The 57671-nt window shown below is 48.3% G+C and carries 46 protein-coding genes (2 of these 46 cut by a window edge); 16 read left to right on the top strand and 30 right to left on the bottom strand.

The window, feature by feature from the left end; all coding sequences use genetic code 11:
* Positions 1 to 132 carry the 5' end (the start) of an ABC transporter ATP-binding protein gene (locus HP548_RS09295; RefSeq protein WP_079695543.1) on the bottom strand. 978 nt of this gene lie to the left of the window's left edge, so 132 of the gene's 1110 nt are visible here — the first part of the coding sequence; it begins with the start codon at positions 130 to 132; the stop codon falls past the left edge of the window.
* Between the two features lie 257 nt (positions 133 to 389).
* Between HP548_RS09295 and HP548_RS09300 the strand changes: the two genes are divergently transcribed.
* A complete protein-coding gene (locus HP548_RS09300) occupies positions 390 to 1661 on the top strand; it encodes an MFS transporter (RefSeq protein WP_175381476.1) in 1272 nt (423 codons plus the stop codon).
* 131 nt (positions 1662 to 1792) lie between these two features.
* Here the strand turns inward: HP548_RS09300 and HP548_RS09305 are convergent, their stop codons facing one another.
* The 3 genes from HP548_RS09305 to HP548_RS09315 form a co-directional block, all read right to left on the bottom strand.
* The gene (locus tag HP548_RS09305; RefSeq protein WP_175381477.1) at positions 1793 to 2998 is read right to left on the bottom strand and encodes a nitric oxide synthase oxygenase; all 1206 of its coding nucleotides are present in this window, start codon (positions 2996 to 2998) and stop codon (positions 1793 to 1795) included.
* Between the two features lie 128 nt (positions 2999 to 3126).
* Positions 3127 to 3606, bottom strand: coding sequence for a Dps family protein (locus tag HP548_RS09310; protein ID WP_175381478.1), 480 nt, complete (start codon positions 3604 to 3606; stop codon positions 3127 to 3129).
* Between the two features lie 340 nt (positions 3607 to 3946).
* Entirely contained in the window at positions 3947 to 4687 is a 741-nt protein-coding gene (locus tag HP548_RS09315) for an HAD family hydrolase (protein WP_175381479.1), read from the bottom strand.
* Positions 4688 to 4924: 237 nt separating this feature from the next.
* On the opposite strand from HP548_RS09315, the gene HP548_RS09320 reads away from it, so the two are divergent.
* Together HP548_RS09320 and HP548_RS09325 are read left to right on the top strand one after the other, a co-directional pair.
* A complete protein-coding gene (locus HP548_RS09320; RefSeq protein ID WP_246317994.1) occupies positions 4925 to 5188 on the top strand; it encodes a hypothetical protein in 264 nt (87 codons plus the stop codon).
* Between the two features lie 151 nt (positions 5189 to 5339).
* The gene (locus HP548_RS09325; RefSeq protein WP_175381481.1) at positions 5340 to 5771 is read left to right on the top strand and encodes an SMI1/KNR4 family protein; all 432 of its coding nucleotides are present in this window, start codon (positions 5340 to 5342) and stop codon (positions 5769 to 5771) included.
* 147 nt (positions 5772 to 5918) lie between these two features.
* Here the strand turns inward: HP548_RS09325 and HP548_RS09330 are convergent, their stop codons facing one another.
* The 13 genes from HP548_RS09330 to HP548_RS09390 all read right to left on the bottom strand — a co-directional run bounded on the left by HP548_RS09330 (position 5919) and on the right by HP548_RS09390 (position 23928).
* Entirely contained in the window at positions 5919 to 7676 is a 1758-nt protein-coding gene (locus HP548_RS09330; protein ID WP_175381482.1) for an adenine deaminase, read from the bottom strand.
* A 119-nt stretch (positions 7677 to 7795) separates the two neighbouring features.
* Entirely contained in the window at positions 7796 to 8854 is a 1059-nt protein-coding gene (locus tag HP548_RS09335; RefSeq protein WP_063567191.1) for an ABC transporter ATP-binding protein, read from the bottom strand.
* An 18-nt stretch (positions 8855 to 8872) separates the two neighbouring features.
* Complete coding sequence (locus HP548_RS09340) at positions 8873 to 9664, bottom strand: ABC transporter permease (protein WP_024632851.1); 792 nt, start codon at positions 9662 to 9664, stop codon at positions 8873 to 8875.
* A 4-nt stretch (positions 9665 to 9668) separates the two neighbouring features.
* On the bottom strand, positions 9669 to 10487 hold the full coding sequence (locus HP548_RS09345) for an ABC transporter permease (protein WP_063567190.1): 819 nt from the start codon (positions 10485 to 10487) through the stop codon (positions 9669 to 9671).
* A gap of 199 nt (positions 10488 to 10686) precedes the next feature.
* Positions 10687 to 11625: a nucleoside hydrolase gene (locus HP548_RS09350; RefSeq protein ID WP_175381483.1), complete on the bottom strand. Its 939-nt coding sequence runs from the start codon at positions 11623 to 11625 to the stop codon at positions 10687 to 10689.
* Positions 11626 to 11901: 276 nt separating this feature from the next.
* Entirely contained in the window at positions 11902 to 12972 is a 1071-nt protein-coding gene (locus tag HP548_RS09355) for an ABC transporter substrate-binding protein (protein ID WP_076287717.1), read from the bottom strand.
* A gap of 507 nt (positions 12973 to 13479) precedes the next feature.
* Positions 13480 to 13824 (bottom strand): Na-translocating system protein MpsC family protein, encoded by a 345-nt coding sequence (locus HP548_RS09360; RefSeq protein WP_024632855.1) that lies wholly within the window; start codon positions 13822 to 13824, stop codon positions 13480 to 13482.
* A 204-nt stretch (positions 13825 to 14028) separates the two neighbouring features.
* A complete protein-coding gene (locus tag HP548_RS09365) occupies positions 14029 to 17859 on the bottom strand; it encodes a GH32 C-terminal domain-containing protein (RefSeq protein WP_175381484.1) in 3831 nt (1276 codons plus the stop codon).
* A gap of 123 nt (positions 17860 to 17982) precedes the next feature.
* Positions 17983 to 18873 (bottom strand): ROK family protein, encoded by an 891-nt coding sequence (locus HP548_RS09370; protein WP_175381485.1) that lies wholly within the window; start codon positions 18871 to 18873, stop codon positions 17983 to 17985.
* Positions 18874 to 18892: 19 nt separating this feature from the next.
* Positions 18893 to 20374: a glycoside hydrolase family 32 protein gene (locus HP548_RS09375; RefSeq protein ID WP_099857338.1), complete on the bottom strand. Its 1482-nt coding sequence runs from the start codon at positions 20372 to 20374 to the stop codon at positions 18893 to 18895.
* 98 nt (positions 20375 to 20472) lie between these two features.
* Positions 20473 to 22080, bottom strand: coding sequence for an ABC transporter substrate-binding protein (locus tag HP548_RS09380; RefSeq protein WP_175381486.1), 1608 nt, complete (start codon positions 22078 to 22080; stop codon positions 20473 to 20475).
* A 56-nt stretch (positions 22081 to 22136) separates the two neighbouring features.
* Positions 22137 to 23018, bottom strand: a complete 882-nt coding sequence (locus HP548_RS09385; RefSeq protein ID WP_175381487.1) for a carbohydrate ABC transporter permease — start codon at positions 23016 to 23018, stop codon at positions 22137 to 22139.
* 16 nt (positions 23019 to 23034) lie between these two features.
* Positions 23035 to 23928 (bottom strand): ABC transporter permease, encoded by an 894-nt coding sequence (locus tag HP548_RS09390; protein WP_246318009.1) that lies wholly within the window; start codon positions 23926 to 23928, stop codon positions 23035 to 23037.
* 507 nt (positions 23929 to 24435) lie between these two features.
* On the opposite strand from HP548_RS09390, the gene HP548_RS09395 reads away from it, so the two are divergent.
* The gene (locus HP548_RS09395; protein WP_099857334.1) at positions 24436 to 25497 is read left to right on the top strand and encodes a LacI family DNA-binding transcriptional regulator; all 1062 of its coding nucleotides are present in this window, start codon (positions 24436 to 24438) and stop codon (positions 25495 to 25497) included.
* Between the two features lie 164 nt (positions 25498 to 25661).
* Here HP548_RS09395 and HP548_RS09400 read toward each other — a convergent pair whose 3' ends face one another.
* Genes HP548_RS09400 through efeO form a run of 3 tightly spaced genes read right to left on the bottom strand, consistent with a single transcriptional unit; the run spans position 25662 to position 29750 of the window.
* Positions 25662 to 27557 (bottom strand): FTR1 family iron permease, encoded by a 1896-nt coding sequence (locus HP548_RS09400; protein WP_246317995.1) that lies wholly within the window; start codon positions 27555 to 27557, stop codon positions 25662 to 25664.
* Between the two features lie 17 nt (positions 27558 to 27574).
* Positions 27575 to 28849 carry an iron uptake transporter deferrochelatase/peroxidase subunit gene (gene efeB, locus HP548_RS09405; protein ID WP_246317996.1) on the bottom strand — a complete coding sequence of 425 codons (1275 nt, stop codon included), beginning with the start codon at positions 28847 to 28849 and terminating at the stop codon, positions 27575 to 27577.
* A 4-nt stretch (positions 28850 to 28853) separates the two neighbouring features.
* On the bottom strand, positions 28854 to 29750 hold the full coding sequence (gene efeO, locus HP548_RS09410) for an iron uptake system protein EfeO (RefSeq protein ID WP_175381489.1): 897 nt from the start codon (positions 29748 to 29750) through the stop codon (positions 28854 to 28856).
* Positions 29751 to 30053: 303 nt separating this feature from the next.
* Between efeO and HP548_RS09415 the strand changes: the two genes are divergently transcribed.
* The 4 genes from HP548_RS09415 (at position 30054) to HP548_RS09430 (ending at position 34133) form a co-directional block, all read left to right on the top strand.
* Positions 30054 to 30977: a zinc ribbon domain-containing protein gene (locus HP548_RS09415; RefSeq protein WP_175381490.1), complete on the top strand. Its 924-nt coding sequence runs from the start codon at positions 30054 to 30056 to the stop codon at positions 30975 to 30977.
* Positions 30978 to 31251: 274 nt separating this feature from the next.
* Positions 31252 to 31983, top strand: a complete 732-nt coding sequence (locus tag HP548_RS09420; protein WP_175381491.1) for a DUF3105 domain-containing protein — start codon at positions 31252 to 31254, stop codon at positions 31981 to 31983.
* Positions 31984 to 32255: 272 nt separating this feature from the next.
* On the top strand, positions 32256 to 33974 hold the full coding sequence (locus HP548_RS09425) for a methyl-accepting chemotaxis protein (protein ID WP_175381492.1): 1719 nt from the start codon (positions 32256 to 32258) through the stop codon (positions 33972 to 33974).
* Between the two features lie 12 nt (positions 33975 to 33986).
* On the top strand, positions 33987 to 34133 hold the full coding sequence (locus HP548_RS09430) for a hypothetical protein (protein WP_175381493.1): 147 nt from the start codon (positions 33987 to 33989) through the stop codon (positions 34131 to 34133).
* A gap of 1 nt (position 34134) precedes the next feature.
* Here the strand turns inward: HP548_RS09430 and HP548_RS09435 are convergent, their stop codons facing one another.
* Together HP548_RS09435 and HP548_RS09440 are read right to left on the bottom strand one after the other, a co-directional pair.
* A complete protein-coding gene (locus tag HP548_RS09435; RefSeq protein WP_076287459.1) occupies positions 34135 to 35088 on the bottom strand; it encodes a nucleoside hydrolase in 954 nt (317 codons plus the stop codon).
* A 276-nt stretch (positions 35089 to 35364) separates the two neighbouring features.
* Positions 35365 to 37596, bottom strand: coding sequence for an MMPL family transporter (locus HP548_RS09440; RefSeq protein WP_175381494.1), 2232 nt, complete (start codon positions 37594 to 37596; stop codon positions 35365 to 35367).
* Positions 37597 to 37859: 263 nt separating this feature from the next.
* Between HP548_RS09440 and HP548_RS09445 the strand changes: the two genes are divergently transcribed.
* Together HP548_RS09445 and HP548_RS09450 are read left to right on the top strand one after the other, a co-directional pair.
* Positions 37860 to 38399, top strand: a complete 540-nt coding sequence (locus HP548_RS09445; RefSeq protein WP_246317997.1) for a TetR/AcrR family transcriptional regulator — start codon at positions 37860 to 37862, stop codon at positions 38397 to 38399.
* A gap of 84 nt (positions 38400 to 38483) precedes the next feature.
* Positions 38484 to 39065 carry a GNAT family N-acetyltransferase gene (locus HP548_RS09450; RefSeq protein WP_175381495.1) on the top strand — a complete coding sequence of 194 codons (582 nt, stop codon included), beginning with the start codon at positions 38484 to 38486 and terminating at the stop codon, positions 39063 to 39065.
* A gap of 13 nt (positions 39066 to 39078) precedes the next feature.
* On the opposite strand, the gene HP548_RS09455 is transcribed toward HP548_RS09450, so the two are convergent.
* Positions 39079 to 40290, bottom strand: a complete 1212-nt coding sequence (locus HP548_RS09455; protein ID WP_175381496.1) for a serpin family protein — start codon at positions 40288 to 40290, stop codon at positions 39079 to 39081.
* A 289-nt stretch (positions 40291 to 40579) separates the two neighbouring features.
* On the opposite strand from HP548_RS09455, the gene HP548_RS09460 reads away from it, so the two are divergent.
* Positions 40580 to 41170: a hypothetical protein gene (locus HP548_RS09460; protein WP_175381497.1), complete on the top strand. Its 591-nt coding sequence runs from the start codon at positions 40580 to 40582 to the stop codon at positions 41168 to 41170.
* Between the two features lie 98 nt (positions 41171 to 41268).
* On the opposite strand, the gene HP548_RS09465 is transcribed toward HP548_RS09460, so the two are convergent.
* The 4 genes from HP548_RS09465 to uxaC all read right to left on the bottom strand — a co-directional run bounded on the left by HP548_RS09465 (position 41269) and on the right by uxaC (position 47056).
* Positions 41269 to 43149: an ABC transporter ATP-binding protein gene (locus tag HP548_RS09465; protein WP_175381498.1), complete on the bottom strand. Its 1881-nt coding sequence runs from the start codon at positions 43147 to 43149 to the stop codon at positions 41269 to 41271.
* Positions 43146 to 44873, bottom strand: a complete 1728-nt coding sequence (locus HP548_RS09470) for an ABC transporter ATP-binding protein (protein WP_175381499.1) — start codon at positions 44871 to 44873, stop codon at positions 43146 to 43148. Before HP548_RS09470 ends, HP548_RS09465 begins: the two co-directional genes overlap by 4 nt.
* The gene (locus HP548_RS09475; protein WP_099857305.1) at positions 44870 to 45412 is read right to left on the bottom strand and encodes a MarR family winged helix-turn-helix transcriptional regulator; all 543 of its coding nucleotides are present in this window, start codon (positions 45410 to 45412) and stop codon (positions 44870 to 44872) included. Before HP548_RS09475 ends, HP548_RS09470 begins: the two co-directional genes overlap by 4 nt.
* Before the next feature lie 201 nt (positions 45413 to 45613).
* The gene (uxaC, locus tag HP548_RS09480; protein WP_175381500.1) at positions 45614 to 47056 is read right to left on the bottom strand and encodes a glucuronate isomerase; all 1443 of its coding nucleotides are present in this window, start codon (positions 47054 to 47056) and stop codon (positions 45614 to 45616) included.
* 204 nt (positions 47057 to 47260) lie between these two features.
* On the opposite strand from uxaC, the gene HP548_RS09485 reads away from it, so the two are divergent.
* Together HP548_RS09485 and HP548_RS09490 are read left to right on the top strand one after the other, a co-directional pair.
* Positions 47261 to 48010: an MBL fold metallo-hydrolase gene (locus HP548_RS09485; protein WP_175381501.1), complete on the top strand. Its 750-nt coding sequence runs from the start codon at positions 47261 to 47263 to the stop codon at positions 48008 to 48010.
* Positions 48011 to 48067: 57 nt separating this feature from the next.
* Positions 48068 to 48349, top strand: a complete 282-nt coding sequence (locus HP548_RS09490; RefSeq protein WP_076287447.1) for a hypothetical protein — start codon at positions 48068 to 48070, stop codon at positions 48347 to 48349.
* Between the two features lie 574 nt (positions 48350 to 48923).
* Here the strand turns inward: HP548_RS09490 and HP548_RS09495 are convergent.
* Both HP548_RS09495 and HP548_RS09500 read right to left on the bottom strand, forming a co-directional pair.
* Positions 48924 to 50405, bottom strand: a complete 1482-nt coding sequence (locus HP548_RS09495) for an alpha-amylase (protein WP_175381502.1) — start codon at positions 50403 to 50405, stop codon at positions 48924 to 48926.
* Positions 50406 to 50571: 166 nt separating this feature from the next.
* Complete coding sequence (locus tag HP548_RS09500; RefSeq protein ID WP_099857297.1) at positions 50572 to 52893, bottom strand: helicase C-terminal domain-containing protein; 2322 nt, start codon at positions 52891 to 52893, stop codon at positions 50572 to 50574.
* 138 nt (positions 52894 to 53031) lie between these two features.
* Between HP548_RS09500 and HP548_RS33710 the strand changes: the two genes are divergently transcribed.
* Positions 53032 to 53529: an antibiotic biosynthesis monooxygenase family protein gene (locus tag HP548_RS33710; RefSeq protein ID WP_175381503.1), complete on the top strand. Its 498-nt coding sequence runs from the start codon at positions 53032 to 53034 to the stop codon at positions 53527 to 53529.
* A gap of 101 nt (positions 53530 to 53630) precedes the next feature.
* Here the strand turns inward: HP548_RS33710 and HP548_RS09510 are convergent, their stop codons facing one another.
* A complete protein-coding gene (locus tag HP548_RS09510) occupies positions 53631 to 53855 on the bottom strand; it encodes a hypothetical protein (RefSeq protein ID WP_175381504.1) in 225 nt (74 codons plus the stop codon).
* Here HP548_RS09510 and HP548_RS09515 point away from each other — a divergent pair.
* The gene (locus HP548_RS09515; RefSeq protein ID WP_246317998.1) at positions 53836 to 55824 is read left to right on the top strand and encodes an LTA synthase family protein; all 1989 of its coding nucleotides are present in this window, start codon (positions 53836 to 53838) and stop codon (positions 55822 to 55824) included. The genes HP548_RS09510 and HP548_RS09515 overlap by 20 nt on opposite strands.
* A 284-nt stretch (positions 55825 to 56108) precedes the next feature.
* Positions 56109 to 57671 carry the 5' portion of an amylo-alpha-1,6-glucosidase gene (locus HP548_RS09520; RefSeq protein WP_175381505.1) on the top strand. Its footprint extends 144 nt past the window's final position, so the window shows 1563 of its 1707 coding nt (coding positions 1–1563); its start codon is at positions 56109 to 56111; the stop codon falls past the right edge of the window.

The raw sequence follows: 57671 nt of genomic DNA on the forward strand, positions 1-57671 counted from the left end.
GCCTGACGGGCCGAGTAGCGTATAAAATTTACCCCGCTCAATCTCGAAGCTGACTTCCTTCAATACGGCTTCATCCTGATCGTATTGCTGGGTCACCCGGTCGAACCGGATAATCGGTTGTTGTTCTGACATGCTTCATTTCGCCCCCTTTAAACTTGAGGTATACCTTGAGCCTGTACACTTCTTTTCATGCATGCTTCATTACAAATCCCATCTATTATATATGATTCAGCTATATCCGCAATGGTTTTGATGTAAACGCCATGTGTTATTTCTTCTTATTCTCACAAATACAGCATACATTACGGGTATATGTCGATATCTACGCATCCAAGTAGAGCGATTTCATGAGGATTTCGGAATCAAGTCATGTGAAAGGAGTCCTGTTCGTGGATATTCGCCGTAACCTGCCTTTGCTGATGATCATTTGTTTTCTGAGTCAGATGGGCGGTTTCATGATCCTGCCCCTGTTCCCTTTGTTTATTGAGGAATTCGGCCTGTCCGGCTGGATGATGGGGGTTATTTTTGCACTCTTTTATGTCGGCAAAGTGATTGGCGGGGTGCCCGCTGCGGCACTCTATCGAAAAATTGGGGGCAAGCGGGCACTTATTGCCATGCTGCTGCTGCTCGCTGTTTGTATGGGCGGTTTCGCTGTATCTTCTGCGGCGCTCGTATTCGGTCTGCTGCGACTGCTGCAAGGGCTCGCTTCTACCGGACTTACAGTCGTCGTGCGTTCCATCATCGGGGATGAGGGGAATGTCGACAACCGGGGGCTGTACAACGGTTACATCAGCAGCAGTGAAGGCGGGGGCATGGTGCTGGGTCCGGTCATCAGCGGCTGGCTCTCGTTGCATTGGCCTTTATCGGTGCCTTTTTTACTCGTTACCGTGTGCTGCCTGATGGCTGTGGTTGCAGCAATGGGGATGAAGACAGCCGCTAAGCCCAATCCTGTATCTGAAAATGTGGCGGACGGTCACGCCTCAAACGAGTCTCCAACGGATGCCAAACCAACGCAAACGCCTGCCGATTATACAGTTTCTCCAGGAAACACTACTCCTAGCCCAATCACTCCTAAACCATCCACCGGACTTACCCGGAGGCAGCAACTGATTGGCTACGGTACGGTTCATTTCCTGGAGATGAGCGCTTATGCCGTGTTTCTGACTTATTTTGCATTGTATGCGGCTCATATCATGCACTGGGACCCGTTTGCGATCAGTCTTGCCTTTACCGTCGTTGGTATCTCTACACTCGCGGCTGCTCCGGTAGCCGGTTATCTGTCTGATCGGATGGGTGATCGTCTGCTGCTCTGCATGTTCGGCATGCTAATGATTGGTATCGAAGTGGTCGTTTTTCTGAGCACATCTTCATATGTGCTGGTTTACGTGGGCATGCTGATCGGCGGTGTAGGCGGTGCATGTTACATGGATTCGTTCTTTGCTCATATCGGGGATCATATCCCGGACGAGGGTAGAAGCTCCGTCATAGGCAAAATTGTCTCTGTGGCAGAGATCGGTTCCATCGTATCCCCTCTGGTGGCTGCCCTGCTTGTGGAACGTGGATCGCTGTATACCGTGTTTGTGTTCAATCTGCTTCTGATCGCCGCTGCCATTGCCGTTCAGGCTGTGATGCGCAGCCGTTACAGATCGAAACGAGTGTAGACGCACAAAACTGCCCACATCAGTGGGCAGCCTCCATTATTTATTTAGAGAGAAAGAATATTCAGATTTATTTCCTATTTTAGAATCTGTGCTTTGATAAAAAAACAGAAAAAAAACAACCCGTTCACACATCAGTGTGCAAACGGGCATTTCATTGGTGGGTTCTCAGCATGAGGCTGCTGATCCCCCTCGGTGTGTTGTTTTTTCCTGTCCATCCGTTCGGCTTCCAATTTCTCTGTATCTAGTTTATAGGAATGATCTCCATAGAAAAAGTTGGGCTTCACAATCTCATTACGGTATGAACTGTGAAAAATATGCGTCGTTGCCGGCGACACCGGCGGAATCAGCCAGACCCAATCACCTGTCAGTTCGCGCCCGGCTTTCTCTTCCCGCTGCTCAAACAAGGCAAATTGCGCTGCCGCTGTGTGGTGATCCACAATGCTAACGCCTGCTTTCTTGAATGAATGCAGCACAGCTACATTCAGCTCTACCAAAGCTCGATCCTTCCAAAGTGTCGTTTCACTCGACGTATTCAGGCCAAGTGCTGCCGCTACCGCTGGTAGTTTATTATAACGAAACGTATCCGCCAGATTGCGTGCGCCAATCTCAGTCCCCATATACCAGCCGTTGAATGGTGCTGCCGGATAGGATATGCCGCCAATCTCCAGCCGCATATCTGCAATCATCGGCACACCGTACCAGCGCATGTCCAGCTCAGCAATCTCGGGACGCTCCGGGTGTTCGATCCTCACTTCCACGATGTCTTCCTCGGGCACAGGATACCACTCTGGAGCTTGTCCCTGAGCCTGGATAATCAATGGCAGCACATCATAAGGCGTGCCTTCCCCCTGCCAGCCAAGCGACATTGCTGTCTTCGTTAGCTCAACGGATGCAGGATCACCTACAATGCCTTCCGTCGTCTCATATCCAGCATAACGGATCAACTGGTGATTCCAAATCCGCACGGGGGCTCCATTTGGTCCATCAGGTGGAAGGATCGTAATCATCGGAATAATCTTCCCTTTGTTGGAAGCGGCTCTGATGTGCGTCATCACAGCATACGCTGCCGTTCCAACCGTATCTGCATGACGTGCATCAACGATGCGCAGTTTATCCCAGAATAGCCGCCCGATGCAGCGATTGCTGTTCCGCCATGCCATTTTACAGCCATGCTCCAATTCATCTGCAGTATGCACATATGTGCCTGTGTGCTCAATTTCGTTCAAAACTGCAACAAGCCGGGCCTGCGCGTCTTCACGCGAATGGCCCAGCTCTTCATAACATCTATATATAAACCGTTCAGCTTCATCCCGCAGTTCTTCCAGGTCTGTCCGCATTATTCACTCCACCAATCTATACATCTTGAATGCCATCATTATACGGCAAGCACACCGGATTTGTAAGCGAACGGGCACTTTGTTCACGGACTCTACATATCGTTGTTCAGGATGCAGGTTAACTTAGCTTATTTGCCCAGAAATGCGTTTAACATCCAGACCTCTTTATCCAATACAGCGGTGAATCCAATCAACATATCTTCAGTTGCATTATCTTCAGCTTCGCCAGCTGCTTGAATACCCTGGTTAATAACACCCACCATCGCTTGCAGATCAGCAACTACGGTTTCTACCATTTTTTCAGCCGACAATTGACCCTGTGCTTCCTCAACAGGTGACAACCGTAGTTGTTCAGCCATCGTTGCGACCGGACGTCCACCAATGGCCAACAGACGTTCTGCAGCTTCGTCCATATTCGCCGTAGCCAAGTTATATAACTCTTCGAATTTGGCATGCAGTGTGAAAAAATGAGGACCTTTCACATACCAGTGGAATTGGTGCAATTTGGTGTACAGTACAGACCAACCTGCGATCTGGCGGTTCAGGACCTCTTGAAGTTCAGTGGCGTGGTTTGCAAAAGTATTGTTTCTAGTTTGGATTGTGCTCATGGAATTTATCCCCTCTCAAGTATCATGTAGTTTTGAATTTAATAACGTCATCTAACTTACTTCCGTTTATTTAATTTAGACTTAATCTAAATCTTGTTTTAATTATAACACTGCCCTTATCCTTTGTGAAGGCTTTAGCCTACTCTTTCGAATGAAGATTCCATGAAGGTGCCTTCATGTTTGGACGGTGTGAGAAGACCGCTTTTAACACCTCTTACACTTAGTATCTATACCTCTATTTTCGCCAGTGTACAATGACAATCCTCACGTGGTATATAACAAAAAACAGCCCTGATCCTCACGGAGGATCAGGACTGCACCAACGCACATAGCGCACGCTTTATTGTTGAATCAACTCGGATGTAAGGATACGGCCCACCTCTTCATAACTGTGCGCTACATGATGTGGCTGATGCTCTGATTCCGGCAAAGCATCACGATGGTTGAACCAGATCACTTTCCATCCGGCATCCACTGCTCCGACAACATCATTGCGCCAGGAATCGCCGATATAATAACTGGAACCGGAATCCGATCCCGTCTGCCTACTTACATGCTCAAACAATCTGCGATCCGGCTTGGCGTAACCAAGGGTACCCGATATGAAAATGCGTTCCTCGGGAATAAGACTGAGTACATCCAGCGCTTCGAGCTTCCGCTGCTGATGTTTTCCTTCTCCGTTGGTAATTAATCCCACCATATGCCCTTCTGCAAGAAGTCTTCGGATAAGTTCATATGCTCCATCAAAGGGCTGGATCTGAAACTGTCTACTCAAATACTGTGCTTGCAGTTCTTCAGCCTGTCCCTGTTGCAGGGGATTTCCAAATTCCGCCATGGTCAGCTCAAATCTGCGATGACGCATCCTTTCTACCGCTTCGGGTTCGGGTACAGCAGACAAGTCCTCTTGGGCAGATAGCCAGTCGCTATAATAACGGAAGCGATGGTATGCCTCCTCATACGGGAACTCATCTGATAAACCAAGAACTTGCTGTAAAGCGCCACGAAGCGGCTGCAAGTGGTCATACAAGGTATCGTCTACATCGAAAAAGATGGCTTTAGCTGCATTTATTTTATCTATCATCGTTGTTAATCCTCCTGCTATTGGCTCAAAACATACTCTTCCAACTATATATGTATTCCGCTTCTCCGTCCAAACAAGGATTCATACTCCAACATGATTTACCACGTATATGTTAAAATAAGGATGAATAATCTCAGAGGTGATGCTTATGTTCAATCCGAAATTCTTCTTCTATTAGTTGTGTCTAAGGCCCTGGCTCTCGAAGCCAAAATCTAACCCGGCACAACGGGGATGAAGATGTTTACACTGGAAGAGATTCGATCCTGGGAAAAGGAACAATCGCTTAGTCTGAAAAACAGCAAGAAGTTCATTGATCCCAGAAAAGAGAAGCTCAAAGATTTCCGCAAAGGAATCCAGAGCGTTCATTTCAACAAAGAAAGTAAAATGGATCGAAAACATGATTATCGTCTGTATAGAACCAGAATGAAACGGTTGATGTACAGCGAGCAATACGATCTCCTTCACAATTATAAACGAACGAGTGGTTGGCTTACTTGGTAAGCTAGAGTTAGAAGAGGCAGCCCTAAAGACTCTCCTTATTGTTATTTTGTATCAGCAGTAGGGCCAGTCTATAAAGTGCTGCTTCTTTTCATTGAACAATACGCCGGTTTACATACAAATCATGATTCAATAATGTGAGGAGGATTCCTTCATGTGGAAAGACTATTTCAGGGGAGTTTCAGAAGAGTACACTTTCAGTTCTCCTGCTTCCAGAGACGAAATTGCAAAGGTTGAGAGCTTGTTCCATGTCACTCTGCCCCGTGAACTAAAGGAAATATTGTTGGAAACCAATGGGGTAAGAGCCATTTATGATTTAGGACTAATCTGGCCAGTAGATCGAATCAAGAATGAAAACAAACACTATCGGGACGACCACTTCCAAGAATATTATATGCCATTTGATAACTTGGTCTTTTTCGGTGAAAGTGGAATTGGCGATTTATTCGCGTTTCCAGTGACGGGGGATGGAATCTGTAAAGAAGACGTCTTTGTATGGAATCATGAAAATGACAGCCGAAAATGGGTTGCGCCATCGGTATCCAAATATTTGGAATGGTCGCTAAAAGGAATGATCAAAATCTAGCTCAATGTTCCTCTTGCCAAGCTCAGCGCTTAGAATTTTGATTTTGAATCCTTGGTTATAGAACAATACCCCGTCACACCACTCATCGTGGGCGAAACGGGGTATTGGACTTTTCTTTTTATACATCACGAATTATGTGTATTCCAATTAAAGTATCAACGGAACAACCTTACCTGCATTCACATCAATCAGGCCGTGATCGGTAATTTTCAGAGCCGGACTTACCGCAAGAGAATGGGTACTGATGGACATGATTGGGTTATAGTGCACGTAACCAAGAGATAACATCGCTGCACGCAGCTCTTTCACTTGGTGTGACACTACCGCCAGCGGCTCCTCCGTCAATATACCACCCACAGGAAGTTCGAGATGGGACAACACTTTGCCGTCTTCCACCACACAGAACCCACCCTGACTCGAAATTACGGTGTTAGCTGCTAAAATCATATCTTCACGATTGCGTCCTACGACCAATAGGTTGTGGTTATCATGTGAATATGTTGTGGCAATGGCACCACGCTTGATCGTGTCTCCACCAATCAAACCATGTGCTCGGTTACCGTTCACACCATAACGTTCAAAGGTCGCAATCTGTCCATATTCACTTTCTTCCCAGAGAAGTTCACCATTCGCAGCCTGAACCTGTGCAATATACTCCTCCACAAAGGTTGAACCATCCTTCACCATCATAACCCGGCAGTTTTTTAAACCATTTTCAGATAACTGCGCGTCTGAGTCAGATGCTTCACTTTGCCCATTCACCTTTGGATCAGACAAACGGATTGCGAAATCCTCGGCTCCCAGTAGATTCAATTGTACGCTCTTGTAAAAGTGAGGTGGGAACTGTCCACTAATTCGGTCCTGCTTGTACGGTTCGTAGTCGTCATAAGCTTTACGGCCATTTTTGTATACCTGCTCTACTGCAAGTGTATCTAAGTTGGACAGCAGCACATAGTCCGCCACTTTGCCTGGGGCAATGCTACCGCGATCAGTCATTTTCATACGGGATGCAGGGGTTGAGGTTGCAGCGTAAATCGCATCTTCGGGGCGCATACCCATCCGAATAGCTTTACGTACGATATGATCCAGATGTCCCCGTTCCACCAGCGAATCCGGCATAACATCGTCCGTTACGAAGCAGAAATGCTGAGCGACATCATGCTGAATCAGGTATTCCATGACTTCTGGCGTCATCGATTTTTCCTGAATTTCAATGAACATACCGGCCGCAATTCGCGCCTGCAAGCCCTCAATGCTCTGATGTGTATGATCCGAATCGATGCCCGCATAGATCAGTCGGTGCAGATCCAGCCCAAGCAATTTCGGTGTATGACCTTCGATCACAAGATCTGGATAGTTTTTGCGAATATGCTGAAGAATCTGATTGGTCTTGCATTCCGGATCACGGATGACGTCCACATAGTTCATGATCTCACCGAGACAGATGATCTCTCCAGTAGCGAGCAGCACATCCATGTCTTCGATTTCGATTGAACCACCTGTTGTTTCCATCGGTGTCGCCGGAACGGAGCTTGGGATAGCGTAGAACATGTCCACCGTTGTCTCACGACTTGCCGACATCATCTCCTGCACACCTTCCAGCCCAAACACATTCGCCATCTCATGCGGTTCCGCCACAATGGACGTTACTCCGCAGCGGATCAGGCCATGGGAAAAGGTTGCTGGTGTCACCATTGTACTCTCAATGTGCAGATGAATATCAATAAGGCCCGGAATCATGTAACGTCCGCGTGCATCAATCACTTCATCGGCTTCAATCATCTCCGGTCCGCCTGGACCAACATACATAAATCTACCGTCCAATACAGCCACGTTGTTCATTTCGAATCGTTTATAATAACTGTTATACACATGTACATTCTTAATTAGTTGATCTGCACGCATGGGGCATAATCTCCTTCTTCATGAGCATCTTACAGCGATCCAGAGCAGCAGCTACAACTAGCTATATTGCTCTGGATTCAGCTGATAAATGCCTCTTTTGCTGCTTCTGCTTCCTGCTGCTATTCCACAAGGACAAGTTTATCCTGCGGGAAAATCAGATTAACCCGCTGTCCGCTGAGATAAGGTGTCTCCATCTCCTGATTGGCTGTGAAGTCGCCAAGTTCTGTCTCAATGACGTACTGATAACTGCGTCCAAGGTACGTGCTTACTTTGATAATCCCTGGCAAAGCATTCGCCATGTCACCAGAGGTATCTCCACTAACCATCAGATCATCCGGGCGAATCGCACCTTTGCGTGCACCGGGACGTGCTGTTCCGGGATGCGCTGTTGCCGTGAACAAACGACCACCCGCTTTCAGCGTGATCACCTCTCCTGCATCACTGCGCTCTGCGAATTCAATAAAATTGTGGAAGCCGATAAATTGGGCTACAAATTCCGTGGCCGGGTATTTAAAAATGGTTTCCGGACGGTCGAGCTGCTCGACAACGCCTTTGTTCATAATCGCTACCTGATCCGAAATGGAGAAGCACTCCTCCTGATCATGAGAGACATAAAGTGTCGTAATGCCCAGTTCCTGCTGAATCCGGCGGATCTCCACCCGCATATTCAGCCGCAGGTTGGCATCCAGGTTACTGAGTGGTTCATCGAACAACAGCAAATCCGGTTCAATGACGAGTGCGCGGGCAATCGCCACACGTTGACGCTGTCCACCGGAAAGTTCCTGCGGGAAGCGTTTCTCGAAGCCGTTCAGGTTCACCACTTCAAGGATGCGCATTACGCGTGAAGAAATATCCTTATCTTTTACCTTGCGCATCCGCAGGCCGAAGGCCACGTTGTCATAGACAGACAGATGCGGGAACAGCGCATAACTCTGAAATACAAATCCGAAATTCCGCTTGTTTACCGGAACCTTCGTGTAATCCTTGCCGCCGAACATAAACTTGCCCTGTGTTGCTTCCAGGAATCCGGCGATGAGGCGCAGCGTAGTTGTTTTGCCGCAACCGCTCGGTCCGAGCAGGGAGAGCAGCTTACCTTTTTCCAGCTCCAATTGAAAATCCTTCAGGATAGTCTGGTTATCGTAAGCCACCGATACGCGATCCAATGTCAGCAATGCCATAGCGTTCTGCGCCTCCAATTAACGTTTAGTAAAGTATGAGAATCCGCCCATGATCCGTTCGATCACGAACATTAAAAGTCCAGTTAATACCATCAAAAGCACGGAAATGGCTGCAATGGTTGGGTCAAAATAATTTTCTACATAGGTCAGCATCTGAATTGGCAATGTGCTTACCCCTGGTCCGGTCATAAACACGGAAATGTCCACGTTGTTGAACGACTCCAGAAAGGCAATCAGCACCGCCGCGAGAATCCCTGAGCGAATGTTAGGCAGCACGATCTGGAAGAACGTTCTAACCCGTCCTGCGCCGAGACTCAGGGCTGCTTCTTCTACCGCAAAGTCAAAGCTCGACAGACTCGATGCGATAACGCGAATGATAAATGGAAGCATAATAATCGTGTGACCGATTAGCAGACCCAGATACATCGGCAAATGATAAATCACGATCAGGTATTTCATCAATGTAAAACCAAGCACGATTCCCGGAATGAGTACCGGAGACAGGAACAATGCATTCAGCACCGACTTGCCTTTGAAATCATAACGACTAAGTGCGTACGCAGCCGGAACCCCGAGCAACAGCGCCAACAAGTTTCCCAGTAGGGAAATGATGATGGACGTCTGGAACGTGCGGAGGAAACCGCCTGTGTTGAAAATATTCTCGTACCAACGGAGGGAGAAGCCCTCCGGCGGAAATTTGAGTACCGTCCCCGGTTCAAACGAAGTCACCGAGATGATCAGAAGCGGGCCCAGCAGAAAGATAAAGACCAGCAGACTGAACAGGCCCAGCCCGATATGTTTCTCCCGCATATGTCTACCCCTTCGGATTTAAAGTTTTGGCCATTTTGTTCATGACACCGACCACGACAAACGTAATGACAATCATAATCGCAGCAACGACCGAGGCCAGATACCAGTCGTTCAGGGTCATGGCGTTCTGATAGAGGAACGTCGCAATTACGCGCTGTTTGCCTCCCAATAGTGCAGGCGTCGTATAAGCCGTCAGGCTACCGACAAAAACAAGTACGGCTCCGATAACAAGCCCTGGCACAGCCAGCGGGAACACCACCCGGCGGAATGCCGTGAAGCGGGATGCACCCAGGCTCTGCGCTGCCTTGAGCAGATCACCATCGATGTTCTCAAGCACACCGACCAGGGAAATGATCATGAGCGGCAGGAACAGATGGGTCAAACCAATCATCATGGCTGCCGGCGTATACAGAATATCCAGTGGCTTGTCCACGATACCAAGCCCAACAAGGGCGTTGTTAATCAGCCCTTTGCGTCCGAGAATAATCATCCAGCTAAACGAGCGCACAACCGGGCTCGTCAATAGCGGGAAGATTGCCAGCGCGAGCAGAATGCCTTTGCGGCGCGGCGCTTTCTGTGAAATATAATAAGCTGTCGGGAATCCGAGCACCACGCAGACGATGGTGGTGACCACGCTGACCTGCAGCGTCGTAAGCAATATTTTCAAAAAGTAAGGGTCTCTGAAAAAATGCATGTATCCTTCAAACGTGAAGGAGTTTTCCTGAAAAAACGTCGATCCGATCGTCAGGACAATCGGAATGATCATAAATGCCGCCAAAAACACAAATCCCGGCAGCAATAGCCAGTATACTGATTTCTTCATCGCGGTACTCCTGACATAAGAATTAGAGATTTATACTCGGATACTCCGATTGCAGTACCGTCCTTCGATCCCTGTTATCCCCCGATTTTTCTGATTCCTTATCAATGGAGAAAATCGGGGGATAAAGGGGAACGCTTCGCTTCTCCAGATCGGTTCTGCACTCTCCGCAATCGTATAAATATCTTATTGGGTCGAGCAATTAAGAATTTAATGCGTTAATAAATAACTCAAGGAATGCTTCGGCATCTACCGTTTCGCATACCAATGTGTTGGGTTGTTCGCCCAAACGATTTTGGAAGTCACATACCATCTGACCATCACACAGGCGGCTGGCCGTCTCTACATCGACGTAATACGATTTGCGTCCAACCAGTTCCGGGGCAAGAGCGACGCCAACGGCCAGTGGATCATGCAGGGCACAGGCGCGTATGCCGTTCATTTCTTCATACCGCTTGATGTAAATCTCTGTGCTCTGTGCCACGTAATCGCGCAATACCGGATCAGTCAATCGTCCGATGGCTTCTTCATTCAGTAGCGTTTGGCGGGTAACATCCAAGCCCACCTGCGTTAGCTTATCGAAACCAGCATGCAATACAATGCGTGCGGCTTCGGGATCAGCGTACGTGTTGTACTCCGCAGTAGGTGTAATGTTGCCATGCCCACGAACGACACCACCCATGAAGATGACTTCCTTCAATAATGTAGGTAGTTCAGGACACTTCATTAACGCCAGAGCCAGATTCGTTAACGGCGCGGTCATGATCAGTGTTAGTTCGCCTGGGTACAACTTCGCTTGTTCAACGATAAAGTCGGGGGCAAAACCTTCATCCGCCTGCTTGGACACGGCCGGATCGGGCAGCGCACCACCCAATCCGTCTTGTCCATGTACCCGGTGCTCATAGTGAGATTTGCGTGTGAGTGGCCCAGCCGCTCCGGCAATGACCGGAATGGAGGGTGCTCCCACCAGCTCGAGAATTTTGCATGTATTATCCGTTGCCTGCTGAAGTGATACGTTCCCGCAGACGGTGGTAATCCCGAGAATGTCCAGCTTCCGACTCTTGACGGCCAGCAAGATCGCCAGCGCGTCATCAATACCGGTATCCACATCCAGAATGATGCAATTTCCTGTTTCACTCATACATGCCCAACTCCTCTGCCGTTAAAATATTGCTTGCTGCAAATGATATAAGTTCAACTAAAGAATATTTACACTTACCACTCCGATGACAGAATAACCTTCCGATCGCTGTTATCCCCAGATTTTTTTTAATTCCCTTCTTCAAAGGGAAAATCCGGGAATAAAGGCGAACACTCCGCTTCTTCAAGTTATTTCTGTCCTCTCCGTTCTCGTGTAAAAAGTTTAGTGGAACCTATATAGATAAAAGATAAATTTTAAGTCAATCGGCTACTTGTTTTACTGTGCAATCTCGCGGTTCCAACGATCTGTCCATGCTTTAGCCTGTTGATTCACAAATTCCATATCCAGCTTGTTCAGCTTGCCAACGACGTCGGCACCATACGTTACACCTTCAGCTTCTTCGGCATTCAATTCAACTTTTGTATTTACCGGGGAATCCACTTTAGCTTTGGCGGATTTGGTTTGTACATCCTGGCTGAGCTGCCAGTTGATGAATTCTTCGGCGAGTTCTTTGTTCTTGCTGCCTTTCACGACATTGATCGTATTCATGACGGCATACGCACCTTCGCTAGGCGTAACAAACTTCGCATTTGGCACTGCCGCTTTCAAATCTTTGAAGTACATTTCCATAATCGGTCCGCCAGCAATCTCTTCCTGGGAGAACATGTTCACGAATTCGGAGGTTTGCGTGTAAAATTTAACAACGTTGCTGCTTAATTTTTTCAATTCCGCAAAAGCTGCATCTTCATTAAATGTTTCGTTTCCGGCTACACGTGAAGCTGCATCCAATACCATTGGGCCTGCTGTTGCCGTAATGTTCGGAATGGTCAGGTTACCCGCAAACGCTGGATCCCACAGATCAGCCCATGAAGTGACTTCTTTGTTAACGAGGTCTGGGTTATAAGCGATACCGAGCTGTCCAACCGTGTAGGCCGGGCCATAATCTTCACCAAGTGGTGCTTTGGCAATATCATAAATGTCATTTACATTTGGAATTTTGGAACGGTCGATTTTCTCAAACAGACCTTCATCGATACCTTGTTGTGCATAGTAATCGGACAAATAGATCACATCAACATTGGATGTACCTTGGCGTATTTTGTTCAAACGCTCAGCGTTGTTACCCACTTCAAGCACGATGTCTACATTATGTTCTTTTTCAAATGGACCAAATACTTCTTCATTGAAGAAATCTTCCGAGAACCCCCAAGTGGAGATGACCAGTTTGTTTGGCGCCGTGCCTCCGCTGCCTGATCCGCCTGTTGCGTTGTCTGTACTGCTGCCGCATCCTGCAAGTAATACCGATGTCATTGCCACTGCCGCCAAACCGCTAATCCATTTCTTCATCATGATCCTGATTCCCCCTAATATGTGTGTTTTAACAACCCAAACCATTAAGTTGAACTAACTTGATATTCGCAACTAAAAATTTCACACAATAACGTAGAGGACAGAAAAAACCTGAAGTAGCGGAGCTAAAAGCTTTCTGAAAGAAAGCTGCATCGAAAGCATACGCTTCGCCTTTATTCCCGGATTTCACCTTTTCTAAATACAATCAAAGAAATTTGGGAATAACAGCGATCGGAAGGTTGTTCTGTCATCGGAGTGCCAGTGTGAATATTTGTTAGTTGGGCTCATATAGTTCAACTTAAAAAAAACAAAAAGAAAAGCATTCTTGTATAAACAAGAACACTTTTCTTCGTAAACAAAGGAAAGCGACACCCGCTGCCGGTACATCATCGGTTTCTGCTTCAGAATCAATCCGAAGTCAGACGCCATCATATGAAATTGTTCGGAATCCGAATGATGAATTAGAATTGTGTGCAACGCATACATCGAACCTGTCGATCCATCCTATGCTTGTTCCAATATCACATTCGTAATGGCCCACTGCGTGGACGCATCGTAATCCCGTAATACAGCTTCGATTGGCAAACCCATGTGCTGCTCCAACTTCTCCCTGAATTTCTTCTTATACAAGACAGACATGCGGAAGTCCACTTCCAGCTTCAAGCCGGGGGCCTCCCCTTCCAGGGCGTCAGAGCGCGGTGAACGTCGGTGCTTCGCGTAGAAGGTCACAATGTTCTGATCAATGGTCACTCTCAGGAGAGTGGTGCCAAAGCCGAACAGTTCCTTCGAAATTTCGTTATAATACTGGCACATCTTCTTCTTGCTCTCATTGCTGTCCAGCAGTTCCATGAACTCACCCACATCATTTACTACCGTACGTTCGACGTGTTAACACGATTGATTATACATATATCTACGATTTTAGGCAACCCAAAAGATATAGTTAACATGTAAATAACACATAAAAGCGAACGATAGGCATAAAACTAGCGAAAACAATTCGTAAATGTTCACCGTGAGCGTGCTTGGAGATAACTGCACCCCTTTTCTCTATTATTGTTGCTTAATAACCCACTTTTGATACTCATTCTCTTGACGATACTCATCCATTACCAGCTCAGCCCCATCCTCGGATATGCCAAGTGCTTTCCCGTTATGAGAACTTGTAATGCGCATCGTCCCGTCCTCATTCTTTGAAATGTTCCAGCGTTGATTCGCATAACCAAGATACGAATAGAGCTGAATGCGATTCTGTCCTACATCCCAATCAAGAGACATTCCACTCAAGGTTCGAATGGAATAAGAGCCGGAATCATCGCCTGTCGGTACAAGTACCCATTTGAAGCCTTTACTCGCACTCTCTGCCTCGTCGGCAACTCTTATCACTTCTCCTACTTCAGATGGAACAGCCTGCAACGCAACGGGACGTCCTGCGTTATGAATCATCACCTGCTCCAATTCTGCGTTCTTCCTATGGATTGCATTCACATTCTGGAAAGACGCATTCCCACCGAACACATGAAGTCCAAAATGTCCTTCGATAAACGTTCCATCCTGAAGATCCAGAATTCGCTCACCATCTACATCAATCTGAATTCGAGGACCGTTCGCCTGAATCCGGATGTGATACGTATGATCTTTACGAACGAATCTCGGGATTTGAGCAAGTACCTGTCGATTTTCGATTTTTCCATTCACTTTATAAAATAGTCGGATGGACTTCAGGTTTGGATCCATATTGAAATAGTAGCCGCTTCGTCCATCCTCACTTGCACGGAATACAATAGACCCTGCTCCACCCTGTGCTCCCAGCGTCAGATCAGCATCATATTGAAAATCCCCTGCCGTTTCCTGTGCGATATATTGTGTATCTCCACTATAGTTGCCCTGTATGCCTTGTTTGGAAATAAGCCATTGGGCAGATGATTTATCCGACTTCCAGCCGGACAAGTTGGTATGGAATATGCCACTGGATACCGTTATCGGTATGTGGGCAGAAGCTTTGCCGTCTGCCGTTGATACCGTTAATAGTGCTTCGCCTCCACCCACAGCTCGAACCGTCGCTTTCGTTTTATCAGAATGAATGATTTGCACCACTTTAGGATTGCTTACCTTCCATTTCAACGCTGGAGTGACGCCTTTTCCGGGTCTGCCTTCCACCGTGGCGTATAGCGTTTGTGTCTGCCCAACATTCGCCGTTCTTCTTTGTATATCTGCAATAACCTGAGACTTGGAGGAAGTGCTCTTTCTCCAGATGTTATCTAAGGCGTACACCTTCATGGAGCTCACCTTCACTTCCCCACCAAGGCTATAAAAAGCCATTGCCCTTCCCGCCGGATCTGGAAAAATGACATCCGAGAAGACCACCTTGCCATCATTGCCAAAGACCTCTATAGAGGATTCATCGACGAATATACGTAACTTCACCTTTCGATTTTCAGGTTGTAACGGGGCCTCGTGTACCTTGGTGAATAAGTCGGAGAAGCTTACGTCTCCCGAAGCGGTGCGATCCACGAACATGTTCTGCGTATTTACTCTGTATCCTACAGTGGTCTTCTGCCCTTCTCTTTGACGCAGTTGAAAACCAAACTCGGTTACAGAGCTGTTAGCTGGGATTTCCACTTCAGCTTCAATCTCATACGCACCCGCCGTTAGGCCATCAAGCGGATTTTTTGTTTTTGGTCCCACCACCATTTGCTGTGCACTATACAGGTTATGCCGCAGTGTCTGGAGTTCAGTGATTGGTGTTTGCACCAAACGTACTCCTTCATCCGTGGTTCGAAGAGAGACTTCTCTCGGTATGGTCAGTTGTCCTTTCCATGAGGAAGTTGGGAATTCAAACGGATAATCCCAGTTCGTCATCCATGCAAGCATGACTTTCCGCTGATCCGGCATATTCGCAAAGGACATCGATGCGTAGAACTCCTTACCGAAGTCCGTTCTCAACACTTGACCAGCCGGATGATCGTTCAGGAATTTCCCATCAGCTGTTAGCTGGCCTACAAAATATTCCGCATCTGACCCTTGGGTCTTCGGATTGGCCCCTGTACTGATCATTAGCACCCACTTACGTTGACCCGTTCCATCTACAGGCAGTTGAATCAGATCGGGACACTCCCACACACCACCTCGAACATAATCGCCATATCCGAAGTTATCGGTTAAGGTCCAATCGAGCAGATTGATTGAAGTAAAGAATCGGATGTGATCCCCGCCGGACACCACCATCACCCAACGGTTGTGATCTTCATCCCGGACGACCTTCGGATCACGGAAATCCCAGCTTCCCGGATCATCACCATTCCTGCCCGGATTCTCAATGACAATCGGACGATCTTTGGCGTATTGCCAATTCCGGCCTTGATCAGTACTATAGGCGAGGCCGATACGTTGATTGCCACCAGGTTTATCTGGATGATAGGAAGTGTAGTACGCAATCAGACCTTTTCCGCCCGAATCCGTGAACAGACCGGAGGCATTATTCAGATCAGCAATTGCTGATCCCGACCATACATGGCCCCGATCATTCCAGGGCAACGCGATAGGTAAACGCTTCCAATTTATTAGATCAGAACTGACGGCATGAGCCCAGGTGCCTCCATCCTGATGAAACAGATGATATTCTCCTTCGTAATAGACCAGCCCGTTTGGATCACTTGCCGATCCTCGAATCGGAGAATAATGGTACTGGGGACGATAGTTCTCTTTATAGTACACCGACTCTTCCGTTACATAGATATCCTGAAAATAAGCGATGCCTTGCTGAACGACAAGTCCAGCATTTCCATTAGCGTAGCTTTTATCTGTCACCTCAACAGCCGCAGGCGTGTACCCATCTACATAGACCTGAATCAAGCTGCCAGAGGCTATAACTTCGATGTGATGCCTCGCTCCCGGTTGGCTTGGAAACTTGCGATTCGAGCTGGCGAGCACGGTACCGTCCGCTTTTCGAAGTTGTACCCGAACTTCTTCCCCTTCCCGAATCAGGGCTGCTTCATATCCCTTCGTTCCATCTGCATTTGCCCTGAATAGCAGCGCTGCTGAGGTACTCGCATTGGCAAGCGATATATTTCCTTCATATACAAAATCAGATGTCGCTTTCTCGTAAATGACCCTTCCTTTCCCCTGCACGTTTGCTTTCCCTTTATATCCTTTCAAATCCGGCTGCCATTCACCTACGCTACTAATCGTTTTGCCGATATTGCCATTCATGGTACTAACCTGCACATTCTGGAACAAAGCCGACCCATCCCACACATGAAGCCCCAGATTACCTGACGAGTAGGTACTGTCTTTCACATCAATCACCGGGTCATACCGATTATCCCAATATACTTGAAGACTCTCTCCATCCGCTTTCACTTTCAGATGATAGATACCTCCAGATTGAAGGTTTGCTTTATGTTCTACATTTAACGTTCCCGGCTTTCCACTGGCATCTCTTAGACGTATCACACCAGCCTGGGGAACCACTTGCAGCATATATGAAGACCAGCCTGTATCATTGGATCGAAAAATAAGACTCGTATCCGCTTTCATATCCTGAATCATCAAATCAGCTTCATAGATAAAATTATCGGCTCGTGTGGCCGATATGGCCATCACATTCTCCCCGGCGTCCGAAGTCAGACGAAGTCCTTCATCCGTATCTTCCAGATTACCTCTACCTTGCAATGTCCAGTCTGACAAATTCGTTATTGCCTTAGACACTTTGGTTAACATTTGAACCGTCTCCCCCTGTTTTGCTGATTCCTTGGAGGTCTGCTCTATCCTTTGCGAGGCATTTGTCTCCTTAACAGATGCTGTGGAATAGGCTCCAGCAGAAGAAGATCCAAGGACACATGATAATAGAACACAACCGATGGATCGGAACATAAATTTCATGAACATTCCCTCTTTTCGTATTAGTAATGAGACAAAAAAACCCACAAAGGACGGTGCATTCTCTTAGCAAAATAAGTGAACATGCATCCGCCCCTCCTGGGACGTCTCAATGGGTATCAAAAACTATGAAGCTGAAGCGAAGCGTTCCAGTGCCTCCAGCCCCAATGCGAGAGAACCGCATAGTCCTGCGTGCTGGCCCAATCCAGGCTGAACAATATATTGGTCAATATGTTGCGTTATTGCGGCTGCATTCACATAACCATTCAGATTCCGTACAACCTGATCCCGAATCATGGGAAACAGATGACTTTGCTGCATCACCCCTCCGCCCAAGATGACCTTTTGAGGGGAGTGAAGCAGAATGGCCGTTGTGATGGACTCCGCAATGTAAAAAGATTCGATCTCCCAGGCCAAGTGGTCTGTCGGGAGTTCGCTTCCAGGGCTCTGCCAGCGGGCTTGAATGGCTGGGCCCGCAGCCATTCCCTCCAGGCAATCGCCATGATACGGACATAATCCGGCAAAATGATCTTCCGGGTGGCGTCTCGTCCGGATGTGTCCACCCTCTGGGTGCAGCAATCCATGCACACGTTTGCCTCCCGCCACAAGTCCAATCCCAACACCTGTGCCGATCGTATAATACACACAATTGTCCAGTCCCTTCGCTGCTCCCCACGTGACTTCTCCAAGGGCCGCTGCATTCACATCCGTATCCCATCCGAAGGGAACCGGGAATTCGCGCTTCAATGATCCAATAACATTACAGTTTTCCCACCCTGGCTTGGGCGTTGTTGTAATGTAACCATAGGTGGGGCTACCCCGTTGCAGATCAATCGGACCAAAGGAGCCGATCCCGATCGCCGCCACTCCTTTGTCCCTGAAATAGTCGATGACCTTCGCCAGTGTGGTCTCGGGATGTTCCGTTGGAAAGCTGCACCAATCTTCAATTTCCCCTCGCTCGTTACCTACACCACATACAAACTTCGTTCCACCGGCTTCTATTGCTCCTATACGCATCTTACTGTCCCCCTCGCGATTATTCCGACTGACCTTCAACTCGGATGGGAGATAGCTCGTAGATATGAAGCGAAGAAAATACTACATCCTTATTTTCGGACTGAACAGAGATTCCCTCGGAACCCGCATCCGGATAGATCAGATCCGTAATAACCGCTTGACCGTCATTGGCAAATACCTCTACGGATGAGTAATCCACATAAATACGCAGATGTTGGTTGCCGTCCACTGCTTTTAATCCCGCTGCATGGCGGCCCAGGAAATGTTCATGGAAATCGCTAATACCCGATCGACTGCGATCAACATATACCTCATTCTGGCTAGCGTCCACACCGATGAGCGTTTCATTGTCTGAACCACTTCGTAATGCAAATTGAACAGATTGATCAGAAGCCCATTCCGCATCAATCTCATAGTTTACAAGGCGCAAGGTGTTCAACTGCTCACTCACTTGTCTGATGGAAGCATTCTGTAAGGATAGTACTGGTGTGCGGGCGTGCTCGAGCTCGCGTGCAGGACGCTGAACCAGCAGGACTTCCCCGTCCCTTTTCTCCAATGTCAGCTCTCTCGCAATGGTCATGGCGCCGCGGTAACCTTCGGTTGGTGTCTGATTGGCATACATCCAGTTGCTCATCCAGCCCATAAACAGGCGTCTGCCGTCTTCTGCCGGAATGTCGGACCAACTAACCCCTGCGTAGTTATCCCGACCATGATCAAACCAGCGAACGGTATGGGAAGCTTCATCAGGAACAAATGTAATCCCATTAAAATCTCCGGTGAAGTATTGCGTTCTGGAGCCTTCCTTGAAGGCCGGATCTGCACCAATGCTGACGAGCATCACCCATTTCTCCTGGCTCGCATCCCCATCCACGGATAGAGGGAACAGATCAGGGCACTCCCAGACGCCATCATGCGAACCGATCCCGGCGCCGAATTCACTGCCCAATGTCCACTCCTTCAGATCGGGAGAATGGTACAGACATACCGTCTGACCACAAGCGATAATCATGATCCATTCTTTGGTCTGCTCATGCCAGAACACTTTGGGATCACGGAAATCCACGAACGACTCATGCTCCAGTACCGGATTGCCCTCGTATTTCACCCATGTTCTACCACTATCCTTGCTATATGCGAGACTCTGCCGCTGAATCGGATGATCGTTTGGCACCTCCTGATGATGGGTAAAAATAGCCACCAGTCCTGGCTCATCGTCAAAGAATCCGGACGTATTGTTCCAGTCCACCACGGCACTGCCGGAGAATATCATGCCATGTTCATCCGGCGCCAAAGCCACAGGAAGCTCTTCCCAGGTCACCAGATCCTTCGTCACCGCGTGTCCCCAATGCATCGGCCCCCATGTTGTGCCAAACGGATGATGCTGATAGAACAAGTGATACTCACCTTTGAAAAATACCATGCCATTGGGGTCATTCATCCACTTCTCCTTGGGTGAGAAGTGATAGACGCCCCGGTAATCGGTTGTTGAAATGGTAGACATATTGGTTTACTCCTTTGATTCAAACCGTTGAAGAGGTAACTTTGCTTCACTCACGCAACTTAATGCTATGTGCGACAAAGCCCCTCATCCAGTTTGTTTTATTGGGTGTTGCGGTCATATCCCGCTTGTTTAATCTGCAGCCACTCTTGCAAGCCAAGACGATCCAACTCTTTCAGATAAGCATCCCACTCCTGATCGATCTTTCCATTCTGATACCATTCCGTGCGCATACGCAGCACGTAGGCGAACAGATCAGTCTCAATGGTGGAAAGGCGGTCGAGTTCATCGATTGAGAAGAACACGCTTGGATAGACGTTTTCTGCTTTCATGTGTGGAACCATATATTTATCGAGCAGTTCCATACGCCACGCAGCATCTTCCGGTTTGGTTGTGTATTTGTCATAGTAACTGTCGAGAATAGCCAGCGGTCCTGCAATACTCGTTTTCTGTCTGAGCTCAACAGGTGCAGCGCCTTCCAGCGGAAGATGCTTCAGCATGCCTTTAGCTTCATCCAATTCAAAAATATTCTGTTGTGTCTCATCACCGTAAGTTCCCCAGTTGTTCTGCACGGACTGGAGCGGATCGTACAATTGGTCCACCCACTTCGCTGTGGATTCCAGATTTTTATTGCTGCTCGTAACAACCATGCGTCCCCGGTCTAGACCGATACCGTTTGTACGTGCGACATTAATTTCTCCATTCGGTCCGGCGACAGGAGGCAGAACATCATAGGTATCATTCATACCTGTAATGTTGGCCTTATCCCAAGTGAAGTACATGCCATACTTGTTGTCTTTGCCCTTGGCCAGATACGTATTCCAATCCTGCTGATATGCTTCCACATCCACAAGACCTTCCTGGACCAGTTCGTGAATGTATTTGACCGCTTCTTTGTAACCTTCATCAGCTGCAGTGAAGACCACTTTTCCATCGTTGGCCACCACCGTGTGGTCCCAGTTCTCCCCGAGTCCAAATGCTGCAAATAGAAATGTCAGATCTTCTCCGCCCGGCTTGTTAATGAAGGACAACGGAATTTCGTCAGCCTTGCCATTGCCGTTCGGGTCCTGAGTTTTGAACGCAATCAGCACTTGTTTCAGTTCTTCGGTTGTCGTTGGCATCTTCAGTCCGAGCTTGTTCAGCCACTCCACGTTGATCCAAGGTAAGTCATCCACCGCCTGTATGCGCTGCTTGCCACTTCCGAGCTCCTCAATCCAGGGAAAGGAATAAATATGTCCGTCTGGAGCCGTAATCATGCTCTTGTATTCTGGAGCTTCCTCCAGCACCTTTTGCAGGTTCGGCATGTATTGCTCAATCATGTCCTCCAGTGGAATGATGGCCCCATCCTTCGCCAGTTTCAGGAGATCATAATCCCCATAACCTGCGTCAAAGATGGCATCAGGCAAATCACCGCTGGCTACCGCCAGGTTTCTTTTCTCTGCAAATACGTCACTCGTATAGTTCTTCCAGTTGATATGCACATTGGTTTTCTCTTCGAGTCGCTTGTTAATCAGCTTCTCGTTCGGATCAGCAGGGGCCAGCGGAGAACTCTGTGTTATAAAATTCAATGTCACCTTGCCATCAGGTGACTGGGCTTCACTTGCCGCACCGCCTCCTCCCCCACCACACGCCGAGAGCAGGAGCATGGCTGACAACATGGAGATGGATGCCGTTGTAGCGGCTTTTCTGGACTTGTTCACTTTTTTCATAATAATGACCTCCGTGGATTGTGTTGGGTCGAACGCGCTATATTTCAGGCTGTTCACTATTTGAGTGAACCTAACATGACACCTTTTTCGAAATATTTCTGAAAGAATGGATACATGATGATGAGTGGTAGACTCGAAATGACAATGGCTGAATATTTGATCATTTCCGAGAGCCGTTTCAGTTCCGCCATCGCAAGCTGATCACTGATCATGCCCGGCGCAGCCTGATTCTGAATCAGAATGGAGCGCAGTACGAGCTGTAAAGGATGGAGGTTTGGATTATCCAGATAGATCATGGCGTCAAAATAGGAATTCCACTGCCCCACAAACGCGTACAACGCGAGGACAAAAATGATAGGTTTCGACAACGGAATAACGATCTGGAAGAAAATCTTCATCTCGGAGGCACCATCCACATTGGCGGCTTCTTTCAGTTCTCGCGGTACCCCTTTGAAGAAGGTTCTGGAGAGAATGATGTTCCAGACGTTGACTGCGCCAGGGACGATAATGGCCCATACCGTGTCCAGCATGCCGAGATTACGAACAAGCAGATAGGTCGGGATCAATCCGCCACCGAAGAACATCGTGATGATAAAAATAATCATGAAAAATCCTCGCCCAGCCAGCCTTTCATCAGACAAGGCATACCCTGCAAATATCGAAACGGTCACCGTCACGAGAGCAAAAGAAACCGAGTACAGCACCGCATTAGCAAACCCTCGAATCATGGCTGGATTGGACAAAATCATCTGATACCCATCCAAACTCCAGTCGGACACATTGAAGGACAACCCGCGATTCAGCAGCACCGTTGGGTCCATGAATGAGGCAACGACGATATAAATCAGGGGGACAACCACAACCAGTACGGCACAGGTAAGAAAAATCGCGTTCAGTGCGAGGATCAGACGATCCAGTCCCGTATGTTTAACAACCATGGATAACACTCCTTTCCTAATAGAGGCCTTCGCCTTCATTCAATTTCTTCACGATCAGATTCACAGTCACCAGCAAAATGACATTGATGACCGAGTTGAACAATCCCACTGCCGCAGAATAAGCGTAATCTCCGGACTGCAAGCCCACCTTGTAGACATACGTGGCAATGATTTCGGAGGAAGGCAGGTTCATGGACGTCTGCATCAGGTAGGCCTTCTCAAATCCAATCGACATGATCCCGCCAGCGGCAAGAATAAATACGATGGCCATAATCGGTCGAATCGTCGGAAGGTCGATGTGGCGAATACGTTGAATGAGATTCGCTCCATCCAGATTGGCTGCATTGTGAAGTTCCGGATCGACATTGGCCAAAGCAGCGACATAGATGATAGAAGCCCAACCCGCCCCGGTCCAGATATCCGACAAAATGTATATCCAACGGAAATATTCCGGTTCGGACATAAACATGATTGGCTGACCAGTAATCGCTGTGGCTATCTGATTGATCGGCCCTGTTGGGGATAGAAAGATAAACAGCATACCCACAACGACAACCACCGAGATGAAGTTAGGTGCATACAGAAACAATTGGATGTTTTTCTTTACTCCCGCTTTACGTACCTGATTGAGCATGAGAGCAAGCAATATCGGGACCGGAAAGCTGAATATCAATCCAAAAAAGCTGAGTTTAAGCGTATTCATAAAAATGACATCAAAATTGGGCGAAGCTAAAAACTTCTCAAAATGCTTCAAGCCTACCCACTCACTGCCCATGATGCCTTTGATCGGACTAAAATCCTTAAATGCAATAATGGCTCCGTACATCGGGATGTATTTGAAGATAAGGGTCAGGATCAGAGCTGGTGCGAGTAACAAGTACAAAAAATAATTCTTTTTGAACTGCTGCATCCTGTGACCGGTTGATGGCCTCTCTTTCAACGCCCTTCCTGTACCCTTTTTGGTATCCACCGTGTTATCCAACACATGACCTCCGTTCATTCCTGAAGTTGACAATTGTTTGTAGTAAGGGCTTTCAATATTTACAATTGCTCATTTAATAATTTACAATTTAGCAGGTAATCTAGGCATTAGTCAATACATTATGTAAAAAATAATTGTGCATTTGAAATCATTTTGTATGTTTTTCGATTTCTAAATGTGTAATTCATCGTATATTTTACGTTGGATTATTTCCCTTGTAACCTTTCATTCCCCTTAACAGCAGTAGGATATTTCAAATTAATTATCATTTATAACGAAAATTCTGTATACAAATAAAAGCACATCACCCGAATCAAAAATGTAAACTAAATTGTGCATATGTAAAATTGCGATTGCTATTTGTTCCGATCTATTATACATTTGACTAAGATAATACTATGGACGACCATATGATCATTAGAGGTGAAGCACTAGATGGCAAAAGAAAAAGTCACGATACAGGACATCGCGGATGCTTTGGGCATCTCCCGGAATACAGCTTCCAAAGCCTTGAATGATAGCGGAAATATCCCGGATGAGACACGTAATCGTGTAATTAAAAAAGCAATTGAACTTAAATATAAACAGTTTGCCTATATGGAAAATGAGCATGTTCTAACCAAGGCTCCAAGCAATATCGCCCTGTTAACGGAAAATCTGCCCAATACATCTCACTTTGGTTCGATGTTAATCAGTGGTCTGGAGAAAAGAATCAGCGCAGAGGGCTACAATCTCTCCATTCATATCGTGCGTGAGGTTGATCAGGATTCACTTACACTCCCCAACAATTTTGATATTTCCAACGTGGACGGTATCATTTGCATTGAATTGTTCGATCTCAAATATACTCAGCTTATTACCGATCTTGGAATTCCCACGATCTTCATCGATAGCGCTTCCGACATCTGTTATCCGGAATTTCATGCCGATTTGCTGCTAATGGAGAACGAGCACAGCACGTATCAGTTAACCAGAAAATTAATTGAGAGTGGCTACAACCAAATTGGATTTGCCGGGGATTACAATCATTGCAAGAGCTTCAATGAACGTTGGGTAGGATACCAGCGGGCCATGCTGGAAGCGGGGTTGCAGGTCGATCCATCCCAATGCATTGTTGATGATGACCGCCTGTTCTTCTCGAAGCCAGGCTGGTTGAACGAGCGAGTAGCTGAGCTGAAGTCGCTGCCTGATGCGTATGTATGTGCCAACGACTTTATCGCAGTCGAACTGATCAGAGCATTGAGAGCGAGGAATGTTACTGTTCCGCAGGATATTGTCATATGCGGATTCGATAATGCGCCTGAATCACGGATTATTGAGCCTCCATTAACAACTGTGCATATTTACAGCAACGAAATGGGTATCAAAGCTGCGGAGATGCTGTTGTCCCGGATTGACAATCCATCCCAGCCTTATCAGGTCTCGCATATCGTGACCAAACCGATCATACGGGAGTCCACACCCACAATGATGAAGTCCAATCCACAGACCGTTTAACCTATCTCATAGATCTCTTAAAAATAAAAAGCCATATCTTTCACGCAGAATAGAACGTGAAGGATACGGCTTTTTTTATAGGGACTTATAGATCCCTTCGATTATAGCAGTCACAATATGATGCGAACAGGACGCAGCCTCTTATCGGGATTCGTAGCTCCGTGCTACACGGATGCTTTGGATGATCCTTTAGCTGAACGTACCTCTGTACGAATCAAATTGAAGATCATAAAGACCAGCACAACGAGTTGTGGAATAAAGGTCTCCCATGTCGGATACATGCCAAGCCAGCCCATCGTCGGCAGACTCGGTTCGACATGGGCCCCAAGGGTTGCCGAAACTTGAAGGGAGTGTATGCTCTCTCCAAGGAAACGAAATACCAGATAATAAATCAGCAGCGTAGCGGTCAGGAAAAACCATCGTACAGGCAGACGTACACTGAACTGAATAATGGCCACAGCCAATACAATCAGGATGAGCAATGCTGCCCCCATGCCGATCAACATCTGCGAGGTCTCAATTGCAGGCGCCATACCAATATAAAAGATCGCAGTCTCCGCACCTTCTCGCAATATGGCGAGTCCCGCCACGGCAAAGAGTGACCACAGACTCCCCCTTGCCAGTGCACCACCTACCTGTCGCTGTACATAACTATTCCAGGAGCGGGTATTTGATTTGCTATGCATCCAATGTCCAACCGTCAACATTAGTACAACGGCTGCAAGCCCCGTATACCCCTCAATCATCTCCCGTGTGCTACCCGATGATGCCACAGCAAGGGTCAGCGACAGTACAACGGCCAGCGCCGCACTAAGCAGCAGACCACTACCGGCACCAGCCCAGATCCAGCGCCGGGCCGCAGTCTCGCCACTCTTCTTGGCATAAGCGAGCAATGCAGCCAGTACCAGAATGGCCTCCAATCCTTCGCGAAGCAGAATCAATGCTGCATCCCATGCCGTGTATGAGGTAGTAGCCGTTAACGGCTCCAGCCGATGGATCATTCGGGTTACAACCTCGGTTGCCTTCACCGTATTTGGCGGATTGGAGACGACATATCCGGATGCTTCCGCCATTTCATTCTCAATGGCCGTATATGAAGCTGGAGATGATATCTGTACCTGACCTTCAACCAAAGGCCAGGACACAATAAACTGCTCCAATCCCGATGCGGCAGAAGTCGTATCCCCCGCTTGAATCTGCTGCTCTACTTGCTCCAGTAATTTCAGCAGGTCGGACAAAGAAGAAACACCAGAGGATGCTGACGTATCCTCAACTTCCCCTTCCTTGAGTGTCCCTGCACTATAGTCTGTGAGCAACGTGACCAGTTCCTGCATACGCTCTGTTGCCTGTTCTTCCTTGCGGGGTTCGGCCTGCATTGAAATACGAATTAGGCTGATGTCTTTCTCCAACTGGCTGTATACACCAAAATGATCCTGACGGATCGGAGCTTCGGTGCCTTTCCAGGCCGTAACAATCCGTTTATAGGCAAGCTCTGCCTGGGTCCAATCGCCCTGTTCCATTGAACTCAAACTTTTACGTGCGTCCGGCAGCAGCCTTTCGGCCGCTTTACGGCCTGCATCGCTGCTCTCTTCCGCACCCTGAAACGCCTCAATGTACTGATTGGTCGCACGGGCAAGATCAGCCAGTGCTTTCTTGGCAGCATCAGAATCCTTGCCAGACAGTGCCTGTTCCGTTTTGGACAGGGCATCACTTACAACGCTGGCGGCCGTCGCAACCTGATCTGCGTTCTGCTCCGGCACCAACGTGCTGGCAGTATCCCACAGTTGCCGGAATTCAGCGACATCCTCCGTCGCTTCTGCCAGCTTGCCCTGTCCGACTTCAACCAAGGCGCTGCCCACAGGCGGCAACAGACTATCCAGTTGTTTTTGCACAGACTGCTCTTTGTTTTGGAGCCCCTCAGCAGAAGCGTGTGACATGCCCGGTAAACGAATCACCCCGGACCCCACCATCAGGAACACCAGCAGCATCAGCAAGGAACGCATCAACCTTCCTTTGTACAGCAGCCGCTTCTGCGCCTTCCGATCTGCGATCCTGCCCATCATTGTCATCCTCCCCATTAAATTAAGGTGTCCCCAATATATCCGCCATTCGTAATCCCAGGAAAACAGGCAAATACAGCACTGCCTGTGTGCACGGTATATTCATTCAGCTTATCGTTCTTTGCCAGTCGTTTCTGAATCGGAATAAACTGTTTCTCCAGGTCCCGTTGATAGCTAATGAACAGCAAACCTGCATCCAGCTGTCCGGTCTTGGCATCGAGCCCACTCGAATACGAGTAGGAGCGGCGTAAAATTTGCTGACTGCCATCTCCCTTGGCGAGACGCAGATGTGACGTTGCAGGAATGACAGGCTGCCCATCGGCAGACTTGGCCTTCAGATCTACCGGATCGAACTCCCCGCGGCTGCCGAGCGGCGCTCCGCTGTCCCGGTGGCGTCCAAAAGTCGCCTCCTGGTCTTTCAGTGTGGAGCGGTCCCACACCTCCACACGCATGCGAACCCGGCGGACGGCCATATAGCTGCCGCCGGCCATCCACCCCGGACCGTCAGCCGGCTGCGCCCAGACGGTCTGGTCCATCAGCACGGCATCCGTTGTATCCGGATTGCCGGTGCCATCCTTGAAGCCGAGCAAGTTGCGCGGTGTTCCACCCGCAGGGTCAGCTCGGCCTGTGCGCTGGAAACCTTCCTGCGTCCAGCGCAATACCGCATGCCCGCGTGCGATGCGCGCGAGATTGCGGATAGCATGGAAGGCGACCTGCATATCGTCTGCGCAGACTTGCACGCACAGGTCGCCACCACACCACTGCGGGTCCAGCGCATCTCCGGCGAATGCCGGCAGATCGCGCAGGCCCTTGGGCTTCCGGCCCTGCAGCCCGAAGCGCCCGTCAAACAAAGATGGCCCCACACCAAACGTCAACGTAGTTCGTGACGGTGTCAGGCCTGCCGCTTCGCCCGTATCGGTAGGGGGCGTATTCAGCGTTGTATTATGTTCGCCAATCATCTCTCCGGCGGCCATGGCAGCGGCAGCCGCCGTCCAGTTCTTGAACAGACGGCGGAGGTCATCCGCACTTCCCGCCGTCACATCAAAGGCGGCAAAGCAGATGAAATCCTGAGCCGGGGTAATAATGCCTGCCTGGTGCTTGCCATAGAAGGGCAGTGCTTTGTCCGGCGTGTTCACATCCAATGCCGCGGGACTGCTTTTGCGGCCCAGCGCCATCAGACCGCTGGCACCGCCTCCGCCCAAGAGCAAACCCAATCCGGCCACGCCGGTCAGCTTCAGCATTTCACGCCGTGACAACGGCTTTTTCAGCGAATCCTTTTTCTGCTTGGTCATCGTTCTACACTCCCAGTACCTGTCCCATGTTCGACAGTGGCTCAGCCAATGCATCCAGGTTCTGACTCAGCTTCTTCACGTCCTCATCCTTCAGCTTCTCATAGGAAATGTACCCGTCTCCATCCTTGAATGGAGCAAGTTCTTTCTCGAGCGCATCGAATCGGTCCGCAATTTGCTGATTCAGATCTTTGTCTTTGGCAGCCAGATCATCCTTAAACAGGTTATATATCTCGCGTGCTCCCTCTACATTCGCTGCAAAATCATACAGATCCGTATGGGAATAACGTTCTTCTTCACCCGTTACCTTGCTGGAGGAGACCTCATTCAGCAGTTCTACCGCACCCGTTACCATTAGACTCGCATCGATGTCCATCGTCTCGACTTTGGCACGCAGGAGCTTCGCATCACTTAACAATGTATCCGCAAAGTCAGTCATGCCTTCGGTCGTCTTGTCTTCCCAAAGTGCTTTCTCAATCCGGTGGAATCCACGCCAGTCGGCAGCCTCCACATCCCCGTCACGAGCATCGATATTCGGGTCCAGATCCCCAAGTGCTTCGGCTACTGGTTCAATGCGTTCATAATACATACGAGCTGGTGCATATAATGATTTGGCAGTCTCCAGATCACCAGCTTTCACGGCATCGGTGAACTTCTCCGTTTGCTTCACGAATTCATCAATCTGCTCGATTGCAAACGCGCGATAGCTATCCACTGCGGTTGTATAATCACTCCCGGCCGCTTCCTGATCTGCTGCATCCGTGGTATCTGTGGAAGTTTGATTTTCGCTTTGAGCAACGGGCGTTTCCGCCTGCTTGTCCGAACCAGCTTCATTATTGCCGCAAGCGGCGAGTAAAACCGAAGTTGCCAGCACAACAGCCGGCAGTGCCAATATTTTTTTCAACACGATACACTCCCCATTGGTTAAACTGATATGGTTGTACACCTGCGATAAATATGTCGATGAGTACAAACCCTTAGATTAACGTTCATTTAATGATAATGATTATCAATTTCGGTAAAGACATCATAATTCCGGCGCATACTTATGTCAATATGAAAATAAGGGGACCGGTTTAACCACATACTCAGGTGGAAAATACCGGGTATTAATTCCCTTGAAAACATAGACAAACTTCGTCATCAACCGTTAAAATGAGACAAAATGTCTATATTATCTTAATTTATGAAATTGGAGGCTTATGCCATGAAATGCCCAGTATGTAATCATGAAAATGGAAATGCTAGTTTTTGCGAGAGGTGCGGCTCTAATCTAACCCCTTCCTCCCCTACTGCAGATTCCGCTCAGGATCAACAATCCGCTGCTGCCGAACCTGAATATACCCGTTGGTCGAGCACACAGGCGACACCTTCTCACGCTCCCATTTCTTCCAACACACCTTCTGCTCCCAGACCTGTACAACATGTTTCCGAATCTTCAGACTCTACCGGCACAGAGGGCGCTTCAGCTTCAGGAGACAACAATACCAATCAGTGGAATAACATCGTACAAAATGAGAAAGTTCAGCAAGCCAAAGAAGTAAGCAAACAGTATCTATCCTATTTCCTTAGTGTGCTCACCCGTCCTTATCAAACTATGAAAACTGTTGGTGAACAGCATTCTCTTAACGGCTGGATCACGATGGCTCTGATTGCGCTTCTATCCTCTACATACTTTTTGATTACTTTCGGCCGGATGGATATGGACGGATTGTTCATTGGCGGGTTTATCAGACCGCTGTTGTTCACTGCCATTTCTTTGGTCGTAGCTATCGCATTGATGTATGCCATTTTGAAGATTGAAAAAATAACGTTCCGCCCCAAAACACTGGTTGCCCAGTTCGGTACATTGCTTGTGCCCGCTGTAGCGTCGCTCGTCCTGGCGAATCTGTTTATTGTTATCTCGTATTCCATCGCTATCTTCTTCCTCGTTGTCTCGTTTTTGATTATCTTTGTATCTCTTAACACGGTACTGTTCCAGTATCCGCTGAATCGTACCAAGGCAGCCATCGATAGCATGTACAGCGTGTTGATTGCCAATGTTGTATTGTTTTATATTTTATATCGCTTGTTGGCCACAATGATCATGGGATTGATCAGCCTTATGTTCTCTCCATTTGGTCGTATGTAGCATCTAGTTCAAAAGCTCTTACGAAAGCTCTCCCTGCTCATGCGAGGAGGGTCTTCTTTTGTTTTCAACGTCAGCAGATTGCACTCGTTACGTTCCATACACTATAATGTGTAGTGTAAAAGGTATGTCCTTTTTTACGTAAGGATATGAGGTAAGAAGCGCTCCATGCTTATATCTGATCTGCACCATTGTCAACAACACTACATTGTGTAGTGAATTGTTGTGATCATTCATTTTATTAAGAAGGGTAGAGGGAATCGATATGGACATGAATATGAATCATATGCAAATGGAGCACGAGGCAGGCACATCCTACCTATGGCTTATCGTTGGAGCAGTCGTTCTATTGTTCTCCATCGCAGCTTATATCTGGTCTGCACGCACCCAGAAGTCTGTACTGGCACATATGAAGAAGAATGAACGAGCCGTGATTAAAAAGAAAACCCGATCCATCCGCCTGGGTGCACATGCACTACTGGGGGTGTCGGTCATTGCGTTTATTCTTTTCTTCATGCAGGGCGCACTTACCAAGTATGATGTTGCGGATCTGAATGCTGCTGCTGCGATCGAAGTGACTGACGATAAATACTACGGAGCCGATCATACAGAAGAGCCGATTCAATATGAGATGACCATCCCAACGTCGGGGCCTCATAACCCGCATGATATCAAGTTTGGATTTTACACCGATTTCCCCGGCTATCCATACCTGGTACATAATCTGGAGCATGGGGATATCATCATTTATTATCGTGAGAACGCAAGTGATGAGCTGAAGCAGCATCTGAAATACCTTGCCAAGTTCCGCAAAGCTGGATCAGGTATCCTGGCTGTGCCGAACAAGGACATCCCTGAGGGTAGTGAGGTCGTTGTGACGGCATGGACCAAAACCATGAAGCTGGACCAATTCGATGATGCCAAAGTAGGCACTTTTATTAATAAATATATTAACCAAGGACCAGAGAAGATCCCTGCCTCCATCCGCCAGGGTGGCGGGACGATGTAAAGCCCTCTTTGTATTAACGGCAGCAAATGGTTCCTGCAATCATGGGGAGTCCAAGAGATGAGATATCCATTTATACGTTTCAAACAAGATAAGCTCCTGGATCTACTTGATCCGGGGGCTAATTCTTTATCATGCAGATGCCGATATTTTAAATAGAAATGAAATACATATGTACGTTAGCAAAGAAGGAAACGCAGTTCCAATATGACGATTCATCCAACTTCAATATAAGAATTCATAGTTTTATATATCAAGGGGGAGCATTTCTACTAATGAACAGTTTGTTTATGCGTATCTTTTTATTTTTTTCTTGTCTGATGCTGGCGGCAGGAGCCGTTCTTGGCATTACTATGTATCGCTCATCCGCACAGTTGGTTGAACAATCGATGGGCATGCAGGCACAGGCTGTTGCCGAACGAGCAGCACAATCTATCGATACCTCCCTGTATGCGCCGCTCAGTACAGGACAGGATCAAACCGAGTATTACGATACCTTGCGCGAACAACTCAGCCAGCTTCGTCAGGCCAATGGATTGAAGTATCTATACACGCTTGGTAAGCGTGTAGAAAACGGAGCCGAATCGTATTATTACGTAGTGGATGGCGCTGCTCCGGATGTGGAAGAGGATGATTTCTCTCCCTACGGGTCGCCTGAAGAGAACCAATATGCGGGAATGCTGCAAGCCTTTGCGCAAAACGAACCTTTCCGGGGCGATCTGACCCAGGATGAGTACGGCGCGACGATTACAGCCTATGTACCGATTCATGGGGTTAATGGGGAAATGCTTGGTCTGGTTGGCGCCGACCTCGACTCCACTGCCGTCTACGAGTTAATGACACGCAATCGGATGACCATGATCTGGACTGCCCTTGCTATCGTATTGCTCAGCGTGCTGCTGGTCTATGGATTTGCTCATTATTTGACCCGTCCTCTGGTGAAACTGAAGAAGATCATTGCTGAGGTGGGTAAAGGTGATCTGACCGTCGATGTCGAGCTTGGACGGAAGGATGAGGTTGGACAACTTGCTTCGGAGTTCAAACATCTGGTCACAGATACACGAGATGTCATGACAGGTATCCGCAAAAGCTCCGATTCCCTGCTGCAAGCAGCCGAAGGGGTATCCAGACACTCGCTGGCGACAGCGGGAGCCAGCCAGCGCATTGCTGAGCACACAGACCACACAGCCAAAGGCGCTGCGGAGCAGGTTGCACGGGCAGGCGAAGTTACTGTAGCAATGGAGGAAATTACACGCAGCATGCAGCATATTGCGAATTCATCTTCCATGGTGGCTGATGTATCCGAGGAGACGACCCATAACGCGATACAGGGTCAGACCAACATCAACACAGCGATTGACCGCATGGACAAAATCCATCAGGCCAACACACAGATGGAAGCATCTACCTCCCAACTTGCGCAATACTCCAGCAAAATTGAATCGGTAGCCCACATGATGAAGGGCATCGCTTCCCAGACCAGTCTGCTGGCATTGAATGCAAGCATTGAAGCTGCTCGGGCCGGGGAACATGGTAGCGGATTCGCCGTTGTTGCTTCCGAGGTTCGGAAGCTTGCGGGGGAATCCGAGCAATCGTCCCAACATGTGACTGAACTGATCGCCGAAATGACGCGACAGACTGCTGTATTATCTTCGCATATGTCGGCCAGTACCTCAGAAGTTCAGGCCGGTCTTGCTGTTGTTCAAGAAGCAGGACGTTCGTTCACGTCCATTCATTCCGGCATTGAAACGATGAATGAACGTTTGCACGAAGTGTCCGCCGCTTCCGAGCAGCTCTCCGCCAGTGCCGAAGAGGTATCCGCCTCCGTTGAAGATATGGAACATATCTCGCGCAAGTCTTCTTCCAGCATTCAGGAGGTTTCCGCTGCAACTGACGGGCAGCTGAAATCGATGGATGAGATGAGCACATCTGCGGAATCCCTTCGTGTGTTGTCCAGTGAATTGAATGGGTTGATAAGCCGATTCAAAATATAAATTCGATTGTAGATGGGCAATCCATGGAGCCCACCGGATGAATACAAAAAAGCCGCAAGGCAGGGAACAGGAACATGGGGTTTACCCCATTCCTGCTCACTCTTCCTGCGGCTTTTTATTGTTGTCATTTTAATGGAGGCTGGCCTTGAGGCTGCCTGAATTAATAACGCTGCGGAGCAGCTTTTTTGCCCAAATCCGTCATGTATGTGAAGAACGCTTCTGGATCAGTGTCATACACAAGTTGTACTGGACGTCCGTCTGCTTGTTCCACTGTACGGCCTTGGCTTGGACCATCCGGAATAACAATACAGTTCACCGTTTTCTTCTTCACGATGTCTTCACGTCCAACGGAAGCCGTAGTCAACACATCCCACAGATAATACGTGGAGTTCGTTTCACTGTATACCAGTGGCGGACATCCTGCGTAACAGTTACCCAAGAAGTCAACGCCTTCAAAGCGACGCTCTGCAGCCCAACGGTTACGTACAGCAGGTGTCAGAGGTACTTTGTTCGTGCTCTCCAGGGCTACCAGATCAATCTGAATGCCGGTCTGCCATACACGGTAAGCCGCTTCCGGGTCCCAGAATACGTTCCATTCTGCTGTACCATCATGCTCAGGCTCTTCGACGTTCCCTCTTTCGAACGTTCCACCCATCCACACAAGCTTGTCGATTTTCTCTTCAATGTCCGGTGCTTCGTCCAGTGCACGCGCAAGATCAGTCAGCGGTCCTGTGAACAGGAGCAGCGTTTTGCCTTCGGTGTTGCGCACTTTCTCAATCAGATGCTGGTGAGCCGGAACGGCAGACAAAGGAGCTTCCATTTTGCCGGATTCGTTCAGTACTGGAAGTGCATCTACATAGAAGGAATGCAATCTCCATGCCGCAGGAAACGGATTCTTCCCTCTGGAGTTGGATTTCGCTACCTCTACGGAATATGTGCCGAAGCGATCGATAATTTTACGGCTGGCATCTGTAGCTGGCTCCAGATATCCGTCTGCCGGAATAACCGATACACCGGTTACATTTACATTGTCCATTTGCAGAAGCATGAACAGCGATACGAGGTCATCTACGCCGCCGTCATGGTTAAAATACACATTAAGTTGGTTCGTCATGCTTGATTTCATCCTTCCCCCTGGTTGTCCCATTGATGTTCATCCCATCCGTCTGCCTAAGGCTGACGTTACCTCTATTATGTCCCAAAACCCTTGGCCACGTAAACCTTCCTCGTACAAAGAAAATAGCGGGCAGATCTGTTTCTGCGGATATTTTACAGTTCCTCCATTCCATCTCAGCATATACCCGGATCAACCTGCACTCCAATATAAAAATGGTAAAAAAAGGACAGTGGGCTTGAGGCCCCACTGTCCTTGTCTGAATCTATCCATTAATTACATGGATTGTTTTTGTTTCTCTTTGGCTTTCTCTGCAACAGACACATACTTGCCTGGCCAGAAAGCCCATTTGCCCAGCAACGTAGTAATGGCTGGCACCATGAACGGTCGAACAAGGAACGTATCCAGCAAGACACCCGCAGCCGTGATAATACCGAACTGCACCAGCACCTGTATAGGCAGTGTTGCCAGTACGGCGAATGTACCTGCGAGAATCAGACCTGCGGAAGTAATTACAGATCCGGTTTCACCCACACCTTCCTTGATCGCTTGGCGAAGTGGCATCGTTTTGCGTTTTTGCCAGATGCTTGAGATCATGAAGATGTTGTAGTCTTCACCCAGCGCCACAAGGAATACGAAGGAATACAGCGGAATCGCTCCCTGAATGGCATCTGCCCCCAGTCCATAGTGGATAATGAGCCAGCCAAGGCCCAGTGCGGAGAAATAGGACAGTACTACTGTGGCAATCAGATACGCCGTCGCTACGACGGAACGCAGGTATAACAGCAACAGCAATGTGATCATTCCGATTACCACTGGGATAATGATGCTGGCATCCCGCTCTCCAGTGACTTCGATATCATACTGCTCAGCCGTCTGACCATCGATCCAGACATGGCTGTCCACGCTTGTTATTCCAGCATCTTTCAATGCCTGTTCAGCCGTTGCCCGCAGATCCGGGATATGTTGCATCGCCTCCATCGAGTATGGATTCAGATTGAATTCCACATCGTAAGCGGTGATGTTTGCATTCTCAGCACCCTGCTGCGCTTCACCTACCTTGCTTACGTAATCCAGCGATTCCAGACGTTGTTTCAGATCTGTCTCGCTGCCTTCTGTATCGATAATCACTTTCGCCGGAGCGAGTTCACCTTCCGAGAACTGTTCTCCAATGACTTTGAAACCTTCACGAGATGCAACATTCTCCGGGAAGGACGATAACAAGTCATACGTGAATTTTATTTGGCTAGAGAAAGCAGCCAGTCCACCCAACAACACCAGCGTAATCGCCAGTACTGTCCACGGTTTGGTTACTACTGTACGGCCAATCCAGCTTTCCTTGATTTTACGCGGAGCAGGCGCTGGTTTGCCTTTTTTCTTCGCACGTTCTACTTCCATATCATGCGTACGCGGTACAAACGGGTAAAATGAACCCCGACCGAAGATCGCCAGCAAAGCCGGAACCAGCGTCAGGCTCGCAATAAACATGATGAAGATGGATAAACTGAACGGTACGGCAAAACGGTGATAGGCACCATATTCTGCGAACAGCAGTACAAGCAGTGCTGCAACAACTGTAAATCCACTCATGGCAATCGCACCGGACGATCCGGTAATCGCCTGGAAGAGTGCTTTCTTTTTATCCGACTCATGATAGAGAATTTGACGGAATCTGGAGATCATGAACAGACAATAGTCCGTACCTGCACCGAACAACAGCACTGTCATAATCGAGATGGACTGCGCGTCCACTGTAATCCAGCCCTGATCCGCCATAAATCCGAGAATTGGACTAGTGACCATATAAGCGAACCCAACTGCAATAATCGGGATAATCGCCAGTACGGGCGAACGGTAGATCAACAGCAACAGCACGAGTACCAGTACAACTGTTGCAATCAGCAGGGATACATCCGCAGATGAGAATAATCCACTTGCATCAATTGATATCCCAACCGGGCCTGTAACCCGCGCGCTTAGTGCGCTGGCATCATCAATGGCAACGTCAAATGGGTCGGAGCCAAAAATGTCTTTCGTTTTCTGCTCCAGCGCTGCAATGCCCTCTTTCAACTGTGACGAATCAGCTTCCTGATTGAAAAATAGAGGCATAACCAAGGTGCTTCCGTCTTCCGAAAGCTGACCTTTCAGAGCCTGTGGCGGCAACTGATATAGCGGAACCACAGATTGCTGCTGCTCCACCGGATCTTGATCCAGTCGCTCCGTTAACGCCTGAATGTTCTTAATCTGTTCATCCGTCAGACCGCCGGCTTGACGCCAGACGATGAGGGCGGGGACACCTTCGCCGCCGGGAAATTCTTTCTGGGCAACTACTGCCGCCTGCACCGATGGCTTGGAATCACTCAGATCCTGCGCGTTGTTCGTTTCACGATCACCAACAGCAGGCCACACCACACCAAGTACAACCGCGACGATAATCCATACCAACAGTGTAATCCATTTGCTTCGTTTGCCGGCAACCCAGCGGCCGTAGCCCGAACCTTCTTGCATTGTCTCTTCATCTCCCTATTTTGGTTCTATGAAGCCGTTTTTATGTGATAAATATAGAAATGAACCACGGGTCATAGTATAATTGACTTAATTATATATACCGGAAGGTTAATATTGCAAATACTAATTTTTGAACACTTTTGTACAGCCAACATGAATAAGTAAAGAGGTATGCAACCATGAGCAAAAAAACGAACCCTCCCCGCTCGCCGGGCAGGCCCAAAGCCGATGCCGATCAGGCATCAGCCCAGTCAAAAATACTGATGACCGCCTCGCGGCTATTTATGGAATACGGATATGAGCCCGTCTCTCTCCAGCAAATCGCCTCGCTATGCGGCGTGACCAAAGCATCAATTTATTATCATTTTTCCAGCAAGCCGCAGCTATTCACCGTCGCCATCACCAGTATGATGGCCATGGGCATGCAGCAGACAGCACTCCGTATGGATGCACCCGGTACATTACAAGAAAGACTGGAGAAAGTTGCGGAAGGACGGATGCAACAATCTCACGTCGATACCGAGACCATGATGCGTGAAGCCAATACCTATTTGGATGCAGATCAGTTGGCCCAGATCCGTGAAGCCGAAGTACGCATCTATGAAGTCCTCGCCACCCACTTTAAGCAGGAGATGGACAACGGTTATTTGCGATCTGCCAATCCGATGCTGCTTGCCCATGCGTTCACGTCCTTGCTGATGCTGGCAAACCGCGAAGGAGTACGCGACATGCATGCAACGATTGCCGATCTGGCACGTGAGCTGGTAGCTTTATTTTTGGACGGAGCTGCTCACAAGGCTTAAAGATCTCTCCATGCTTTTGCCAATGCCGCGACATCAGCTCGATCGGTCCTGCATGACGACTTGAACTCACAGGAGGAATAACCCATGTCCCAACCAACACCATCCCCGCGCATCCCACGTCTGTTGGAAACGAAGCGCATCTATCTTCGTCCATTTGAATCGACTGATGTTGATATCTATTTTCCCGGATTGTTTGACGCCGAGATGCGCAGACTTACTGGAACACAAAACAGCTTCACCCGTACCCAAGTAGAACGCTACATCGAAAACGCGGCCCAGGATGACTCACGCTTGATGCTGCTGATCGCCTTGCAGGAGAATGACCAGGTCATCGGGGAGATTGCCCTGATGGACCTACATACCAAAAATCTCAGTGCACATATTCGGATCGCCATTGATCATACAGAGCATCAAGGAAAAGGCTATGGTAGCGAGGCATTGCTGCTTATGTTGGACTACGGCTTCGGTATCTGCAATCTGCACCGAATCGAGCTTGAAGTGTATGCCTTCAATCAACGTGCGATTCGTACATATGAGAAACTAGGATTTCAACGTGAAGGTGTACGGCGAGAGGCCTTGTATTACAATCATCAATATCACGATGCCATTCAGATGAGCATGCTCGAGAATGAATTTCGAGAGCGGCATGTCAGCAGACTTAGATAACGAAGACTACGTGCTACCGGGAGGGGATTTCTTCCGGTTGGTTTACGTTCCCGGCAAATAACCATGCTCCAGTGGATTTATCCACTACAGCAACCATAAATGGACGATTGGCCTCTATCCTCACCTGATCCGTTGGTGGAGCACTTCCAGCCGCCATTCCCACTAATGTTGAAGCAGCAGCTACAGTTCCTTGTTCGCTCACTTCCATCACGGCACGATGCAGTACCTGACCAATGTATGCTTGCAAGTTCGGCCCGGGAGAAATCATTTCCGTGAAATTGGCGGCATACGGATCAAAGGCCATTTCCATCCCCATCTGCTGCAACGTTTCTTTCAGGTTCATTCCATACTCTACACGAAAACGTGGCAAAGACAGCTCAACTAAGCTATATTCTGAGCCGCGATCAAGCCGTTTTGGGTCATCCAGCAACTGCTGCTGAACCTCATCCAGCGTACGCCCCTCTCGCGGCAAAACGACAAGCAGATGCATCTGACCATCTCCGTAAGGCAGTCTAACCGCCTGCCAATCCTCATTCTCAGAGTATTGGACCTGCTTTGTCTGATGCATCATCCGCACAGACAGGTCCTTTCCATTGGCCAGCCTGAACTCTTCGTCCGTCGTGTACTCCGGGTCAAACTCATCCATCCAATTACCATCAAATACAATGGCATTCACCAGAATCATCAGAGCTTCCTTTTCGGGCGGCTCCTGCATCAAATTTGGAATCATGCTGTTGGTGTGCTGCTTCACCCATTGATTAATCTCTTCCTTTGCTTGCGCTGGTTGTCCATTGAGTGTCCTGATTTCGGCTTCATACGTTTGCTGTAAGGTTGTTTGGTACGTTTCCTCTACCGGGATTCCGTCCTTCACCCACATGGAGTTCGCAATACCGATCTGTATTCCTTTTCCCGGATGGGTCAACAACTGCTGCAAAGCCGCTTGAAAAGCATTTACTTGCTCCATTTCTAGCCCCGACCAGCCCATGACCTTTGCCATCTCTTGCCTAGTCTCACCTACACTGCCGTTATATGCCATGCCAATTGCCGCCGTAATACTGTAAGGAGAGATCAGCAGATTATTCCCGTCAGCTTTTTCTTTTGTACCCATCTGTTGAAGAATATGCAGCCCCATGGTGTTCATGGCTTGGATTCTTTCGGGTTCGATCTCTTTCAGAGCAGCTTTTCGTTCTGACTCGGATAACTCCTGATTCGAATTAGACTGCATCTTGTTTGGGTCCCCCTTTGCTGAACAGCTCGTAATGATCAGCCCACTTATACAGCATAATAACAGTAATACTCCTAACCGTGCATGCATCGAAATCCCCCCTCATCCGTAATACTCAGATACCCGTCATAGCAATTCACTGATTTCCTTTTTTTACTAGACGTACGGTTGAGGAAAAAGGTTACTTTACACTCATATGCCAAGGTCACCAATTTCTACTGAAGAAAACACCATTCAAAACGAGTCAAAACGGTTATATCTATACCATATACGAATGGAGGGATTCCCTATGATTCCGGCAACGTTGGAACAATTGGAGCAAGTTCGCAAGGAATGCCGCACCATGGTCAAAAAGAGAGCTACCGCTTCCGCCGGTACAACACTCGTTCCTCTTCCAGGCACAGACGTCCTGGCTGATGTGGGAATGCTCATGCAGCTACTGCCTGCCATTAACAATAAATTCGGATTATCGCAAAAGCAGCTCGACGGTATGGACCCTGAGACCAAATCCATGATCTACGGATTCGTCATGTCCATCGGAAGTAAAGTCATCGGACGTATGGTAACCAAAGAACTGGTCGTACAGGTTCTGAAAAGGGTCGGAGTACGCGTAGCTACCAAATCGGTCGCCAAATTTGTCCCTTTTGCAGGTCAGGGATTGGCAGCCGCGCTCAGCTTCACGGCCATGCGATATGTTGGCAACAAACATGTTGAGGACTGTTATGAGGTCGTAAAACGCATGATTGAGCAGCGTGAATTAATACCGGGCGAACCGGCACCTTCTGCGCTTGAGGAAGCAGGCGAAGATCCGAAGCTGGAAGTAAAGACATCATCCGGCGTAAACGAAGGCAAAGCTCCAGAAGATTCGAAAGAGGGTTAAGGAAAGAAAAACGATACCGTGAGACTAGCCGCGGTAGCAAACAAATAGCCGGGTGTACCCAATGGGTGCACCCGGCTATTATGTTAACGCCATCTGGATCAGATCGCCTGTGGCTGTTGCTCCGTAAACTGACTGTTGTACAGATCAGCATAGAAGCCTTGTTTCTCCATCAATTCCTCATGATTACCCTGCTCAATCACATTACCATGATCCATAACAAGAATCAGGTCTGCTCCGCGAATGGTGGACAATCTGTGGGCAATGACAAAGCTGGTGCGATCCTTCATTAGATCATTCATCGCTTTCTGGATGAACACTTCGGTCCGTGTATCGACACTGCTCGTCGCTTCATCGAGAATCAGAATGGCCGGATTCGCCAGAATTGCTCTCGCAATCGTCAGCAATTGCTTCTGGCCCTGGGAAATGTTCGAGGCTTCTTCATTCAGCACCGTATCATATCCATCAGGCAAGGTACGAATGAAGTGATCGGCATGGGCTGCATCCGCTGCCTTGATTACTTCCTCTTGCGTTGCGCCCTCTCGGCCATACGCGATGTTGTCACGGATCGTTCCGTTGAACAGCCATGTGTCCTGAAGTACCATCCCAAACAGGCTGCGCAGCTTGCCGCGTTCCATGTCCACAATATTAACGCCGTCAATCGTAATTTGGCCGTCCTGAATTTCATAGAAACGCATCAGGAGGTTGATCAATGTTGTTTTCCCCGCTCCAGTCGGCCCGACAATGGCTACCGTCTGTCCCGGTTTTACATCAATATTCATATTTTGAATGAGTAACTCATCCGCTTTATATCCAAAATTCACACCATGGAATGCAACGGCACCCTGTGGATGCTGCAATTGTACTGGTTTCGAAGACTCTGGAACCTCTTCCTCTTCATCCAGCAATTCAAATACCCGCTCCGCTGAAGCGATAGTGGACTGAATGATATTCGAGATGTTGGCAATCTGGTTAATCGGCTGAGTGAACTGACGGGAGTACTGTGTGAATGCAAGGATATCCCCGATGGAGATGGCACCACGTGTAACAAAGATCCCGCCGACCACACAGATCAGCACATAACCAAGGTTACCTACAAACGTCATCAGTGGCATGATAATCCCTGAGATAAACTGGGCTTTCCAACCGGATTCATACAGCTCTTCGTTCACTTTTTCGAACTGTTCTACCGAATGTTCTTCCCGTCCAAAGGCTTTAACCACTTTGTGTCCGGTGTACATTTCCTCGACATGACCGTTCAACTCACCAAGTGATTTCTGCTGGCCTGCAAAGTGTTTTTGCGAACGGGATGCCACCAGCATAACTACTACCACGCTTAATGGCAGTGTCAAAATGGTAATGAGGGTCATCCATGGACTTATGGTCAACATCATGATGATAACTCCGACAATGGTAACTACAGACGTAATGAATTGCGCCAAACTTTGCTGGAGTGTATTACTGATGTTGTCCACATCGTTTGTCGCCCGGCTTAATGTCTCTCCGTGGGTACGGGAGTCAAAATATTTCAGCGGCAGACGTCCAACCTTTGCACTGATCTGCTCACGCATGTCGTACACAACTCGCTGAGCTACACCAGCCATCAGGTATTGCTGAATGTACATGAAAGCTGCACTGAACAGATAGAGTCCCCCAAGCAGATACAAAACCTTCATCAAGGCAGGAAAATCAATCCCGGCCCCCTGTACACCCTGAAGGATGGCAATAGCACCTTTACTGAGAATATCCGTCCCTTCTGCCATAACCTTAGGACTGATTATGCTGAACACGGTACTTAGAATTGCAGCAACCAGCACACCCAGCAAACGATAGCTGTGGGGTTGAAGATAACGCATCAAGCGCCGCAGTGTACCTTTAAAGTCTTTCGCTTTCTCCACGGGAGGCCGCATGCCCATTCCGCCTCCGGGATGACCCGGCCCGCCAGGGGGACGAGATGACTTGCGTTCTGTACGTTCACTCATGCGATCTCCTCCTCTGTCAGCTGGGAGGATACAATCTCGCGATATACTTCATTGTGCTCCAGCAGCTCTTTATGTGTTCCCGAACCGACAATCCGTCCCTCATCCATAACCAGAATGCGATCTGCATCCATAACCGTACTTACGCGCTGAGCCACAATAAGCACTGCTGCTTCAGTCGTTTCGGACTTCAGGGCAGCACGAAGTTTGGCATCGGTTTTGAAGTCAAGTGCCGAGAAGCTGTCGTCAAAAATATATACTTCCGGACGGCGAACCAGTGCGCGTGCAATGGACAAACGCTGCTTCTGTCCACCGGATACGTTGTTACCTCCCTGCGCAATGACGCTGTCGTAACCGTCTTTCATCTCCGTAATGAAGTTCTCTGCCTGAGCCGTTTGAGCGGCTCGAACAATTTCCTCCATGGTCGCGTCTTCCTTCCCGTGCCGGATATTCTCCGTAATCGTTCCGGTGAAAAGAACCGCTTTTTGCGGTACAAATCCGATTTTGGCACGCAAATCTTCCTGCCGCAGCTCACGTACATCTATTCCATTTACCCGTACACAACCCTCCGTTACATCATAGAAACGTGGAATGAGACTGAGCAATGTGGATTTACCTGAGCCCGTACCCCCAATAATGGCTGTGGTTTCACCCGGGCGTGCCGTAAATGAAATACCTGACAGCGCAGCATTTTCTGCACCCGGATAACGGAATGTCACGTTATCGAACTCAATCGTACCTTGCAGAGATTTCATATGACGAGGCTGCTCTGGATTGCTAAGATCTGGATGCATATCCAATACCTCGTTGATCCGTTCTGCCGAAGCCGAAGCTCTTGGAATCATGACAAAGATAATGGAGACCATAATGAGAGAGAACATGATCTGCATCGCATACTGAATAAAGGCAATTAATGAACCAATATTCATATTTCCACTGTCAATACGCTGTCCACCGAAATACAAGATGGCAATCATTGAAAAGTTCATAACCAGCATCATGACGGGCATTAGTGTTGCCATGAGCACATTCACTTTAATGGAAACATCTCGCAGATCTGTATTGGCTCCATTGAAGCGAACACGCTCATGTTCCCCACGATTAAAGGAACGCACCACACGAATTCCTGTTAGTTGTTCACGCAGGACCAAGTTGAGTCGGTCGAGTTTTTTCTGAATTTGTTTGAACAAAGGCAGACCTTTGGCACCAATCAGGGCGATAGCCCCAGCCAGTACAGGCAAGACCACCAGGAAAATGGTCGATAATTTGGCATCCTGGGATACCGCCATGAAGATACCACCGATACACATCATCGGTGCCATAACCATCATGCGCAGCATCATCGTTAATACGTTCTGAACCTGCGTAATATCATTTGTGGTACGGGTAATCAGCGAGGCTGTACCCAATTTATCAAATTCCTGCAGCGAAAAGTTCTCCACATGGCGGAACACTCTGCTGCGCAGCTGTTTGGCAAATCCACCCGCTGTACGGGAGGAAAGATAACTGGCTGTTACAGAACAGGCCGTGCCTGCTACAGCAATTAACAGCATCCAGCCACCAATCTGCCAGATGTACGGAACATCTCCTTTTACTATGCCGCCATTAACGATGTCCGCCATCAGGGTTGGCAAATACAGTTCAGCTAGCGACTGTAACAGCACCAGACCCAATATGAAGAAAATGGGAACTCGGTAAGGCTTAAGCATGCGAAACAATTTCATCATGGCTTATCATCTCCTTGTGTGGACGCATCCATCTGTTGGGAAACCTTTGTATCAAAAAAGGTGTACACCTTGGTCAACAACTCCGCTAATTGAAGACTGTCTTCCTCACCCAGATGCTCAACAAGCTTATTGAATATCTCCATACGCTCCTGATGAGCCGCCCGAATAATTTCACGACCTGCTTCAGTAATGGTAATACGGACTGCGCGACGATCCTCTGGGTCCATCGTTCGTTCGACCAGGCCTTCGTCTTCAAGCCCCCGTATGACAGGAGTAATCGTAGGCGATTTCACACGCAACAAAGCACTAATTTCTGATACTTTCAGTCCTGGATGATTCGATTGTAGCGTGTCATTGAAATTAGGAGGATTATCCTGCCAATTCAATCGTTCCCCCGGATGCATGCCGTGGAGCAAACAACCCAGAACCATAATTTCATTGTGATTACGCCCGTGTGGTTTATGTTGCCTCCATTTGCCTTTATTAAACTGCATAATGGAATACAAAAGCTTCTGGGCAACCGGATCTATGCCAGTCATTATTGTCCCCCCTTTAATTTCATTATCATTCCATAGAGGTCCAACATCATAGGACATCTATTAAATAGTATTCCAATTAAATAGCTAATCAATTAATTAGGTGTACTAAGTATATTCCTGCAAAAGTTGAATGTCAAACAGCAAATGCACAACAAAAAACCGTGACTTTAAAGCCACGGTTTTGAACCATATATAGAAGGATCAGGACTGTGAAGCAGATACCGTTTTGAGTGCGGAAGCAAAAGGGAAATACTCCTTCGCATTGTTGTAGGCAATGCCCTGTACGATCTGTCCAAGCAGCTCCATATCATGCGGTACCTCGCCCTGTTCGGCCCATTCACCGATGAGGTTGCAGACCAGACGGCGGAAATACTCATGTCTTGTGTACGAGAGGAAACTGCGGGAATCGGTCAGCATGCCGACAAAACGGCTGATTAGACCGACATTCGCCAGCGCCTTCATTTGAGCAAGCATACCGTCCTTCGTATCATTGAACCACCAGGCTGCGCCAAGCTGAATTTTGCCTGGAATGCCGCCGCCCTGGAAACTGCCGATAATCGCTGCAAGCACTTCATTATCCCGAGGGTTTAGGGAATACAGGATTGTTTTCGGTAACGCCTTCTCCTGATCAAGTGCATCTAGCAGGCCGATGACTGCTGAAGAAAGTGGCGTATCATTCACCGCATCATATCCTGTATCCGGGCCAAGCTGTGCGAACATCCGACTATTATTGTTGCGGGCCGCATTAATATGGAATTGCATCACCCAGCCCCGATCTGCGTACAGTTTGCCGAGAAAAGTCAACGTTACCGTCTTGTACTTGTCCTCTTCCTCACGACTGACCTTCTGCCCAGAGAGAGCTTTGGCAAATATAGCCGCTGCTTCCTCCCGTGTAGCCGCACCAAAAGGTACATAATCAAGTGCATGGTCAGACACCCGGCCTCCTACGGAGTGGAAAAACTCTACCCGTGATTCCAGAGCGGAGAGGAATGAGTCATAATCGGAAATCTCCGTACCGGCTGCCTGCGACAACTTGCCTACCCATTCCGAGAAGGTGTCACGGTTCAATTCCAATCCTTTATCTGGACGGAATGAAGGCAATACTGCGGCATCGAATCCTTCAATCTCCTGAATCTTCAGGTGATATTCCAAGGAATCACATGGATCATCCGTCGTGCATACCACGGTAACATTGGATTTGGTAATAAGATCACGTGCACCGAATCCGTCACTGTTCAGCTTGGCATTTACTTTTTCCCAGATGGCCGGGGCGCTCGTCTCATTCAACACTTCATAGACACCGAAATAACGCTGTAATTCCAGATGGGACCACGCGTACAGCGGGTTACCAATCATCATCGGTACGGTTTTGGCATACGCCAGAAAACGATCGTAATCGGTTACGCCCTCTCCACCCGTAATGTATTGCTCCTCAATTCCGTTTGCGCGCATCAGCCGCCACTTGTAGTGATCACCGTATAACCAAGCCTCTGTAATATTGCCAAAGGTTTTATTCTCGTAGATTTCCTGTGGACTCAGGTGGCAGTGATAGTCAATAATCGGCATGTCCTTCGCATAGTCCTCATATAACTTGATCGCCGTTTCATTGTGCAGCAAAAATTGTTCATCCAGAAAAGACTTCATTCGCCTCGCACGCTCCCTTTAGGTGAGTTTACGTTCATATGGGTTTACTTCCCAATCTTTACGCTACACTGTTTGCCCGCAAAGTTCAATATAAAATGATAGCGTTATCACAAAAGGTTGATTTAGGCATATTTACTGGAACAAGGTATACTGGTTTTAATCTAATTGATGCTGATCTGAAGATGATAGAAGGAGATGAAATGGATGAAAATAACATTTCTCGGTACAGGAGACATGTTCAGCGTGGAGCAACACCACAACAGTATGCTGGCCGAATTCGGCGATACACATCTGGTGATTGATTTTCCGGAATCCAACGCAAAAGCATTAAAGGAATACGGCTATCCCATGACAGATATTCATAATGTGTTTATCACCCATCTGCATGAAGATCATATTAACGGAGTACAGATGCTCGGATATTATTCACAGATTGTGGGCGACCGCAAGCCACGTCTGTTTATCCACGAAGAACTGGTTGATCCGTTATGGAATATTTTATCCCCAGGCATGCGTTATACAACCGATGGGGAGCGTACGATGAGCGACTATTATGATATTGTACCTTTACCGGATGGAGGCACATTTGAGCTGGGGGGCGTAACATTTGAGACTTTTCGAACACCACACGTGCCGGGTATGGTCAGCAATGGCCTTCTTGCAAAGCCCTACTTCTACTATAGTGCGGACAGCACACTGGATCAGGAACGGGTGGAACGGAATGCCGCGGACGTACAGCTGATTTTCCATGAATGTCATATGCATGATCTGGTGATCAAATCACACACCTCACTGAAGGATCTGCAACAACTGCCTGCCGAAGTGAGACAGAAGACCGTGCTCATGCATTATCATGATGACTACGCTGATGCGGACAAACGGACACATTTCAACCAAGAACATGATCTAAGAATGGTGGGCACGCTGGAGTCGTTTGAACTGGATAATGCGTAAATAGAGAGTATTGGATAGGTACCGTAATTGTTCTGTATTCTAATGGAGGTAAGTGCTATGGAGTATCGATTTGAACAAGGTTACTTTTTGATATATTCTTCTGCAAGAAGCACAAGTAGTGGAGACATCATGGTTGTTAAATTATTGGACAGACCCTTTAAAGATAGATTTGAATTTCTTGTCAACAGCAAAAACTATGAATGTACTACACACACTGAATACTTAAACTTTGAGCCTACTTCTCATCATAAACCTGAAAAGCCTGGAGCATTTTCACTGGAACGAAGTGAGTTCAATCGAATGTGGGATACGATGAATCAGTATTTTGAAAGTACATGATTAATGTTTAGTTACCTGAACAGGCAGTACCTGCTCAACTTCCTAACTTGGAACTGGTGGGTGCTGCCTTTTTTTATTCTTCTTTCTACCATGACTTTATATATATATTCTTTTGCCCTCGGAGACGGCTCAGCCTGCATAAAAATAATCTTCTGTTCGCTGATCATTCGCCCATAGGAGATTTTTTATATACATATCTGTATAACTATGGCTTATATTGTTGTCAATCTCTGCCTTTAGCCTCTAACGAACATGAGAAGCCTTATCCGAGTTAAATTCGAGGTTTCCATATTCTAACGAATCTCAGACACTCTAGTCTAATGGTGTTGCTCCAATTGGGACTATTTTAATCGTTTTCAAGAATAATAAAGTTACTGAGATTCGTTAGAATTCCCGTAACGCTAATTTAGTGGAAATAAGGTGCGCTGAGTTCGTTAGGATGGAGCTTTAGTCGTACTTGAGAAAATGCAAACCACCTGAACATATGAGCCTGTTCAGGTGGTTTAACGATCTGTATACTGTTTTTCATATTTATCTGTACGTTTCTGCAGTTAACTGTCGATATTTCATTCTATTACTCAGCGTCTGCACGATCCTCACCCTGATCCGGGAGAGCCCACACGGAGACGCCCCCACCACATACATGGAAGGTGGCCCAGCCGTCTTTCTCAATAGTAATGCTATCCTCGCAGCTGTGCGTCAGATCGGTCCAGACTTCGCCAGCACGGTGTTCGCCAACAAACATTCGTTTCTCACCATCATCACCATTCGAGATAACTACTGCACAACCGGAGCCTTCGATTTCGTCCACCCCGCGGCGTACCCACCCAATCGTGTTCGCGTGATCGAAGTAATCCTCTTGCTCTCCATAAGCTTTGTCGTAACGGGCTGACATCAGAATGTCCAGAATGTCCTTCTTACCCTCGACAGGTTCGGGACCTCCGATGCCGTAATAATCACCGTAAAAGACAACCGGGTAACCGTCGCGACGCAGCAGCGTCAGCGCATAGGCGCTCGGCTTGAACCAATCACCTACCCAGGATTCCAGCGCTTCATGCGGTTGGGAATCATGGTTATCGACAAACGTTACAGCATGCGTTGGATGTGTCTGCACCAGGGTATCATCAAAAATCTTGGAAAGATCGAAATCCCGCCCAGTCAGAGAGGCTTCATGAAGTTTGTAATGCAGGGACACATCGAACAGATCAATCTGATAGTCCACCGTATCCAGAAATTCACGGCATGCATCGAGATTGGAGTTCCAGAACTCGCCCACAATGTAGAAATCCTGCCCCCGTTTGCGGATCATCTCAGCAGCGAATTCCTTGATGAATTCGTGGTTGATATGCTTGATCGCATCCAGTCGAAAACCGCTGCATTGCAGCGTATCGATGAGCCATTTTCCCCATTGGAGCATTTCCTGCCGGACATCCGGGTGATTGTAATCGATATTGGCGAACATCAGGTAATCATAGTTGCCGAACTCATCGTCGACATTTTGATTCCAGTTCTTGTTCTCCCCTGCAATGCGGAACACACCGCTCCGTTCTTCCTTGGCATCAAAGTCTGTACCGTTGAAGTGTTCGGCGTTCCATTTGAAAGAGGAGTATTGATCCCCGCGACCCGGAAATGTGAATTTGGTCCAACCCTCAATCTCGAACGGTTTGGAGATTTCCTTCAATCTATCATTGGGATCGACCTCAATTACCTTGAAGACTTCCGTCTCATCCGCACCCGCCTTATGGTTCATCACCAAATCCACATAGACGGCAACACCATTCTTCTGGCACTCGGCAATCGCATCCACCAGTTCCTGCTTGGTACCGTATTTGGTGCGCACGCTGCCTTTCTGGTCAAATTCGCCCAGATCGTACAGGTCATATACGCCGTAACCGGTATCCTCAGGAGATACGGCTTTGGTCACCGGAGGCACCCACACGGAGTCAATGCCTTTGGCTTTCAGTTCTGGCGCCATTTCGGCCAATCGTTTCCAGTGGTTTCCGTCTGCGGCCAGGTGCCATTCAAAAAACTGCATCATCGTATGATTTCTCTTCATTCCCAACCGACCTCCTTGATTGCTTTCGAAGCGGACCACGGCACGCATCTGTATCGTCCTTGTTCGTTCGTATGCTATCCAAGTAATACCCTTTTCGGCCTATCCTTCAATCATGCACAGAAAAGAAAGCTGAAAAGTCTACGATCGATCTTTTAGCTATAAATCGTTATTTGGGTGAAATCCGTGTGTAGTCTTGCCATTCCTCGGGTAGCAATGATCGATACGGTTCCTCGGTGAAACGATCGTCAACCAGCACCAGTACGCCCTTGTCCTCTTCCGTACGTATCAGCCTTCCACCTGCCTGCAATACCTTGTTCATACCGGGGAAAACATAGGCATAATTGAATCCGTTGCGCCCTGTCCGACTATAATAATCGCGGAGTACGTTGTTCTCCAGACCAATCTGGGGAAGTCCGGCCCCGACCACCACAACTCCATTCAGACGATCACCCGGCAGATCCACACCTTCGGAAAATACACCGCCCATAACGGCAAATACCAACCGTGTTCGTTCAGGATGTGGCTGGAACGCGTTCAGGAACGCCTCCCGTTCCTCTTCACTCATGCCCTGCTCCTGCATCACGACTTCTGCCTCGCCAGGCTGTTCCATATACGTGCCATGTACTTCGCGCATATAAGGATAGGATGGGAAAAAGACGAGCAGGTTGCTATGCGGCCACTCGGCAACCAATTGGCGCAGCATATTGGCAATAGGCTGTCTGGATCTTTCACGATCCCGGTAGCGAATCGATAATGGCAGCAATCTCACATCCAGCTGCTCCCGCTGGAAAGGCGAAGCAATACGCAGGGTATAATCCTCTTCCTCCGCACCTAGCATATCCCGGTAATATCCAAGAGGTGACAATGTCGCAGAGAAATGAATGGTAGAACGGAACCCTTTGGCAGTCTGGCGCAGCAGCACAGATGGATCCAGGCAGAACAGCTTCACTCGCACTTCACTTCGTACACATTCCGCATAGGTAATGAAGCGTTCATCGTAGAGCTTGGCAATACGCAGGAAATTCTGTGCGGTGAAATAGGCTGCCAGCAGCAATTCATCCGTCTCGGCATTTCCCGAACCGCCTTCAACAAGGCATTGCTCCGCAACCATGACAAAAGGTTCCAGCAGTTCAATCAGTTCCTCCGGCGCCTCCTGTTGCAGCAATTTGCCCTCATCTCCACCGTTTTTGCGGAGCGTAATCAGGTATTTGTCTATGTCGCCCGTTCGATCCGCAATAGCTTTGGCGGCGGTCACACTGCTGCCCAGCGTTTGGAATTCCCTTTTGACATCCAAAAAGACGGCCTTTTCCAACTCTGCCGAAAACATCATCCGTCCCCGATCGACCAGATTATGTGCCTCATCGACCAATAATACCGTCTTGCGCTTCTGCTCCTCCAACATGCGTTTGAGCGAGATACGCGGATCGAAAATATAGTTATAGTCGCAGATCACCGCATCGGCTGCATACGCAGCATCCAGTGAAAATTCAAACGGACATACCCGATGCTTACGTGCGTACTGTTCAATAACCGGGCGTGTCATTAACGTCTCATGTTCCAGCATATCCAGCACAGCTCCGTTAATACGGTCATAATATCCTTCACACATGCCACACTGTCCCGTATCACAGGCTTCCTCTTCCTTGAAACAGATCTTGTCCTTCGCGGTCAGACTGATCACATGCATCTTCAATCCTTCCGCCTGCATCCGGGCAAAAGCCTCTTCTGCCGCCACTCGCGTCGTCGTTCTTGCGGTCAGATAGAACAATCGTTTGGCTTCTCCTTCACCAATGGCCTTGACCGTGGGAAACAGTACGGACATCGTTTTGCCAATACCTGTTGGCGCTTTCGCCATCAGACCCTGTCCCTCGCGAATTGTCTTGTATACGGCTCCTGCCAGCTTGCGCTGTCCCTCCCTGTATTTGCGAAAAGGAAAAGGCAGCTCTCGCACGCTTATATCGCGCTTCTCTTCGTACGCCACAATCATCTCTGCATATGGTGCGTAACCAGCGACCAACTCTGCTGCAAACTGTTCCAGCTCCTGCCGTTCCAGCATCCGCCGAAACCGTCTTTCCTCATTATTCACGGTGTGCACGTATGTAAGCTGTACCTGCATACGGGGTTCATCATGCTGAACGGCGTACATATAGGCATACATCATGGCTTGCGCCCAGTGTACTGGGGCCCCATCGCCCAGATCGTCCAGGTTGCCCGCAGTTGATTTGATCTCATCCACCGTCAGCTGACCATCCAGACGAATCAGTCCGTCACATCGTCCCTCCACCACGTAGGTCAAGTCTCCATGCTGCAGTTCCACTTCGAGAACCACTTCTTTCAAATCCTCTTCTGTGTAATCCTTCTGCACCCGCTGGTGTATCCGAGTTCCCTCCTGCATCGATGCATTGGTGCGGAACCCTGGACGTATGCTGCCACTGCGGTACACATATTCCACCAAAGGCCTGACTGATATTCGAATTGCGGTTGTCATGCGATCACCCGTTCTGTTTGTAGTGACTATACTTTATCACGAAAAGCAGTGCTCAAACCAGCCAATCAGCGGATTGGACTCGTCCCTTCCCATATGCTATGTTGAAGTGGAATGTACTTAAATGAGGAGGCATCTTCTATGTATATCTATTTGGTTCCTTCACCGATTCCGGATGCACTTGCTGCATATCCGCATCTGACGTTGCGCAGTGAGGAACAAGTTCGTTTAGCTATTGAATCGACAGAACGTCTGATGAACATTGAGTCCGATGACAACGTAGCGGCGTATGAAGCCTTCGATGCCGCAGGCTCCTGGACAGGCGGCGGTTATGCCGTTCTCAACAATATACCCGTAACCGAAGATGGACGGAATGACTTTGAGGGACGTTTCAAGAACCGTGCGCGTAAAGTGGAAGACGAACCCGGCTTTGTCGGCATTCGTGTGCTTCGTCCTTTAAAGGACGATACGTATGTCGTACTTACACTTTGGCAGTCCGAAGATCATTTCAAAAACTGGCAGCAGTCTCAAGCCTATAACCATGCTCACCTCAACCGCAGTACGAGTGAAGGGCTAACCGCACAGAAGCCCACCATGTTTCCAAGACCTTCATTCGTCACGACCTTCACTATAGAGTAAACGAACGGGAGCAAACCGGATGTTATGCTCCAGAACCTGTATGCAAGTCTACAGATATACGGTGATTACATTTTGGGTAAGCATCATTTGATTATTTGTACTTAAAATGCAACCTCTTCCGCCTCTTCCTCAATGGAAGGGGCTTTTTGTATATGTGAGGTCATGAATGACCCCAAGCGCCTCTCTCCTTTTTCCAATAATTGAAAGAAATGAGCAACCAAGAAGTTCGGTGCTTTTGACACGACATACCATGAGATAGCATAATACTTGTTAAATGAAACTTCGGAAAGGAAGGAAGGCGGTAACTTGTCACGCAATTCACTCACCCGGTTTCTAAGCGGACCGTTTATAGTGTTCACCGTTATTATGATGATCAAAAGCTCTCTGGCCTGGATTGTGATCTTCGATGACATCCCCGTCTGGAAACCGCTGCTGACAGAGTTGCCGCTGATCTGGATCTGCTTCTGTCTGATTGAGTGGTTTGCAGCCAAGCGTCGGATGTGGCTCTATCTAGGGCTAAATCTGGTGCTATCGGGCATCTTCTTCGCAGCGATCATGTATTACAAATATTATGGGGTCATTGTTAATTATCACGCACTCGCACAGGTTAATCAGGTAACCTCGGTCAAGAGCAGCATGTTCTCTTTGCTCGATCCGTATTATTTGTTTATTTTTGCAGATATTCTGGTTATCGCGGGGATTCTGATTCGTCGGCGGATCAAGCTCGGCGGGACTGAACGTCCAGGCAGAGTGCCGCTTGAACGAAGGGTCAGAAGACGGATTGCCTCAGTCATTCTGATTCTATCGATGATGCTGTGCATGCTCAACATATACCCCAATCGGGCGAGTATGAGCGAGATTACACAGGCGGAGCAGATGGGTATTCTTGGTTACGAAGCGTACACCATCCTGGCTGATCGGCCTGACAAACCCGTGCCCCTCGATCAAATCGATCAGAATCATATCGACGAGATTAAACAAACGACAGCACTGCCCGCTGTTGTGAAGGAGGGTGCAGCCAAAGGACGCAACGTCATTGTCCTCCAGCTCGAATCATTCCAGAACTTCCTGATCGGATTGCAGGTGGACGGACAAGAAGTTACCCCCAATCTGAATAAGTTGGCGGGACAAAGCCTGTATTTCCCGAACTTTTATCAGCAAGTCGGACAGGGAAATACGTCGGATGCCGAGTTTGTGGTAAATACATCGTTTTACACGCCGCCCAACGGGGCTGCAACTACCGTCTATGCCAATAAGGAATTGCCAAGTCTGCCCAGGCTAATGTCCGCGAACGGTTATCAGACAGCCACATTCCATACGAATGATGTGCACTTCTGGAATCGGGATCAGTTATACAAGGCGCTTGGATTCGACCAGTATTATGACATAAATTATTTCGGAACAGAGAATTCCATCGCCTTCTCGGCATCGGATGAAGTGCTGTACAGCAAGACACTGGATAAACTCGAGGCCATGCAGGCATCAGGGTCACCTTTCTATGCACAAATCATATCCATGTCTGCACACCATCCTTACCATTTGCCAGAAGATAAGAAAAGTCTGACGTTGCCGGAACGCTACGTTAATACGTTGCCTGGGGATTATCTTGTGTCCCAGCATTATGCCGATCAGGCGGTTGGACAATTTATTGAGGGACTTAAGGAACGTGGACTATGGGAAAATAGCCTGCTGGTCATTTACGGTGATCATCTTGGTCTGCCTATATACTCGCTGAATCGGACTGATGAGAAGCTGATGCAGGAAATCTACGGTCGGGAGTACACGTCTGCGGACATGATCAATATTCCACTTATCGTCACGGCTCCTGGCATCACGCCGGCAGCTCAGCTGGAAAAGATCGGAGGACAGGTGGATATTCTGCCAACGATCGCCGGGTTGACCGGTTCCTCTCTCCAGAACCAACTGTATTTCGGGCAGGATTTGCTGCGTGAGGGAAATAATCTGCTGCCAGAGCGCTATTATCTGCCCTCCGGTTCCGTACTGAACGATGCTTCACTGTTCGTTCCTGAGACGGGGTACGGTGATGGTACTCATTACTCTCTTGCGGATGCCGGGAGACAGGATGTCGTTTCGGCAGAGCCTGATCAGGAGAAGGCGACGATTCCGGACAGTCTAGAGGATGAACCGGCCGTGCCCGCATCTGCCATACCAACCGAAGAGGGCTCGACCTCTTCCGAATTTATTACGAAAGAACAGTACGAACGGGCTTTGGATCTTCTCCACTTATCCAACAGTTATCTGAGTCAGTTACCGAATCGAAATGCAGTGAAATGATACAACATGCACAATGAAATTATCTTTCACTTTTAATTCATGATGAAAAAGACAAGAGCCCATGAAAGGTCTGAAATGACCTGATTCATGGGCTCTTTCCATTTCTTTTAACCTCTATATCTAACACCTTTCTCCCCAACTTTCTAACAAAAAGACACCTATAACCACCCGAATCATCCATTGCCAACAAATTCCCCTCTTTAGCGAAGACACCTGGACGTTCCTGTTCCTTGAGCAGCGGTTTACAATGAAAGCGTATTATTCCTTGTTGAAGGAGGAGAATTATGAAATTCGATCTGAACTTTGTACCCTTCAGTCGCAGAGAGTCGTTCCTTGCCGTCTCTCATCTGCCTGAAGGCAAGAATAGACAGCAGGGCCTCTACCTACGAACTGTGCGGGGTGGAGATGATAAATTTGGCGAGGCGTTCCATATTGAACTGTTGGATCAGCAGAATCAGACGATTCCATTCACGGCAGAAGCTTCTCCAGAAACTGTCCGGCTGAATTCACCAGAGCCCGCAATCTTTGCGGAAATCTGTATTTCGGATAGTCGCACGGTCCGATTCCGTTCGAAAGGGTGCGGGATCAGATTGACCTTTATCCCGTCAACTTATGATTATGCATATGAGGTGAATAAGAACAGCTGGGAAGTAAATAGCTTCACCCATGAATGCCGCTTCATGCTGACTGGAATTGCAGGCGACATGAAGCTGGAAGTGCCTTGGGATAAAATCAAGAGCTCACGCGTAATCGCAGAGTTCAATCCGGATACAGACACGAATACAGCTGAGTTTGCCGTTGAGGAGTACCGCACAGTATGGGAGCCCCGCCCACAATGGGATCCCTTTGATGATGACGTAGAAGCGGTTCGGACTGAATTCAGCCACTGGCTGGACAGCAGTCTTGCGATCCCTGATCGCTGGCAGGATGCGCGGGAGCTTGCGGCTTACATTACTTGGTCCTGCCTCGTTCCGGCGGAGGGTTGTCTGACGCGTCCAGCTATGTATATGTCAAAGAACTGGATGACAAATATATGGAGCTGGGACCACTGTTTCAATGCGATGGCGCTTGTTCGCCATGATCCAAAGCTTGCGTGGGACCAGTTCATGATCTTTTTTGATCGGCAAGATGAGAGTGGATTAATTCCTGACTTTGTGAACGATAAATATGAGCTGTGGAACTGCAACAAACCTCCTATTCATGGATGGACACTGGCTTGGATGATGCAACGTACGGATTATATCCGCGAGGCGCAGCTTCGTGAAGTGTACGGCCCATTGTCCAAGTGGACGAAATGGTGGTACCGGTATCGTGATGATGATGGTGATGGGATTCCCCAATATAACCACGGTAATGATTCCGGTTGGGATAACAGCACCGCATTTAATCATGGAATTCCTGTAGAAAGTCCAGATTTGGCTGCCTTTCTGATTATCCAGACAGAGCTTCTGGCTGAAATTGCTGGGTTGCTTGGGCTTACCATGGAATCTTCTGAATGGAGAAAACTGGCGGACGATACGCTGGAGAAGATGATCAGCCACTTCTGGAAAGAGGATAGATTTATCTCCTTACGTTCAGGTACACATGAACCTTCAGCTGGAGACAGTCTGCTGTTATTCATTCCGATTCTACTGGGCAAACGCCTTCCTGAACCCATCAGAGATCTTCTTCTGGGAGGGTTACGGGAGGAGAATCGCTTCCTAACGGAAAATGGTTGGGCGACCGAGAGCATAAGCAGCCCCTACTATATACCAGACGGGTACTGGCGTGGACCGATCTGGGCTCCATCAACCATGCTGCTCGTGGAGGGCGTAGCTGCTGCCGGTGACCTGGAGCTGGCTCGGGAA

Origin of the sequence: Paenibacillus taichungensis (assembly GCF_013359905.1) — a bacterium.
Classification (GTDB): domain Bacteria; phylum Bacillota; class Bacilli; order Paenibacillales; family Paenibacillaceae; genus Paenibacillus; species Paenibacillus taichungensis.

Bases quoted from the DNA above. Each gene is read 5' to 3' on its own strand.
- HP548_RS09430 (WP_175381493.1), top strand. From the start codon at position 33,987: ATGGGCAATCCATGGAGCCCACCGGATGAATACAAAAAAGCCGCAAGG.
- HP548_RS09420 (WP_175381491.1), top strand. From the start codon at position 31,252: ATGAATCATATGCAAATGGAGCACGAGGCAGGCACATCCTACCTATGG.
- HP548_RS09325 (WP_175381481.1), top strand. From the start codon at position 5,340: ATGTGGAAAGACTATTTCAGGGGAGTTTCAGAAGAGTACACTTTCAGT.
- HP548_RS09485 (WP_175381501.1), top strand. From the start codon at position 47,261: ATGAAAATAACATTTCTCGGTACAGGAGACATGTTCAGCGTGGAGCAA.
- HP548_RS09350 (WP_175381483.1), bottom strand. From the start codon at position 11,625: ATGAGTGAAACAGGAAATTGCATCATTCTGGATGTGGATACCGGTATT.
- HP548_RS33710 (WP_175381503.1), top strand. From the start codon at position 53,032: ATGTATATCTATTTGGTTCCTTCACCGATTCCGGATGCACTTGCTGCA.
- HP548_RS09365 (WP_175381484.1), bottom strand. From the start codon at position 17,859: ATGAAATTTATGTTCCGATCCATCGGTTGTGTTCTATTATCATGTGTC.
- HP548_RS09445 (WP_246317997.1), top strand. From the start codon at position 37,860: ATGACCGCCTCGCGGCTATTTATGGAATACGGATATGAGCCCGTCTCT.
- HP548_RS09395 (WP_099857334.1), top strand. From the start codon at position 24,436: ATGGCAAAAGAAAAAGTCACGATACAGGACATCGCGGATGCTTTGGGC.
- HP548_RS09490 (WP_076287447.1), top strand. From the start codon at position 48,068: ATGGAGTATCGATTTGAACAAGGTTACTTTTTGATATATTCTTCTGCA.
- HP548_RS09465 (WP_175381498.1), bottom strand. From the start codon at position 43,149: ATGAGTGAACGTACAGAACGCAAGTCATCTCGTCCCCCTGGCGGGCCG.
- HP548_RS09495 (WP_175381502.1), bottom strand. From the start codon at position 50,405: ATGAAGAGAAATCATACGATGATGCAGTTTTTTGAATGGCACCTGGCC.
- HP548_RS09305 (WP_175381477.1), bottom strand. From the start codon at position 2,998: ATGCGGACAGACCTGGAAGAACTGCGGGATGAAGCTGAACGGTTTATA.
- HP548_RS09440 (WP_175381494.1), bottom strand. From the start codon at position 37,596: ATGCAAGAAGGTTCGGGCTACGGCCGCTGGGTTGCCGGCAAACGAAGC.
- HP548_RS09375 (WP_099857338.1), bottom strand. From the start codon at position 20,374: ATGTCTACCATTTCAACAACCGATTACCGGGGCGTCTATCACTTCTCA.
- HP548_RS09310 (WP_175381478.1), bottom strand. From the start codon at position 3,606: ATGAGCACAATCCAAACTAGAAACAATACTTTTGCAAACCACGCCACT.
- HP548_RS09345 (WP_063567190.1), bottom strand. From the start codon at position 10,487: ATGAAGAAATCAGTATACTGGCTATTGCTGCCGGGATTTGTGTTTTTG.
- efeB (WP_246317996.1), bottom strand. From the start codon at position 28,849: ATGACCAAGCAGAAAAAGGATTCGCTGAAAAAGCCGTTGTCACGGCGT.
- HP548_RS09415 (WP_175381490.1), top strand. From the start codon at position 30,054: ATGAAATGCCCAGTATGTAATCATGAAAATGGAAATGCTAGTTTTTGC.
- HP548_RS09320 (WP_246317994.1), top strand. From the start codon at position 4,925: ATGTTTACACTGGAAGAGATTCGATCCTGGGAAAAGGAACAATCGCTT.
- HP548_RS09425 (WP_175381492.1), top strand. From the start codon at position 32,256: ATGAACAGTTTGTTTATGCGTATCTTTTTATTTTTTTCTTGTCTGATG.
- HP548_RS09370 (WP_175381485.1), bottom strand. From the start codon at position 18,873: ATGCGTATAGGAGCAATAGAAGCCGGTGGAACGAAGTTTGTATGTGGT.
- HP548_RS09400 (WP_246317995.1), bottom strand. From the start codon at position 27,557: ATGGGCAGGATCGCAGATCGGAAGGCGCAGAAGCGGCTGCTGTACAAA.
- HP548_RS09470 (WP_175381499.1), bottom strand. From the start codon at position 44,873: ATGATGAAATTGTTTCGCATGCTTAAGCCTTACCGAGTTCCCATTTTC.
- HP548_RS09390 (WP_246318009.1), bottom strand. From the start codon at position 23,928: ATGCAGCAGTTCAAAAAGAATTATTTTTTGTACTTGTTACTCGCACCA.
- HP548_RS09385 (WP_175381487.1), bottom strand. From the start codon at position 23,018: ATGGTTGTTAAACATACGGGACTGGATCGTCTGATCCTCGCACTGAAC.
- HP548_RS09380 (WP_175381486.1), bottom strand. From the start codon at position 22,080: ATGAAAAAAGTGAACAAGTCCAGAAAAGCCGCTACAACGGCATCCATC.
- HP548_RS09335 (WP_063567191.1), bottom strand. From the start codon at position 8,854: ATGGCATTGCTGACATTGGATCGCGTATCGGTGGCTTACGATAACCAG.
- HP548_RS09340 (WP_024632851.1), bottom strand. From the start codon at position 9,664: ATGCGGGAGAAACATATCGGGCTGGGCCTGTTCAGTCTGCTGGTCTTT.
- HP548_RS09455 (WP_175381496.1), bottom strand. From the start codon at position 40,290: ATGCAGTCTAATTCGAATCAGGAGTTATCCGAGTCAGAACGAAAAGCT.
- HP548_RS09460 (WP_175381497.1), top strand. From the start codon at position 40,580: ATGATTCCGGCAACGTTGGAACAATTGGAGCAAGTTCGCAAGGAATGC.
- HP548_RS09360 (WP_024632855.1), bottom strand. From the start codon at position 13,824: ATGGAACTGCTGGACAGCAATGAGAGCAAGAAGAAGATGTGCCAGTAT.
- HP548_RS09330 (WP_175381482.1), bottom strand. From the start codon at position 7,676: ATGCGTGCAGATCAACTAATTAAGAATGTACATGTGTATAACAGTTAT.
- HP548_RS09435 (WP_076287459.1), bottom strand. From the start codon at position 35,088: ATGACGAACCAACTTAATGTGTATTTTAACCATGACGGCGGCGTAGAT.
- uxaC (WP_175381500.1), bottom strand. From the start codon at position 47,056: ATGAAGTCTTTTCTGGATGAACAATTTTTGCTGCACAATGAAACGGCG.
- HP548_RS09475 (WP_099857305.1), bottom strand. From the start codon at position 45,412: ATGACTGGCATAGATCCGGTTGCCCAGAAGCTTTTGTATTCCATTATG.
- HP548_RS09450 (WP_175381495.1), top strand. From the start codon at position 38,484: ATGTCCCAACCAACACCATCCCCGCGCATCCCACGTCTGTTGGAAACG.
- HP548_RS09355 (WP_076287717.1), bottom strand. From the start codon at position 12,972: ATGAAGAAATGGATTAGCGGTTTGGCGGCAGTGGCAATGACATCGGTA.
- HP548_RS09500 (WP_099857297.1), bottom strand. From the start codon at position 52,893: ATGACAACCGCAATTCGAATATCAGTCAGGCCTTTGGTGGAATATGTG.
- HP548_RS09315 (WP_175381479.1), bottom strand. From the start codon at position 4,687: ATGATAGATAAAATAAATGCAGCTAAAGCCATCTTTTTCGATGTAGAC.